Raw genomic sequence first — 52,144 nt, 5'->3', positions numbered from 1 at the left:
AAAATGTAACGGAGGCGCCCAATGGTTGGCTCAGGCTGTTTGGAAATCAGCCATCGAGTGCAAGGGCATAAGCCAGCCTGACTGCGAGACCAACAAGTCGAGCAGAGACGAAAGTCGGGCCTAGTGATCCGGTGGTTCTGTATGGAAGGGCCATCGCTCAACGGATAAAAGGTACGCCGGGGATAACAGGCTGATCGCTGCCAAGAGTTCACATCGACGCAGCGGTTTGGCACCTCGATGTCGGCTCATCGCATCCTGGAGCTGTAGAAGGTTCCAAGGGTTGGGCTGTTCGCCCATTAAAGCGGTACGTGAGCTGGGTTCAGAACGTCGCGAGACAGTTCGGTCCCTATCTGGTGTGGGCGCAGGAAATTTGAGGGGGGCTGTCCCTAGTACGAGAGGACCGGGATGGACAAACCTCTTGTGTCCCAGTTGTCGCGCCAGCGGCACGGCTGGGTAGCGAAGTTTGGAAGCGATAACCGCTGAAAGCATCTAAGCGGGAAGCGCGCCCCGAGATAAGATTTCCCAAGGATGAAACGTGAGACAGCTACTCACGGTGAGTCCTATGAAGGGCCGCGGAAGACTACCGCGTTGATAGGTCGGAAGTGTAAGCACAGTAATGTGTTGAGCCTACCGATACTAATCGCCCGTTCGGCTTGACCATAATTTCTGCTCAGCATACAGCCTTTGCGGTCTGAAATCTTAAATTTGGGATTTCAGATGAGCATTCGACGTCGCACTATTCAGAAAGGCAGCAGGTGTTAGATGGCATCGTGCAGGTGGGGCAACCCCATGTTCGATCTGCCACATACCGCCTGCCTTGTAACGCTTTTCCGGCGATCATACCGGAGGGGTCACACCCGTTCCCATCCCGAACACGGTAGTTAAGCCCTCCAGGGCCCATGGTACTGCGCGGGTGACTGCGTGGGAGAGTAGGTCGTCGCCGGGATTAAATTCACAAAACGCCTCAGCCTCGTGCTGGGGCGTTTTTGTTTTTGCGGCTCTGGGCGCCGTACAATCCGAAGACCGTGGCGGGTGGGATCAGGGGCGCGCAAAGTTTGCGACGTTCGATGCAACTCCCGGGTCAAAGGAAGGTGGCGGGTATATACTGGACTCTACCGAAGAATCCAAAGGCGAAGTTCCAAGTGAAATATCCTGGTCAAGAATACAGGAGGCAATCGTGAAAATTGTAGTGATCGGCGGTACTGGACTCATTGGATCGAGGCTTGTCAGGAAGCTTCGTGAGCAGGGACAGAAGGTGGTGGCGGCATCACCCAGTTCAGGCGTCAACACTCTCACAGGCGAAGGGCTGGCCGAAGCGCTGAAAGATGCGGCGGTGGCCGTGGATGTAACGAACTCTCCTTCCTGGGAGGACGCGGCTGTGATGAATTTCTTCGAGACTTCAACCCGCAACCTCCTCACCTATGAAGCGGCCGCAGGCGTGGGACACCACGTGGCGCTGTCAGTGGTAGGGACCGATCGTCTGCTCGAAAGCGGTTTCTTCCGCGCAAAAATGGCTCAGGAGAACCTGATTAAAGATTCCTCAATCCCCTATTCGATTGTCCGCGCGACGCAGTTCTTCGAATTCGTCAAGGGCATCGCCGATTTTTCGACCGACGGCAACAAAGTATCCCTGCCCCACGCGCTTATCCAGCCGATGGCTGCCGAAGATGTCGCCAGTGCCGTCGGCCGGGTGGCGATGGGACCACCCGTAAAGGGCACCCTTGAAGTTGGAGGGCCGGAAAAGTTCCATCTCGATGAACTCGTCCGGCGGGCCCTGGCCGCATGGAACGACCCGCGCGAGGTTGTCACCGACCCTCACGCCCACTACTACGGCATCGAGGTGGAGGAGCGAACGCTCATTCCCGGCGATGATGCCCGGCTCGGCGAGACTCGTTTTGAAACCTGGCTCAGTCAGTCCGCTGCACAAACTCCGAATCAAGGCGTTCGTCGAGCGGGGAGCGGCTCTTGAATGCAACTCGGCATCGCGTGGTGATCGGCGGCGGCGGCTTCGGCGGGCTTTATGCGGCGCGAGCGTTAGCTGGAGCTCCGGTCACCGTAACTGTCATCGATAAACGGAACTACCACCTTTTCCGTCCCATGCTTTATCAGGTGGCCACCGGCCTGCTGTCTGCTGACGAAATTTCCGCGCCGCTGCGCTCGATCCTGAGCCGCCAGCCCAATGTCGAAGTGCTGATGGACGAAGTCATAGGCGTCGATGCCGACCAGCGAGTGGTTCGCCTGAAGCGACGCGCTGTGCCCTACGATTACCTCATCCTTGCCACCGGCATCCAATACAACTATTTCGGGCACGACGAGTGGCGGGAGGTTGCGCCCGGCCTCGAATCGCTCGACGACGCAGACCACATCCGAGGCAAGGTCCTGCTGGCATTCGAGCGAGCCGAAGCAATGGCCGCGATAGATCACGCCGATGCGGAGGCGGTACGGCAGCAACTCACATTCGTGCTGGTCGGCGCGGGCACGGTGGGTGTGGAAATGGCGGGCACGCTGGCGGAAATGTCGCGGATGGCGCTGTCACACGATTTTCGCCACATCGATCCACGCTCCGCGGAGATCCTCCTGTTCGAGGCGGCGCCGCGCGTTCTGCCCACCTTTCCCGAAAGCCTGTCAGCCAGGGCGCAGCAGCATCTTGAGAGCCTGGGAGTAAAGGTTTATACGAACACGCGTGTGACCAGCGTGGACGCCGATGGAATCGTTGCGGGTGGCCAGCGCATTCCCTCAAGCACGGTGCTGTGGGGAGCCGGCGTGCTGGCTTCGCCGGCGGGCCGCTGGCTGGGTGCGGCTATGGATAAATCGGGGAAAATCATCGTCAACTCCGATCTGTCAGTGCCGGGGCATCCCGACATTTTCGCGATTGGTGACACGGCCCACGTGGTTGCTCCGGCGCGAAATCTCGTGGGAATGAAATCTACAGACGCAATGGTCATGCCGGGCGTCGCGCAGCCCGCCATTCAAGAGGGGAGGTATGTGGCGGGCCTGATTCGGCGGCGTGTGGCCGGCCAGGCGGCGCCAAAACCCTTCTGGTATTGGGACAAGGGCGATCTTGCGATTGTGGGACGTACCTACGCTGTCGCCGATCTTCGCGAACTGCGCTTTGCAGGATTCCTGGCATGGCTTGTCTGGGCGGTTGTGCACATCTATTTCCTGGTTGGATTCACGAACCGGTTCTTCGTCGTATCGCAGTGGGCGATCGCGTTCCTGACAAAACGCCGGCGCGTGCGCGTCTTTCCCGCACAAGAACGCGCCGCGAAAGTCGCTTAGGGCGGGGGCATGGCGCGTACGCCCGGTTTTCAGCCTACAGGCAGCGAACACACGTGTTTCCAAAAAACTGTGCGACGGACTGCGGACGCTCACCGCGTGAAGAGGGCCGCGATGTGCTAAGATCACGGTGGCAAAAGGAGCTGCAATTTCTATGGCAATCAAACGCAAAGTCCGCCGGCCGGAACACCTCGCTGAAATCGATGAGGTAACAATCCGGTTACACATTGAACCTCTGGCGGAGGGCGGCTATGTTGCGACCAGCCGCGACGTGCCAGGCCTGGTGGCCGAGGGCCGCAGCCTCACAGAAACGGTTGAAATCGCACAGGGTCTGGCACGCAAGATTGCTGAATCCTGTCTCGAGCACGGGGATCCACTTCCAGCCATTGCCAGTGCTCCACGTTTGTAACTGATAACCCGGAACTCAGAAATATTCCCCTGCACAACTCATAACAGGTAAATGCCGTCGGGCCGTGTCATCTTTGGCTGACTCTGACCGGCGACCGTTGCCCCAGTTCAGAATTCATTGGTCATAATGCCCCGGCCTTCACAATTCACTTTCTACACGATATAGTTGGGGCTCGATTTCGTGATAATCGGCGACCGCACGCGTTGCAAGACCAACAATTTGGGCGCCAGCCGAGAGCGCAAATCTACGTCGGAGGCTTTCCATGGCGAATAGGCAGACACGCACCGTAACAGTCGGAGAATACATCGCCGAAGAGTTGGAAGCAGAAGCAAACCGCCTACCCCGAAGTCACGAAGAGCAAGCAGACATCCTGCGAAGGTCGGCGGCCATTATGCGTAAGCAGGGCAGCAGGAAGCAAGTGCGAATTTGGGAAGACACGGCCCAAACAACGTAGCGGCACGCGTTAGAGTCCGCGCTGTGTGGTGCAACATGTACACTACAATACGATACAAGTCCTACCGGTGCCCCTCATGTGGGAAGCATCTGGAATCCCGCGTCGTCACCTCGCCTCGGGTTGGCCAGGAGCTGGGGAACTGCCCGAAGTGCGGGTCCACTTTTCGAACGCCCGACAGGGAGTGGTCAAATATGACGAAAGGGGAGCGGCTCGGATACTTCTTTTCAGAATGGATCGTTGGGTTGCTCGGCGTTTCTGTCCTTTGCGGAGTTATTTTGAGCGAGGGCAGCCGCTGGGTGGGCGCGATCTGCGGGTTGCTGGCTGGCGTCGTCTTGTGTGCCCCTTCCTGGCTTCTAAAACTGCGGAGGGTACGGCAATCGAACCTACGGGCGGCAGTAAAGGAGAGCCGGTAGCCAGGCACCCAAGTTGTGCCGTCGGTTTTTGAGGATAGAACAACTGCAGGGGAGTTTTCAGTCATGGCTCCCTGACACATCGGACGGAAAACGCTCTCTGCTTCTCACCGTCGTTATGGCGATTGAGTGCGTGCCTGCCCTTGCCAAAGTTGTAAAACCACGCGGTACCCCCGCCGCTTTCAGTTGCCGTCCAGTAGAATCCATGCGCATCCAGCCGCGCAAATTGGCCGTCAAGCGAGCGGCCACCGCCGAAGACGGCATTGAATCCCGAGTTGCCTCCGAGGGCGAGCGCCTTGAATGTCAATTTACCTCTTTCCTGCGACTCCTCAAGCAGCCCACCGTAGTGCTCCGCCAGTTGCCGCCATTCGTCGTTCGTCGGCAACCGCCATCCATCTCCCAATAATTCGCATGCCTGCCGCGCTGACTCCCAGGTGTACAAACGGCCGTACCGGCGGCAATTCAGTTCGGCGTTGTCGTAACAGTAGGACGTTTCCGTCCTGAAGTTCAGATTCTGGGTGGTCCATCGTTTGCCGTCTGCCATCCGCCTGGAATGCAGCGAGCCGGACACTTCCTGGCTTTGCGCTGAAAGGCGTCCCGGGAGCGAGGTAACGGATCCGAACGTTATACCGAGCACGATCGATATGCTAAGAACTCGATTCAGCCTGATCTCGTGCCGGACGCTGTCCATGAGTCACTCCGCCGCGTTCCGAACCATTCCGGGCGAATGCCTTCAGTTACTACAACGGGACGGCGTGTTCTTTCACGTAGGCTTCAACTCGCGGATCGAGGTCGGCGCCGGCCGCGCCCGGCGGAATGTAGTGGAACACCTCAGCGTACTCAACGCCGTACATCGTTCCCAGCTCGCGGTTTACCCTCAAAACAAATTCCCTGATGTAGTTGCGATCAGCGGTGTCATCATTATTGCCCAGCAGGGGCAGGCGCAGATTTCGTCTGGCCAGGCTTGCGCGCAAGCGCGATCCAAGATGCCCGGCCGGACCTTGTGCCGTGTTGGCCCTGTTCGCTTCTATTTTTTTGTCGACCTGGGCGGTGATGTCCACCACGCGGGTGATCTCCGGCCGCCGCGCAAAATAGTATTTGTCCTGGACCTCTTTCGGCTGGAGGCCCGCTGCGAATTGCTCCGGATAATCATGCGCGCGGCCAGCCATCCAGCAGGCTGCTTCCACAGCTCTGGCCACCATATAATGGTCGGGATTCTCTTCGTCGTGCGCCCAAGGGTCCCAACAGATCACCGTATCCGCTTTGACCAGCCGGATGATAAGAATCAGCCGGCAGATCAGCTCGTTCAGGGAAATATCAGCCATGCGATGGTTGCTGTAATTCAGGTCAAAGCGCTGCTTGAAACCCAGGGCCTGCGCCACCTTTTCGTTGTCGTGCTCGTTGCGGAGCACGTTCTCGCCGATCGTTCCCGGTATGCCGAGCCCGGGCGAATCGCCCATATCATCGTTGGTGGCGCGCACCAGGTAACCCGTGTACCCCTCTTCGATGAGCTTAGCCACCGTACCGCCTGCTATCTGCGAGATGTCGTCCGCGTGCGCCTCGACTGCGAGGAGCACTTTCCCCTTGTGCGGCTGGCCGGGGACTGGGCGTTCAACATAAGGTTGCTGCCCCGGCTGCGTAACGGATGGCTGCGTCGCCCCCGCCATTGGCGCCAGCGCGCTTCCAGTGATCAGGTTGCCAAAGAATTTGCGTCGTAGCATGGGGCCAATTATACTCCTGTCGAGGCAGCCCATTACAAGCATCAAACGCATTGGAAGGAGTAAGAATGCCTCTGGAGAGGGTCCATGGACTATACGTACCAAGACATCGCGAAGATGATCGACCATTCCCTGTTGAATCCCGCGATGACAGCAAGCGAACTTGAACGGGGTTGCCGCCTGGCGCTCGATTACGACTGCGCGAGCGTCTGCGTCATGCCTTATGCCCTCCGCCGCTGCGCCGAAATTCTGCAGGGCAGCACGGTGAAGGCGGGCACGACCGTCGGCTTTCCGCACGGCGGCCACACCACGGTCACCAAAGTTGCAGAAGCCCTGAGCGCGTTGGACGACGGCGGCCAGGAACTCGACATGGTGGTAAACATCAGCAAAGTTCTGAGCGAGGATTGGGACTACGTGCGCCAGGACATCCACGCTGTGGTTGAGATAGCGCACGGTCGCGGGCAGAAGCTGAAGGTCATCTTCGAGAACTGCTATCTGCAGGACCATCACAAGATCAGGCTCTGCGAAATCTGTGGCGAACTGGGCGCCGACTGGGTGAAGACTTCAACCGGATACGGCACGGGCGGCGCGACCATCGAAGACCTGAAGCTGATGCGGCAGCATTCGCCGGCACGTGTGCAGGTGAAAGCCGCAGGAGGCGTCCGCACTCTTGACCATTTGCTGGAAATTCGCGCCCTCGGCGTGTCACGCGTCGGCGCCAGCCGCACCGCGGACATTCTGGACGAATGCAAGCGGCGGCTGGGTTAGGTTTAACAGTGTGTCGGCCGCGTTTCGTACTCCTTGAATTGGCCGTAGCTCCGACTTACTTAAGTTCCGCGAATCATCTGCTGTATACTGCTGAAAATGAAAGTAGATACTTCGCTTGACTCAGGATACCGCCGCAAAGGAAGTTTTCAAGGCCAGGAATCCGCCATGTCGTGAAGACGAGTGCCGTAAATACCAGTTGACGAGTGGAGAAGGGCGATGCTATTCTACCTACCGACTGGTCGGTATCTGTCAGCCGGGCGTTGAGGACCTGGCCCGAAAATAACAAGTTCGGGGTCTATTGGTTTATGACTAAAATCTTTTCAGGTTCAGAAATCCTGCTTGAAAGCCTCGTTCGGCAGAAAGTGGAAGTTATCTTCGGGCTGCCCGGGGGAGCCATCCTGCCGCTTTACGACGCCATGTACAGCGCAGGAATCCACCATCTGCTGGTTCGCCACGAACAGGCGGCGGCTTTTGCGGCCGATGGCTATGCGCGGGTGACGGGGAAGCCGGGCGTTTGCCTGGCGACTTCCGGCCCCGGCGCCACCAACATGATCACGGCCCTCACTTCATCTATGATGGACTCCATACCCGTGGTCGCGCTCACCGGCCAGGTTCCCGCCAACCTGATCGGCAAGGATGCCTTCCAGGAAGCCGACACCGTCGGGATCGCGCTGCCCATCACCAAGCGTGCCTTCCTGGTGAGGAAGGCGGCCGATATTCCTTATGTCATTCAGCAGGCGTTTGAAATTGCAGCTTCGGGGCGGCCGGGGCCGGTGCTGGTTGATCTGCCCAAGAGCGTGCTGATTGAGGCGACCGAGCCAATCTATCCGCCGCGCAGAGAGACCCATCGCGTCCACAAGCGCGGCGAGTGGACCCGTGAGCAGATGCAGCAGGCCTGCGAGATGATCCGGGCCAGCCAGCAGCCTGTGCTTTACGTGGGCGGAGGAGTGATTTCCGCAGATGCTTCGGATCTGCTGCGCGAGCTTGCCGAACTTACCCACATTCCGGTGACCACCACGCTGATGGGGCTGGGCAGCTTCCCTTCCCGGCATCCGCTGTCACTCGGAATGCTGGGCATGCACGGCTCCTACGCCACCAACACCGCGGTGACCAACAGCGACCTGTTAATTGCCCTGGGAGCACGCTTCGACGACCGCGTGACGGGGCGCATCAGCGGATTTGCCACTAATGCCAAAAAGATCCATTTTGACGTTGATCCTTCCGAGGTCAACAAGAACGTCAGTGTTGATCTGGCGCTGGTGGGTGACGCTCGAGAGACGCTGCAGGCCCTGATCGACGAATTTAAAAGGTCGGGGCACAAAACTGCAAAGGCCGAGCGCGAGCACTGGCTGAAACGGATTGATTCCTGGAGGGCCGAGCATCCGCTGGGTTATGACAGGTACACGAACATCGTCAAGCCGCAGTATGTGATTGAAACCCTCGCCGAGTTTGCCGAAGAAGACGCCATCGTCGCCGTGGACGTCGGCCAGCACCAGATGTGGGCGGCGCAGTTCTATGACTTCCACCATCCCCGCACATGGCTCTCATCGAGCGGCCTGGGAACCATGGGCTACGGCTTCCCCGCGGCGCTCGGCGCACAGATGGCCTATCCGGACCGCCAGGTGATCGCCGTTGTGGGCGATGGCGGGTTCCAGATGACCTTGAACGATCTGGCCACGATGGTCCAGTACCGCGTGCCGGTGAAGATCGTGGTGATCAACAACCGATCGCTCGGCATGGTGCGGCAGTGGCAGGAAATCTTTTTTGAGAAGCGCTACTGCGATATCGACCTGAATTTTTCGCCCGACTTCTCCAAGCTGGCCGAATCCTACGGCATCCGCGCCAGCCGCATCGAACACCAGGCGGACGTGAAAGATGCGGTCCGCGACCTTCTAAGCGACCGCGAGCCGCGCCTGATTGACTTCTGGGTGGACGCGGCCGAAAACTGCTATCCGATCGTCCCGCCCGGAGCCAGCATCGCGGAGATGGTGGTGGAACCGCCGCGGACGCTAATTGAAGAGGAAGTTCTGGATGATTTGTGGGCGGTGTAGGAGGCGGCCAACGGGCCCGCCTGTCATGCTGATGCCGCGAAGCGGGAGAAGCATCTGCTGTGCCTTTTGAATCAGGGCAAAGCAGATCCTTCGTCGTCCCGAAAGCGCAGGACTCCTCAGGATGACGAGGCGAAACCCGCAACGTAAAAAATAAACGCTGCGGTCCAAGGTTCGCCAAAGGCTGTATACTGGTCTAATCGGGAGCTCCCTATGCAATGGCTGTTGACGCTTGAAAGTGATCGCGACCCCATCGTGCTTTGCCGGCTGATGAACGTTTTCCGCCGCAAAGGGCTGGACATTGAAACCATGGCCCTCGGCGCAAAGCCGGAGACCTATTCCCTGATGGCGTTGGTTGAGAGTCCGGAATCGGAGGTGGACCACATCTTCAATTTTCTTCGCCGGACCGACGGAGTGCAGGGCGTATCGTTCTACCGGCACGAACCCTCCCAGGACGCTGCTTTCATCTTTGTCGACTCGGTTGAAACGTCGGAAAATCTCAGGCGCATCCAGCAGGCTTTTCCGGAGAGCAAGGTGATTTTCGCCAGCCACGGCAAGTATCTCGTGGAGGTGCCGTCGGGAGCTTCGGTGGGGACGCAGACCGGCATGGACGCTCCCGCCTTCCTCCCGCTGTCACGTGTCAGGACAAGCCAGCAGCAGCAGCAAAAGATGGAACTGGTGGGTGCGGCGTCGAATTAGAAGAGCCTGCAATTCGGGTTCGACGCCTGATGCCGCAACGTGATGCGGCTCGCGTTCCGTACGAGACAACTCGCGGCAACAAAGCAGTCTGGCTGCCGCAGTCCGCAATCAGAAATTCAAAATTTCAACCTTAAGAGGAACAGGTGACGTTATGGCGAAAGCTTATTACGAAAACGACGGCGACGTGAAACATCTGGCGGGAAAAACCGTTGCGGTGATTGGCTACGGAAGCCAGGGTCACGCCCACGCGCTCAACTTGCGCGACAGCGGGCTGAAGGTGATTGTGGGTCTGCCGGCCAGCAGCCAGTCGCGGGCCAAAGCCCAGGCGCAGAGGCTGGAGGTTTATGACCCGGCAGAAGCGGCCAGGCGCGGCAATCTCATCGCCATGCTGGTTCCCGACCCTCCCATGGCGAAGCTTTACAAGGAAGCCATTGAGCCCAATCTGGCGGCCGGCAAGACGTTGCTGTTTGCCCACGGATTCAACATCCACTACAAGTTCGTCCAGCCTCCGAAGAACGTGGATGTCATCATGATCGCCCCCAAGTGCCCCGGCCACCGCCTGCGCGAACTCTTCACCGAAGGCATCGGCGTTCCGGCGCTGCTGGCCGTCGAGCAGGACGCCTCCGGCAAGGCCGAACAGACAGCGCTGGCCTATGCCAAAGGTCTCGGCAGCCTGAAGGCGGGCGTCATCCGCACAACATTTAAGGAGGAGACCGAAACCGATCTGTTCGGCGAGCAGACCGTCCTTTGCGGCGGTGTTTCGGCACTGATCAACTCCGGTTTTGAAACGCTGGTCAAAGCCGGATACCAGCCGGAAATCGCCTATTTCGAGTGCCTGCACGAATTGAAGCTGATTGTTGACCTCATCTACCAGGGCGGCATCAAGTATATGCGTTATTCGGTGAGCGACACGGCGGAGTACGGCGATTACACGCGCGGGCCGCGGGTGATCGATGACCACGTGCGCGAGTCCATGAAGAAAGTGCTGGAGGAGATCCAGAACGGCAAGTTCGCCAGGGAGTGGATGGACGAAAACACCGCAGGTCGGCAGAAGTTTAACGCCATGCGCGCGGAAGCTTCAGCACGCCTGATCGAAAAGGTGGGAAGCGAGCTGCGCAAGATGATGCCGTGGATACAGACCGCGAAGGAAGAAGCCACGGCCGCGCAGGCCCAGGCGCGGCGATAGGGCCAAGCGTGGAGATTTTGTAGAGCAGGGCTCCGATTTTAGAGCCCTGGGACATTCCCGCCGAACGTGAAATTACGAATTGCCGATTACCGGTCCCGCGGCGACGGCTTCCGCCAACTGTGCATTTCGTAATGTAATTCAAGGCAGCTTTCAGGTACGATTCGACACAAAACCCGCAACCTTAACGTCAACTACTGCGCTACAATAAGCTCCGCAGGTCCATCGCAAGGGAAGAGGATTTCCATGAAAAAAGTGGCAGAGGCTGTGGCCGCGCCCGCGTCGGCAGCCAGGAAGTCGCGGGATGAAATCAGGAAGCTGGCCCTCATCGGCGCCGGCAAGCTGGGAGAGGGTCTGCTCTCCGCCATGCTGCAATCGCAGGTAGTCCCCACGGGACGCGTGGAGTGTACTGTTGCCCACCAGCCGCGCGCCGATTACCTTTGCAGCAAGTACGGCGTCAAAGCCCACACCGAGAACACCGAGGCCGTGAAAGACGCCAGCCTGGTGTTGATTGCGCTGAAGCCACAGCAGGTGAAGGCCTTCCTGGATGAAGTCCGGAAGTCGCTCCCGAAAGATGCGCTGATCGTCTCCGCCGCCGCTTCCGTCACAACGTCACTGATCGAGCGCGAACTGGGCTACCCGGCGCGAGTGGTCCGCTCCATGCCGAATACGCCTTGCCTCATCCGGCAGGGTATGACGGCGCTGGCCGGCGGCAAGCACGCCACCGCGCACGACATGGAAGTTGCGCACAACATTTTTTCCGCTATGGGACGAACCGTGGCCGTGGACGAAAAGCACATGGATGCCATCACGGCGCTTTCAGCCTCCGGTCCGGCTTACGTCTACTTGATTATTGAATCGCTGGCGGAAGCCGGAGTGAAGCTGGGCGTGCCGCGCGACCTTTCCACCGAACTTGCAGCCCAAACGTTGCTGGGAGCTTCCGCCATGGTTCTCCACACCGGCGAGCATCCCGCCAAGCTGAAAGATGTGGTCACCACCCCTGCCGGCTGCACTATCGACGGGTTGATGGAACTGGAAGAGGGCCGCCTGCGAGTTACGCTCATCAAGGCCGTGGTCCGCGCCGCCGCCCGGGCCCGCCAGCTTGTGGAAGACAATAACGCATAAGCGGCGGAAGGCCGGCTTCTCTTTTGCGTTTTGAACGGCCCTTAGGTCGCACCCTTCGGCGTCTCCAGCAATTCTCCGCGCAGGACCGTAACGGCCTGGCCTCCCAGCCTCACCCGGTCGCCCTCCACGCGCACACGCACCACTCCGCCGCGCGGCGAGGCCTGCCAGGCCACGAACTCACGCTTCTGCAGGCGGGGCTCCCAGAAAGGACCCAGCGCGCAGTGCGCCGACCCTGTCACAGGATCTTCATCGATCCCTGAACCGGGAGCGAAGAACCTGGAAACAAAATCGAATTGCGCCGTGGCTGCGCGGCTGGTAATGATGACACCGCGGGCCTCAATCTGACGAAGGCGACTGTGGTCAGGTTTCGCGTTCCGCACGGCCTGCTCCGACTCCGCCTCGACGAGATAGTCAAATTGGTTCTTCCCGACGTAAACCGCATTGATCCCCAGCGCCTCGACAAGTCCGGGCGGCGGATCCGCCGCCTCCACTCTAACCGCTGGAAAGTCAAGCTCAATCCACTCACCCTTGAGGTCTGCTGTGAGCAATCCGCTCTTTGTTCGAAACCGGGCCTGCTGGTTTGGCGCAAGGCTGCCTTCTTCCCACAAGACATGGGCACTCGCGAGCGTGGCGTGCCCGCAAAGCGGAACTTCCAGGGACGGGGTGAACCAGCGCAAGTTGAACTCGCCTTGGCGTGGATAGAGGAATGTTGTTTCAGACAGGTTCATTTCCCGTGCCACATTTTGCATCCAACCTTCATCAGCCGGTCCTTTCAGAATGCATACAGCCGCGGGATTTCCGGCAAATGGTGTGGCGGTGAAAGCGTCAACCTGGGTGATTTTCTGTCCCATTTGGCTTCTCCCTCTCCCTCCGGCGCAGCCAGCGCGGTGCGGCCACTGGTCAAAGTAGTAAGGCACTACTTTGCAGGGGGGCGGCTACCCCGTGCTCTTCATGCCGAAGGCGATGCCGCCCACGGTGATCTGGAGCAGTCGCACCAGCTCCGGCGAGGGCTGAGGCTCGCGGCGCCATTTTTCCAGGAAGCGGATCTGGAGAAAGTTGAGCGGGTCCACGTAGGGATTGCGCAGGCGGATGGACTCCTCGAGCACGGGCTGGCGTTCCAATAGCTGAGCCGATTCGGAAATCCCCAACACGCATTTGACTGTGCGCTGGTACTCGTCCTCGATGCGGCCTGAAATCTGCTGCCGCAGGCTTGCAGGGCGGCACAGAGCGTCATAGCGGCGCGCGATGTAGAGGTCCGTTTTGGCCAGCGATGCCTCGGCGTTGTCAATGATCACGGCGAAGAAGGGCCACTGGCGGTACATCTGCCGCAGCAGATCGAGACCATCGGGGCGATGGCCTTCCAGGAACTTCTCCAGCCCATAACCAAGGCCATACCAGGCCGGAATGAAATGGCGGGACTGCGTCCAGGCAAACACCCACGGAATGGCGCGCAGCTCATTGATGTCTCGCGTGTTGGAGCGGCGGCTGGGCCGCGATCCCAGACGGAGACTCTCAATCAGGTCAATGGGCGTGGCCTGGCGGAAGAATTCCACGAAGCCGGGGGTGTCATAGACAAGGTTGCGGTAGAATTCGCAACTGGCCGAGGCGATTTCCTGCGCATATTCCTCCCAGGCGGCCGCCTGCTTCTCGTGCAGCGGATGCTTGGGGGCCAGCAGCAGGGCGTCCAGAACCGATGTGACCAGTTGCTCGATGTTTCGCTCGGCAATCTCCAGGTTGGCATACTTCAGCGAAATAACCTCACCCTGTTCGGTGATGCGCATTCGGCCGCCGGGCGCCGCGTAAGGCTGTGCCTGGACGCTACGGTGCGATTGCCCCCCGCCGCGTCCGATGGTCCCTCCTTTGCCATGGAAGAAGCCCAGGCGGACCTTGTATTTCTCAGCCACTTCCCACAGGCGCTTCTGCGCGCCGAACAGCGCCCAGTTGGCTGCAAAGTAACCGCCGTCTTTGACGGAATCGGAATAGCCCAGCATCACTTCCTGGAAGTTGCCGCGGGAGCGCAGCAGGCGGCGGTACTGAGGGTCCTTCAGAAGCTGCTCCAGGATGCCGGGTCCGGCTTCCAGGTCGTCCACGGTTTCAAAGAGCGGGATGGCGTCGAATGCTGATCGGAGCCTGCCGCCGTCTTGCGCCTTGACGAGCCCGGCGTGCCATCCCAGCAGAACAATGTCCCAGATGTTTGCGGCCCCGTTGGTCATGCTGAGGATGTAGCGGTGAGAAGCCGTCTCGCCGTTGCGCGACTGGATCTGCCCCAGCGTTTCGAACTCTTCTAATGTGAGCCGGGCAGCATCCGAAAGTTTAAGGCGGCGCGGTTGTCTTTCAAGCAGCGCGTGGATTGACTGAATGCGTGCCTGCTCGGGCTCCACAGGAAGGCGCGCTGCGTGAAGGACCTCATCCGCCGCACTGCGAAGGTGCGATGAGTGCTGCCGGAAGTCCAGGCTGACCGCGTGAAAACCGAAAACCTGCACGGCCGCGCGGAGGCGTCCCGGCTCCAGGCGGGCCACGCGCGGGCTGGGATGGTCCATCAGCAACCGTTCGATCAGCTCCACATCTCGCTTGAACTCCTCCGCATCGGCATAAGCCCCGCGCACCCTCTCCCGCGTCCGCTCGAGGCGCCACCGCATGATGCGAATCTTCCGCCGGTAGAATTCATGAGGCTGGTCAATATCTTCAAACACCCGCGTGGCGGGAAAACGAGTCATGTCGCGCTCAATGTCCTCGCGCACGGTCCGTTCGGGCCCCGGCCGCGAGCACGGAAACGAGATCACGCTGAGGAACTCATCCAGCCTGCGAAGGTAATAATCCAGAATGCTGCGGCGAAGCCGCTCGGCGGCGCTCAGGCTGGTTTTCGCTGTCACGTTGGGATTGCCGTCACGGTCTGTTCCTACCCACGAGCCGAACCGGATGCACGGGGCCTCGTCCGCCAGGCCCGGCGCATACCGGCCCATCTCCTGCACAAACCGTTCCCAGAAAATACCAGCCAGGTCATAAATCGTCCGCTCCAGAAATACCAGCGAGTTCTCGACTTCCAGCTCAGGAGTCATGGGGCGTTCGCGGGTTTCCTCCGTCAGCCACAGTGCCTCGATCCAGGGGTCCACGGATTTTTCAATCGAATGCTCGGGCGACCCGCCGAGCGCGTCAAGCGAATGGCCGATGCGCAGCACGTGATTGAACACGCTGCGGCGCTTTGCTTCAGTGGGATGGGCAGTCAGCACCGGCTCAATTCGCATGGATCGCAGCAGGCGGGCGAAATCTGCCACGGGAACATTATCCTTGGCCAGCCGCGCGAACGTGTTACGGAGCGACATCGGCGCCCCATCATCTCCCGAGTCGTAGTGCCGCAGCCGGCGGATGCGCTGCCGCTCTTCGCAGAGGTTAACCAGGTGGAAAAACAGGCTGAAGGCGTGCGCCACGTCGGCGGCGCGATCGAGCGACAAGCTGCGCACCTCGCGGTCACCGGCGGCCTGGAGTTTGGGGTCGGAGCTCTGGCGAAGTTGCTTCGAGAGGCGCCGGAGCGTTTCGATTGCTTCAAATGTCCTGCGGCCGCACTGCTCCTGGATCAGCGCCCCCAATCGTGTCGTAAGCATGCGAACTTCGCGGCGAAGAATTTCATCCATAGGGGTCCGTTACGCCTTCCCGATAATCAGTTAAATTTATGCGGCAACCGCCAGCACGCTTTCCAGCGCCTTTCGCAAGGCATCCATGTTGGCATCCACGCGCACTCGCTGGCGGGACTGTTCAGCCGAGCGATGACGAATCACGTAATCCGTGTCTTTTAACTGGTGGCCCGTGAGGACTGCAATGATGTCGGCGTGGCGCTCGATCCTGCCGGCGCGTACCAGCTTGCGAATACCGGCGACGGTGGCGGCGGAAGCGGGCTCGCAGCCCACGCCGTCTTCGGCGAGCGCGGCTTTGCCTTCAAAAATCTCCTCGTCCGTCACCGACTCGCAGAAACCTCCGGTCCACTCGAGCACGCGGCGGGCCTTCTTCCAGTTGGCGGGGCGACCGATGCGAATGGCCGTGGCCTCGGTGTCCGGTTTTTCCACTGCAACCAGGTCCGGCGAACCGGTCTGGAGGGTGCGGAAAAACGGGTCTGCGCCAGCGGCCTGGATCACTACTACCTTCGGCACCTTTTCGATAAAGCCCATCTCCTTCAATTCCCGGAGGCCTTTGCCGATGGCCGAGGCGTTCCCGAGATTTCCGCCGGGCACCACGATGTAGTCGGGCGGCCGCCAGGCTCGCTGTTCCATCATCTCAGCCACAATGGTCTTCTGGCCTTCAATGCGGAATGGGTTGATGGAATTCACCAGATAGAAATCCATTTCCGCGGCCACCTGGCGTAACAACTGGAACGCTTCATCAAACGTGTCGCCGATTTCGATGACCACGGCCCCGAAATCCAGGGCTTGCGCCAGCTTGGCAGCCGAAATCTGGCGGTAAGGAACAAACAGAACGGCCTTCATTCCCGCGCGGCCCGCGTAAGCGGCCATTGAAGAGGATGTGTTTCCCGTAGACGCGCAGGCAACCATGCGGACGCCCAGCGACGCGGCCCGCGTCATGCAGGCGGTCATGCCCAAGTCCTTGAACGAGCCTGTCGGGTTGATGCCCTGGTGCTTGATGGTGAGATGGACAGGTCCGGCCCACCAGCCGGCGCGCCGGGTTCCCACCAGAGGCGTCGAGCCTTCTGAAAGCGAAATAACCCGATCGTCCTGCCCGACGAAAGGCAGCAATTCGCGAAAGCGCCAAACGCCGCTGCGGTCGATGGGTTCACCGCTCAGCCGTCTTTGGTGCCAGGCGGTCCGCAGGGACTCGGGGTCCCCGATATCGAATTCATACCTGACCTCGAGCAGGCCGCCGCACCAGGCGCACTGGTGCATTTCTTTCTTCCCGTCCTGCTTGCGGCCGCAGGTTTCTTCAATGCACTGCAGATATGTGAGGGCCATGCAACTTCTTCCAGGACCAGGCGATTTTCCCCGCCGTGGAAACCAAAGCCAGGGCCAGCGGGCCAGGGGCTGGCTGTGGGACTGCTTCTCCTAAGAACCCGGCACGGAACAATATCGGTCGGCGCAGACGCCTGGTTTCGCTAAAGGTGAAACTCTTCGTGGATCGCCTTAACAGCGTCCTTCATATCCGATGATTTGACTGCGAACGAAATGCTCAATTCTGAAGAGCCCTGGGCAATCGCAATAACATTAATCCCCTTGTGGCCTAGCGCTCCGAAGGCGCGCCCCGAGATGCCGGGCGTGCCCTTCATATTTTCACCCACCGTCACCACAATGGCCACCTTGGGCATCACTTCCAGGACGCCTACGTAATCGTGCAGCATTTCAAGCTCAAACACCTTTTCGAGTTCCGATTTCACCCGCGGCAGGTCCGCCTGGTGAATGGCAAAGCACAGCACGTTGTCCGCCGAGGATTGCGTGACCATCAATGTGGACACGCCTTCGAGGTAGAGGCAATTAAATACGCGGGCGGCAAGCTGCGGAAACGTGACGGCATTCCTTCCGCTCAGAGTTAACAGTACCGCCTCTTTGACGGATGTAATCGCCTTGATGCCGGCCTGGCCATTCTTTGCGGCAGGCACAATACAAGTCCCTGGGCAGGACGGATTAAAGCTGTTCTTGATCCACACCGGGATCTTCTTTTGCATCACGGGCAGAATCGTTTTGGGGTGGAGCACCTTGGCGCCGAAGTATGAGAGCTCGATCGCTTCGCGATAGGAGATTTCGGGAAGGATGCGCGCGTCCGGCACCAGGCGCGGGTCTGCCGTCATGACACCGTCCACGTCCGTCCAGATCCAGACCTCGTCGGCATCCAGCGCCGCGCCCAGAATGGTGGCGCTGAAATCAGAGCCGCCGCGGCCAAGCGTGGTGCAGACGCCTTCCGCCGTGGCCCCGCGGAAACCCGTGATGACCGGAACCACGCCGCTTTTCACGAGCGGACCAAGTCTCTCGTGTGTTTTGACGGCGGATTCCTCGAAAAGCGGACTGGCGTTGCCAAAATTGTCATCCGTCACAATGCATTCCACGGCGTCCACGGCCTCGGACTTCAATCCCCGCGAGCGCAGGACGGCTGACACCAGCGTGGCAGACATCACTTCACCCAGGCTCGAAAGCGTGTCCATGCCACGGGGCGTGATTTCGCGAAGCAGCGTGAATCCCGAGCAAAGGTCCTCAAAATGTTTCACCTGCTCAGCCAGGCGGGGCAGGACGCTGGCCTGCTCGGCTGCGGAGAGCAACTGGTCTGCCACCTCGCGATGGCGGCGCGCAAGCTCCTGGCGCGAACCTTTCCAGGGTCCTTCCTGCCCCTGGCTGGCCTGGGTAGCGGCGCGGATCAGCATGTTCGTGGCCCCGCCCATCGCGGACACCACAGCCACAACGTCAGCATGCCTGGAGTGCTCTTCCAAAATCTCGGCCACCCCCTGCATGCGCTCCGGGCTGCCGACGGACGTGCCGCCGAATTTCATGACAATCAGCGGCCGTTTACCCTTGCCCGCATTCTCTTTCGCTTTCACCATCTCTTCACCTGGCAGACAAACAAAGGCACGCCCAGCCGTCTGAGCGGAGCCCCACAAACCTCCGCCCACTAGCGGGTCTTCGATTTCGTAGTGTTGGCAGCTTTGGGTTGCGAGGCTTTGGCTGCATCCTGTACAGCCTGCAGAAAAACCTTGGCTGGCAATGACAGATACCGGTCACGGCGATAAATCAAGCCAAGCTCCCGATACAGCTTCTGGCCTTCCAGCGGAATCAGTTGCAGCACGCCGGCGGCCACTTCCGGCTCCGCATACGCCCGGTTGATCAATGAAATGCCCAGGCCGGCGCCGACAAACTTCTTCTGCGTCTCGACACTTGCCAGCTCCATCGAAATCTGTATGTGGTCGCGAAAGTCGCGCAGCAGGCGGTCAATCACCACGCGCGTGTGTCCGGTCTTGGGCAGAATCAGCGGGTGCTGCGCAATTTCCTCCACCGTCACACTCTTATTTTTGGCCAGCGGATGGTCCTTGGGCACCACCACCTGGACCTCATCGCGGAACACCGGAATCACTTCAATATTGTTTGCGCTCTGGGGCAGCGTCACGATGCCCAGATCGACAGCGCCTTCCTGTACCTTCTGCAAAATTTTGTGGCTGAAATTGCGGTAAATGCTGATCTGGACCAGCGGATAAAGCTGGCGGAAATGCGCGAAGGTCTGCGGCAGAACGTAGAGGCAGGTGGCCTCATTGGCGCCGATGTAAAGCTTTCCCCGCGGGGTCTGGTTGAGTTCGGCGATCGCCTGGAGCGCCTCTTTCTGCAGGGCCAGGAGTTGCTCGGCATAGCGCAGAAGGATCTCACCAGCAGGTGTCAACTGCACCTTCTTTCCGCTGCGGTCAAAGAGCTTTTCTCCGCACTCCTGCTCGAGCAACCGCACCTGGGCGCTGATCGCCGGCTGCGTGCGATAGATCTTTTCCGCCGCACGGGAAAAGCTTTGTAGCTTGGCGACCTGGATAAAACTCGCTAACTGGTCGTAGTCCATGGCCTGATGCACTCGCTGGTCACAAACCATACATTCTACTTTATCCTGACGGGCGCATGGGAGGGAAAAAGGCGAGCTACAGGTAGTCAGAAGCCCTGGATGCGAGTCGCCGGGCGTTCAACATTCGCGTAACGACAGAAGGTCCCGCCGTGGACCCTCTCAAATTCGCAGCCGAGGGTTTTGCAGGACACGTGATAATTGGTTCCCAATGCTTATGAGGCGAGTCGCAGGAATTAAGAGCACAGCGGATTGGCTTCAGGCCGGCTTGCGTCAGGAAGAACTGCAGAGGGGCATGGAATCGACGTTCTTAGTCTGCGGGTAATAGGCGGGAGATCCTGCGGGAAACTACGAGGATATTGGAGGATCGACTCCCTGCCCCCCTCATGCATCCTGACACTCCCTTTTTACCTATTTAGTTAATGACCGTCAAGGTACAATGGTACTAGTACTCTAGTACCACCCTCGAGCTTCCCGATCAAGCTATTGATACTAAATATTTTAATGCTCAAACGCTAGCCCACACCAAACCCCATTTCCCACTAAAGTTCCAGACTTAAACCGGGGGTTGCCTCGTTCGATTTGCAGAGTGATTGACCTCAGCCGGAAAGAAATGCTTATTCGTGGGGGCCGGGAACCGTGCTGAACAACACACGGGGGTATTGGAAGGAAAGATTCCCGTGCCCCCTCCCTACACATTGCTGGTGAATATGTCACAATGCTCAAGGGACTGTCAATCTATTCTTCTGCCAAGATGATTATTTCCTGTTGCAAACACTGGCCTTGTGAGAAACTGGGACGCATTCCGCAGGTGGATGGACTGCTAAGGTCCTGTCAAAACATTCTACAGGCGTGGTAAATTGGAGCCGCTCGAGCCTGCAAGATGTCTGAACAACGCCGGATGAAATTTGCCTGGATGGACGTACTGCTGCTGGTCTTTCTGGCCAGTCTCGCAGTGCTCTTCCCGGTTTCTGAAATCCATGCGCAGATCATCCTGGTCGCCATCGGATTGTTCCAGGTTTTTGAGCGGAGCTTTATTGGCTGGGCGGGGCGGCAAGGCGAGGCGTACAGCATCATCATCATGATTGGACTCTCCTCGCTGCTGATTTGGCACACGGGCGGCATCAATTCAAGCTATTACCTGATTTATTACGTGCCCGTGGTCACGGCGGCGATGTACTCCGGTCCCTGGGGAACGCTGGGCTGGACGGCGCTTTCCTCGGCGGCTTACTGCTCCTTCCTGATTCCTGCCCTGCAGGTGTACCGCATAACAGTGAGCGGCGTCAAAGAACTTGCCATCCGCAACCTCTTTTTCTTTCTGGCTGCGATGCTGGTAAACCGGTTCGTGATGGAAAGCCGCCTCCAGGCCGAGCGCTACCGGCAGGTTGCCGATCAACTGAGGGAGACGAACAAGCAGCTCGAACAGGTGCAGGCGGAAGCCCGCCGGTCAGAGCGGCTGGCGGCACTGGGACAACTCAGCGCCGGACTTGCCCACGAAATTCGCAATCCGCTGGGCGTCATCAAGGGGTCCGCTGAAACGCTGGGCCGCAAACTTCCCACAGCAGATCCCGTGGCACGGGAACTCGCTGAGTACATTTCAAGCGAAGTAAACAGGTTGAATTCGCTGGTCAGCCGATTTCTCAGTTTCGCCAAGCCGCTGGAACTGAAAAAGCAGCCGGAAGACATTTCGCAGATTGTGGAGCACGCGCTCAAAGCGGCCCAGGAGCGCTGGCCCGGTTCCACGGTGCAAGTGGAGCGCGACTACTCGAGCGGGCTTCCAGCGGTGCCGGCTGACGCGGAACTCGCCGAGCAGGTCTTTAAGAACCTTGTCTTCAATGCCTACGAGGCCATGGAGCCCACCGGCGGCACGCTGCGGGTTGAGGTTTCAAAAGAATTCAGCGACGGCCGGCGCGGAGTGGAAATTGCTTTTTCCGACACCGGACCCGGAGTTCCTCAGGAACTGCGCGAGCAGATCTTTAATCCCTTTTTCACCACCAAGAGCAACGGCGTGGGGCTGGGACTTTCGATCGTTTCAAAAATTGTGGACGACCACGGCGGATGGATTCGCGTGGAACCGGGCAGGGAAAGCGGAGCCTGTTTCCGCGTGTTTCTCCCGGCGGAATGAGGAACTGACCCGCGCTCTGCCACCGGGCTCGCTGCTCTAAATGGTAAAGGAATCCCGCAATGCCAACCATTCTGATTGTCGAAGACGAGCCGAAAATGCTGCGCCTGCTGGAGCTGAACCTGGCTGACGACGGTTACACGACCCGCACCGCCACCACCGCCGAAAATGGCCTGAAGATTCTCGCCAGCGACAAAATTGACCTGGTCCTCAGCGACGTGAAACTCCCAGGGATGAATGGACTGGAATTTCTGCAGGCAGTGAAGCGTGCCAACGCGGCAATTCCCGTGGTCGTGATGACCGCTTACGGTACAGTTGAAACCGCCGTGGAAGCAATGAAGGACGGCGCCAGCGACTTCGCGCTCAAGCCGTTTTCCATCGAAGAAATCAAGCTGATTGTCCGCAAGGAACTTGAGGTGACGCGGCTGCATGAAGAAAACCGCCAACTGAAGGAGGCGCTCGGCCGGCGGTACCAGTTTGACAACATTGTAGCGAACAGCCCCGGGATGCAGGAGGTGCTGGCCACGGTGGAGCAGGTGGCGCCCACCAATGCTACGGTGCTGCTGGGCGGCGAAAGCGGAGTGGGAAAGGACATGATCGCCCGCGCCATCCACCAGCATTCACGCCGTGTGAACGGCCCGTTCATCAAGATCAACTGTACGGCCATTCCGGAAAACCTCCTGGAAAGCGAGCTTTTCGGCTATGAGAAAGGCGCCTTCACCGGCGCCGTCGCCGCAAAACCCGGCAAATTCGAACTGGCCGACAAGGGCACCATATTCCTGGACGAGATCGGCGACATGCCGGGCAGCCTTCAGGTCAAGCTGCTTCGCGTCCTGCAGGAACGCGAGTTTGAACGCCTGGGAGGAACCAAAACAATCAAGGTGGATGTGCGCGTGATTGCGGCCACTAATCAGGACCTCCGCGCCGCGCTTGAACAGGGGACCTTCCGGGAGGACCTCTATTACCGGCTTAACGTGGTGCCCATCTCTATCCCGCCATTACGCGACCATAAGGAAGACATTCCTTATCTCGTCGATCACTTCGTCAGGCGCTTTGCGGATAGCTCCGGGAAGCAGATCGAAGGTATCACGCCCGAGGCCATGCGGCTGCTGGTGGATTTCCATTGGCCTGGGAACGTGCGGGAGCTCGAGAACATCATCGAGCGCGCGATCGTGATGGCCGGCGGACCCAGGATCGATGTGGGAGATATTCGGCTCGATATTGCCAGGCCTTCCGGAAGCGTCGCCGGTCTCGATGCTCCAGCCGTGGCCGCAGACGGCTCCGCGCTGCCGCTGCTTCCGGAGGGTCTGACGCTCGAACAGTTTGAAGACAAGCTGATCCAGGAAGCATTGCAGCGCGCCGGCGGCAACAAGAGCCAGGCCGCCCGGCTCCTTGGGCTCTCGCGCAACGCACTGCGCTATCGCCTATCCAAAATCGGCGTCCCAGACGAACCGGAATCGTGACGTACCGCCAGGCCGGGCAGAAAATCTGCGAAATCTGGATCTTCACGCACCGGTGGTTGAAATCCACCACAGTAGGCTGATATCGGCCAAAGCCCACTCGTCAGTTTGACATCAAATTCATCCCTCTACGCAAGCCCTTTATTATCAGATGCCTCCATCGGCGCTTGGTGAAGTTTTGGCAATCATCTTGCCAGAGCACAGTCGGGCAACGTTCGCCAAGAGATGCGACCGGGCTCGGAGGTGGTTCATGAGAGTACACAAGATCAAGTTCGCGGCAGGCGTCATCGTAGCAACGCTGGCACTGGCCGGCCTCCCCTTGTTTGGCCAGGCTCAATCGCAAACCTCCACTGGCGTCGCACGCGTCAGTCTGATCAAAGGCGACGTTTCAATGGAGCGTGGCGATGCGAACGAGTGGGTGGCCGTAACAGTAAACACACCGCTGGTTCCGGGCGATACGATTGCCACCGGTCCCGGCTCGCACGCCGAGGTGCAGCTTGACTACTCGAACGTACTGCGGCTGGCGGACAACGCCGAAGTCAAAATTGCCGACCTGAATGATTCGCGCATTCAGCTCCAGGTGGCGCGAGGCACTGTGGACCTGGCGGTATTCAAAGACAACCAGGCAACCTCTGAGATTGACACTCCGAATGTGGCCGTTCAGCCGTTGCAGGCAGGCACCTATCGCATCGACGTCAACTCGAATGAACTCTCATTGATTACGGTCCGCGACGGCCAGGCGCAGATTTCCACCCCGCAGGGATCGACCAACATCAATGCGGGCCAGCAGATCACGGTCGAGGGCGCCCAGAATCCGCAATATCAGATTGCGGATGCGCGCCCGCTTGACGACTGGGACAACTGGAACCGCGATCGGAATGGCGTGATCAACAGCGCGCAAAACTACAGTCACGTAAACCGTTACTACACCGGCGCGCAGGACCTGGACGCAAATGGCCGCTGGACTTACGTTCCCGGATACGATTGGTGCTGGACGCCCTATGTGAACGCCGGCTGGGTGCCGTACAGCAACGGGCGCTGGGTGTGGGAACCATACTACGGTTGGACCTGGGTTTCCTATGATCCGTGGGGCTGGGCGCCTTATCACTATGGCCGCTGGTTCTTCTATGGCAGCAGTTGGTGCTGGTGGCCGGGTTATGTGACGCCCTTCTACCGCCCGCTGTGGGCGCCCGCTTACGTGTCCTTTTTCGGCTTCGGGTATGGCCGCTACCACTTCTCATTTGGTTTTGGATATGGGTACCGGTCAATCGGCTGGTGTCCGCTTGGCCCTCGTGACGAGTTCCATCGGTGGTGGGGGCACGGACGGGACCGCTCTTTCACTGCCATCAATATCACTAACATCAATAACATTAACAATTTTTACGGCCGGGGCGGCAACGGAGGACGCGGCCACGGACGGGGAGGCTACGGCGGCTCGAACCTCTCGGTGATACAGAACAATATCCACGTTCGCCGGGCGGTTGTCACGATGCCCTCAGACAGGTTCGGGCGCGAGGCCGTACCGCGCAACCACCAGGTTGTGAGTACGGCCATGCTGCGGGGCGCCAGCGTTGTTCACGGCACGCTGCCTGTGGTGCCCACACGCGAAAGCCTGCGTGTGGTAAACCGCGGGGCAAATGTTTCAGCGGCGACCAGGGCTCGGGCCAACGACACCCATTTTTATACTCGGCAGACGGTGGCAACACCCAACAGCAATCGCTCGTTCAACAACCAGTCGGCTTCCATCCGCCGCATGGTAGAAACCCACAACGTCCAGGCGCCTGGCGCTAACCGGCAGGCGGCCAACAACGGTGCCGACCGGGGATTCCAGATGTCTCGTCCGACCGGACCGCAGGGCCAGGGCAATTCGGCACGGCAGAGTCCAGCCCCGGTGATTCGCGGAAACCAGCAAGGACGGGAAAACGGCAGGCCAGGGGGCGCAGGCAGCATGCAGGCAAGCCAGCCCGGCATGCGCCGCTTCGGCCCCAGTGCGCCCGCAGAGCAGGCGCGCGGCAACCAGGCTCGCCAGAACTCAGCGCCGGTAGCCAGGGAGAATCCACAGCAGCGGCAGAATATCAATCCCGGAAACGGGCGCAACGCTCAGCCCAGCCAGTCCAGCTTCCGTCACTTCGGGACTGGGGCGCCCTCGGCACAACCGCGCGGCAACGAAGTGCGCCAGAACTCCGCGCCCGTTGTTCGCGGCAATCCGCAGCAGCGGCAGAATGTTGCGCCGCAATCCGGGCAGCCGCAGACCAACTGGCGGCGGTTTTCCGGCGTAGCGCCATCGTCGCCCAGCCAGGCGCCGAACCGAAACACGCAGGGCTTGAACCAACGCGATAATCAGGCGCCGCGCAGCGAGCCGAGCAACAGCCGGTTTCGGAGCTTTACCCCACAGCCGGCGCCGCAGTCTGCTCCACAGAACCAGCAGCGCTTCAATAACAACTCGCGGACCATGCCTCAGAGCAACAATGGGAACTCCGCCGGGTGGAACCGCTTTCAACCGCAACGGGAAGCTCCGGCGGAGCGCGGTGGTGGTGGTTTTTACAACAACGGGGCGTCGAACCGCGGATATTCGCAACCCAGGAACGAGAATCGCCCAGGCTACAGCAGCCCTGGCGCTTATTCACGCCCGCCGTTGCAGTTGAACAAGCCGATCGTCAGCGAACCTCGTTCCCGCTCTTATGGCGGATTCGAAGGTGGCTCCAGGCCGACCTATCAACAACACTCCGCCCCGAGCTATCACGGGAACTCCGGTGGGGGCAATCGGGGTTCGTATTCGGCGCCTTCGCACAGTTCCGGGGGAGGCGGTGGCGGTGGGCATAGCAGCGGCGGCGGTGGTGGGCATAGTGGCGGAGGAGGCGGCGGCGGTGGTGGACATAGCGGTGGCGGGGGTGGCGGCGGGCCCCATCGGCGCTGATCAACAGTAGAGTCCGTGAGGATGAAGAAGTGGAACGGCCTGGGTTTGTAACTCCCAGGCCGTTTCCGTGTTCAGGCTCCGGCTTCCGCCTTCGAAAAGAAGGCCTCGATTTCCTCCAGAGTTTTACCCTTGGTTTCAGGGAGGAAGAAAGTCACCGTGATGAAGTAGAAGACGGTGAAGCCGGCGAAAATCAAGAACATTGTGGTATAGCCATAACGGCCCACCGCGGGCAGAAAGATGGCTGCCAGGAACGTGGCAACTGCTTCATTGATGACCAGCGCGATGCTCATGCCGTTTGAGCGGATACGGGTCGGCATGAGTTCGGACAAAGCCAGCCAGACGCAGATGCCGGGTCCGAGAGCGTAAAATGTGGCAAAAATGAACAGCGTCAAGGCTACAAGCCAGCCATGTCCGCGGGCGGGCAACGGGGTGATCAGGGCATGCTCAATGCGCAACGGAGCCGTTTGGGCCTGTTCGAGATTGCCAACGGGGTTGGAGAAAAAGGCCACCACTTTGTTTCCGGGCACGCAGTCTCCACGGCTCAACTGCACCGGTGTCGCCAGCGGTTGATTGGAGGCCATGGCGGGCGTCACGGCACTGAAATCTCCGTATGAATAAATGATGGTGAGCGTTGTCGGCAGCCCGGCCAGCCGAGTGTCGCCAGCTTCCTTCAGCCATTCCTGCTGAAGTTCCGGCGTGTAATGCACGCTCAAAGTTGATTTGCCAGCTACCGTGGCCTGGACTGCCTGGCTCACGTCCACACGGTTCCGTTCACTGCGGTGGAACAGGAAGGCCGTCGCGCAAAGGGCCACGACGATCCCGGCGGTACCGAGCGAAAGCAGGAAAGTACGCCCTTTGCGGTCCACAAGCACCATACCGATAACCGTACCCAGGGCCTGAACTACGGTGAACAGGATGTACCCCCAGTGCGCCGCCACGTCCGACAAGCCGCTTTGGATCAGAATGGCGGTGTTGTACCCGATGATCGAATTGATGCCGGTTGTCTGGTTCAGGGCCAGAATGACGCAGGCCAGGATAAAAGGAAGCACGTATTTGCGTTGCAACAGGCTTTCGCCAGCACGCTTGCCTTCGGCTTTCGCGCTCTCCGCGGCCTGATTTCGTTCCATCTCCTCCAGTTCCAGCTTCGCATTGTCCGGAGTCCGCGAACGCAGGAGCGCATCCAGGGCAAGCTGCAATTGCCCCCGCCGGACAAGCCAGCGCGGCGACTCCGCCACAAGAAAGCCGCCCAGCACGAAGAGGAGTCCCGGCGGCAGTGAAACCCAGAAGATGCTGCGCCAGGCGTAATCCTTATAGGTGAACAGTATCTGCGGATTGCCCAGCTTGGCTACCTCGTCAACGCGGAAGCTGAAGTACATACCGATGCTGGCCGCCGCCACGATGCCGATGGTGAGCAGCCATTGGAACATGGCCGTGCCCTGGCCACGGTCTTCCGGCGCCAGACACTCGGCAAGATACAAAGGGACAACGACGCCGATCAACCCGGCGCTGATGCCCTGGCACAACCGGCCAATGATGAGCAACTCATAGCTCTGCGAGAGCGCAATGATGGGAATGCTGGCGGCAAACAGCCCCCCGCTCAGGATCATCAGGCGCTTACGGCCGATGCCATCCGCCAGCACTCCGGCGAACAGGGTGGAGATCACGGTGCCCAGCAGCACGGCGGCAACGACAAAGGAAATCTGCCCCGCGGTCAGTCCCGAAGTGGCTTCCAAGTAAGGGAGGGCGGCGGCGATGATGCCCACGTCAATGCCGTAGAGCAGCCCGCCCAGACCTGCCACGAGCTTCAGGAAGCGGTTGTAGCTCGCCGGCTTGAAATTGAGTATTGTCATGTCAGCCTCTTCAGCTTTTTATGTTTGGCCGCTTTAAGGACTTGTCCAGGATACCTTACCGGGCGCGTGGGACCCTTGAACCGTGTTCGTGCTTTGGCTTTTCCGCGCCAGAACGCCAGTTGCGCACCGGCGTGATTTGCTCGGGTCCCACGTTGTCTCTGCCAGAGCGATAGATGATACCGATAGCAAACATACCACGCGCATTCTCTCCAGAACGGCCGGCAACTTGCCCCGCCGGCTGATGCCGGGCGCAAATAGATGGGCACCGCAAAGCGTCCATCCTACCATCGGATGCATTTTCGCACACGCGATTTCCCACTCGATGCCGGGACCATCGGCCCCTGCCCTCGGGACGCGCAGCGGAAAGGCTGCTAATGGCGATCTTTGCCGCCGCCGGTCGCTGATTTGACTTCGCTGCCGGACCCTGCCTAACATGCCACAGAGGAGCAAAATGCTTAACCGGCGGGAGCGCCTCGCGGCATCGCTCACAATTATCTTTGCTTTGTGGCACGGTCAGTCACTGCTGCTCCACGCGCAGGATAAACCCTCAGACCCCATCACCCACAAAATCGGTTGGGAAATTTCAACCGGCCACATCGAGTCTGCGTTGGCGGATGCACGCCGGGCGGTCCAGGAATTTCCGGATTCAGCCGTCCTCATGCACCTGCTGGCGGTGGCTCAGTCAAAAAACGGGCTACAGGAAGAGGCCCGCGAGAGCTTCAACAAATCGATCCGGCTTGATCCCACCATACCCCAGAACTACTACGACCTCGCTCTGCTCGACATGCAAGTCAATGATTACGACGAAGCCGTGCGAATGCTTCAGAACTTCCTCAACGTCAGCCCCCGCGATGCCAAAGCTCACCTGATGCTGGGTATTGCCTACCGGGAACGAGGCGATGATGCGCCCGCGATCCAGCAACTGAAGCAGGCGCTCGAGATTTCGCCGGGCCTGCCTCTGGTTCATTACAACCTGGGAAAAATCCATGCCAGCCAGGGCGACAACAAGGCAGCTCTCAGCGAGTACCGGGAAGAATTGGGCGTCAATCCAAAATTCTACGATGTCTACTGGAGCGCCGGTGACGCCGAGCTGGCGGAACAGGACCTTGATTCGGCGGAAGCGCTCTATCGCCGCGGGACCGAAATCAAGCCGCTCGCTTCCCAGGCCTACTACGGGCTGGCCAGGGTCTTCGAGGCGCGTAAGCAATGGTCCAGGGCCGAGGCGGAGCTCAAAAAGGTCATCGCTATGGCGCCCGATGATGTTGACGCTCACGCCATGCTGGCCGGCGTCTATAACCAGCAGGGGAAACCGCTGGAAGCCAAAAGAGAAGAACTGGTGGTGGCAACGCTCAAGAGCCAGGCAAATCCGCCGGAAGAAGCCCCTGCGCCATCGCAGTGAGGCGGGCTGACTCGCAATCCTGGGCAGCCGCAAAATCGATGCAGAAATCCTGGAGAAAACCATTTCGATATCTCCTGCTGATGGCCTTTTGCGGCCTGGCCCTCTTTGCGTCGTCCGCTCGCGCCGACGAATTCCGGCAGACCTCCCACTACAACCGCCGCCTGTTTTCATCCGCCACGTTCACCATGGACGTGCGCACCGGCGACATTTACATCACGGGCTGGGACGATCCGCACGTGGAGATCGAGGCGGAGAAGGTTGTGCACGCCAATTCAAAGGAGGAGGCTGAGCGCCGCTATCAGCGAATCAAGATTCTGCTGAGTGGGCAGGATGAGATGCTCCAACTTCGTACTCTCTATCCGGCCCGCAGGCCCTGGCGCCCCTTTCGCGGCGAATCAAACCTTTCCGTGGACTTCCACATTCATATGCCCTACGACTGCAACCTGGTCCTGAAGTGCGTGGATGGAGATGTTACGGTGCGGGGAGTTGCGGGACAGGAAAAAATTATTGTGAATTACGGGCAGGTGGAAATCGATGTTCCGTTTATCGATCGGCTGAGATCGGTCCGCGCCAAAACCTGGCTGGGCAACGTCCAGAGCGACCTGCATGGCGAGAACGAGGCAGGATTCAGCAAGAAGGTGCTCTTCTGGAACCCTGCCGGGACCCAGAACATTTCCCTCAAAGTCCACATGGGCGGAATTTATATCTTCAGCGGCGAAGACGAATAGCGTTTCGAGCGCCAGCCTCGCGCCCTCCAAAGTAACGAAGAGCCTTTTTGTAATTTTTACCCGCTGTTCGAGAATTAGACACATTTTGCGTCAAAGCAAAATTTCTGCATCGTAGAAATTTACTAAGTTATTTATTATCTGTGTTTTATAAAATACACTTTTTGGTGGGGCGAAAATCCCATACGTCCCATTCGGGGCGCTTGGGAGGCATTTTCTAGCCTACTTAATAAAGCCTAGTCAAAAACTCGGCGAACGCACTTCGATCAACATTGAACGAGCGGCAACCGCTGCCGTATCCCCTCAGCATCGTAGCTCAACTGTCCCCTGCCCGGCAGGCCATGCGACGCGCGACGGTCCGCGCAGCCGCATGCTGATTTAGCTGCTGTGGCCGGAACCTGAACTTTCCGCCTTGTATTCCCTGAAACCATCAACCAACTGCTTAAAAGAGGCAGGCTTGAATCTTTCAAAGCTTTCCTGATCTACGTAGGCAAAATCGTACTTCACGTCTTTCTGCACTCCATTGATGTCTTCACACCATTGCCGGAGGCGTTGCATCTTGAGCGGCACGTCCAGGTCCACCTGGCCTTTGGTTTCGACGATGTAAATCTGCTTAGGTGAGAGCTTGACGAGAAAATCCGGATAGTAATTTGAGATGTCGCCGTCCGCATTCACGTAATCCAGCTTGAAGTGTACTGCCAGATAATTCTTGGCATACGAAACAACGTCGCCACAATCCTCCAGGAAGCTGGCAAACTCCAACTCGAAGGGGCTGTCGCCTATGATGCGATTGAATAGGCTCTTCTTCGGTAGAAGATAACCCTGTTCTTTCGCCACAAACGGGCGTGTCTGCCTTAGCTTGATGGTGTCCCGGATTTCTGCGTCGCCCTTGTCCTGCACCGTCAAGGCATTGATGGCCTTCTTGAAGGTTTCCACCAGGGTCTTTGCAGCCGTCAGTTCGGAGAGGTTGCGCAGAGTATTGGGGCTTTCCAGGTCCACAGCCCTACCAAATAGCTCGTTCTGCACAAAGGCTTTTACTTTGCCGTACAGCACGTCGTAGCCGCTCACCAGGCGCAAGTCTTTCATGATGGTCTGCGCGAAGTAGCCGATCACGCTGCGATAGTCGGCGATGCCCGCCGTGTCCAGAATGGTGGTATGCGTCACCTCGCCGGTGGTAATGTCCTTAAATACGATCTCCCGCTGCTCCTCTTCGCTGAATTGCCGGTAGGCCACACGCTGATGGCTGAGCTTGTCAACATCCAGCGCGCTCAGGTTCTTATATTCCCGGTAAACCCGAGGTGTTAGCACTGGAATCGCAATATCCAGCGCCTCGATGTCCTTCTTGCCGTTCTCCTGGTCAACTTCCACCACCAGCGGCGTCTTGGGCTCGGAGCCTTCACCCATGGGTTTGCGCTCCAGCACCACGCCTTCTGCTTTTATGGATTCCACAAAATCCATAAATGCGCTGGTGCCGATTACGCTGACGTATTCCTCCACGGCGCCCTCATACATTTTCCGCAGTCCTCGCCCCAGGGTCTGTTCAGGCAGGATGTTGCTCGGCGCTGAATAGGCGCGCAAACCCACGATGGTGGTCACATTGCGCACGTCCCAGCCCTCTTTCAGCACCATGACGGAGATGATGGCTTTCGCGGGTCTGTCCAGATCATCAATCGCATTCGCCTGCTCGCGCAGCCTGTCCATCTCTTCCTTGCCTTTGCCGGACGTCGCTTCAGAGATCTCGCCGTTTTGTTTGGTGTGGATCACCAGCACCGCATCCTCAGCGGCAAATTCGGGATAGGTGCTGCGCAGATATTCGGCCACATCGTCGCAGTTCCGGGTGTCATCCGTCATCACAAACAGGATGGCCTTCTTGCCCATCTTTTCGTGCTCGGCATAAGCCTTGCGCCACTCGATGACGCCCAGGTGGATGTAGTCAGAGTATTTCTCAGTGAACCTGGCGCTCTGGCGCTCCACCAGCTTGGCCCGGCTTGGAGCGTCGGGCAGCACAGGATGCTTAACCACATTTTGCCAGATGGCTTCCACCAGCGGATAGTCGGCCACGGTCTGCACAAAAATCGCGCCGTTGTTGTTTTTTGGAGTGGCGGTCACGTCCACCTGGAGGGCAAGCTCAGTGCCCTTTTGCTTCAGGCGGATGTTGATGTCTTCGATGGATTTGAACCATGCCATGCTCTTATCGTGGATGTGATGGGCCTCATCATTCAGCACCACCAGTTCGTCCACGTCGCGCACGATCATTCCCAGGTCTACTTTTGAGTCGGTGGTGGCGCCGGTGGGCCTTTTGCCGAGAAAATAGTCCATCGTATCTTCATCGTCGGGCGAAGGGGTTGTGTCATCGCCGGCATAAACGCGATGGATGTTGGTCAGGAAGATGTTTCCCGTAGGACGAACAGCCCGCACGTCATCCTGCACGTGCAGGGTCAGTTGAAAGTCATCCCGCCAGTTTTGCCCATCGATGCCGTCTTCGGGCAGGATGGGGTCCTCGAAGAAGATACGCAGCCCCTGAAAATCCTTGTAGATGCGATCGAGAACGATGATGTTGGGGGAGATCACCAGAAAATTCCGCGCCAGATTCGATTCCGGCTCGTACAGCTTATGGAAAAAGCTCCAGGCTAACACAAGGCTCAGAATCTTCGTCTTGCCTGTTCCGGTTGCCATCTTCACTACGAAACGCCTCCAGCTCTCATCGAACATGCCAGCCGCAACTAGCCCCGAACTATCGAAGCGCATCAGGTCGTACTTGTCCTTCACCTGCACCACGTCATACAGGTAGACAATCGCCTCCATCGCCTCGCGTTGAGCAAAGTAATACTGAAACTCACTGGTCCCGGTTCCTCCCCCGCCTTCCACCAGATGCGGCGTGTTGAACCACCAGGTCAGGAGGCTCCTGCTGGTATCCGCCGCCCCGGCGTAACCGCGGTCCCGCCATCGCTTCACTTGCCGGCGGAGTTCTGGCACCAGCGGGGGCATCAGTTTGTCCATCGTTGTTTCCCGCAGGGCTTCATCGGCTGGAAACCAGCGCACAGCCGGGTCGAGAATGGCATAGGGTGATTCAGGGAAGTTTTTATGTAGCGCCATTTTGTCCTTGTGGCGGGACGGTTTGCCGCCACCCAATTTGTAGGGGCACGGCTTGCCGTGCCCTTCTTGCCTGACGAGGGCAGGGCAAGCCCCGCCCCTACGGTGTGATTGGGCAGGGCAAGCCCCGCCCCCTACGCCACGTCCGGATTGTCGGGATCCTCCGACCAGCATTGAGGATTGTGAACGATATAATCCCGAATCATCTCCAGCTCGCCGACGTCGCGTATGGTGTGCTCGTAGAAGTTCCTCTGCAAAGGGCGTGCTCCCGGGCACGACCCCAATTTGTTGAGGGCGATGGTGCTGATTGATTTAAACGCTCCCACCACGTCACCCATGCTGGTACAGCGGGACGGGTCGTATCGTAGGGGCACGGCTTGCCGTGCCCTGGGTAGGGCAAGCCCTACCCCTACGGTGCGATTGGGCAGGGCAAGCCCTGCCCCTACGGTCGCGCCGGACGGTTGAATCACGGGGGCGCCAGTCGCCACGGCTATGGCCGGTTCCAATCCAGGTCCGGGCAAAACAAAAATCGCGTGCAAATGGTTGGGCATCATCTGAAATGCGTCCAGCACCAGCGACCCGAACCGCTGCGGTAATGCATGCCAGGCTCGCTGAACAAGCCATCCGGCATTGTTCAGGATCATGTTGCCCTCAACGATTTCGCCGAACAGGCATCTTTTGGACTGGGTGCAAATGGTAACAAAATACGCGCCGCCTCCCGCGTAATCGTGTCCGCGCAGGCGAATGGATCGTCGATGATGTATTCGCGGATCGTAATTCACATTCCCATCCTGTAGGGGCACGGCTTGCCGTGCCCTGGGCAGGGCAAGCCCTGCCCCTACACGTTGACCTCAACGATGGTCATCGTGTCATTCCCAAAGATATCCACCACCTTCACGGCAATCTTGCGCCGTCCCGGCGGGCATTCGTGAAACACGCTCATGAGTTCCAGCGTGCGGTCCTTCCTGGTGCGGAAGGATTGCCACTCGTTCTCAAAAATATAATCACCAGTCCAGACCTCCTCATATTCCGGCAGATCCATCTGCTCGGGCTTTTCCATCCCCGGCATCTGGGCTTGTTTTGGATTGCCGCGCTTCACGCGGATGAGCTCCCGCTTGCTCTCAAAGTTAAAATCGACGGCCCAATAATCAATCCAGTCCGTCCAGTGCTTTGTCAGCACTTCCCGGTTCACGATGCCATTGGCATCTTTGCTCACTTTCACGATCTGCCCGCGTTCCACCACGATCTTGCTGGACTTGTTCTTGAGCGTCGCTTCGGCATTGGCAATGGAATCCTGGGAATAAAACACCGAAAAATCGGTCAATTCCACCGCAACCGTAGGGGCACGGCTTGCCGTGCCCCGGCTTGCCGTGCCCTTCTTGCCTGACGAGGGCAGGGCAAGCCCTGCCCCTACGGCGCGATCCGGCAGGGCAAGCCCCGCCCCTACATGGACCTTCACCTCGATGGCGGCCACATCATGGAACACCACTTGGTTCTTTTCCACTGCCCGCTTGTCAAAAACGGTGGCCGGAATGCATTTAGGCGCAATGTCAATTCCTTTGTCGCGCGCCTCGTCCCGCACGTTCGGGAACAGGCCCATCTCATATTCAAAGCCGAGGACGTCCACCCGTGTAATGTGCTTTTGGCGGCATTCCAGGATGATCTCTTCCACATACAGGCGTGTTACCGGCAGGTTCACCGGCCCTACGGAAACCAGCCGTCTGGCCTTCTTGCCCTGAAACGTCCTGAAGCCATCGGTCCGCTCGGCGCGGTAGGCGCGCAGGATCAAATCCACGAAGGCGGCTTCTTTCTCTTCCAATTGCTTCTGCTGTTCCGCCTCGCGCAGGTTGGGGTTGACACCGATGTAGTGCTGGCGCTCGTACTTGCCCAGATTCAGAATCTCAAATGCCCGATAATCCTTGCCCTCAGCTTTGAGCTGGCGCTGCACGCCGATCATGCGCTTGCGCGTGGTGTGGATGGCGAATTTGCCAAGGTCGGTGGCAACTTGCCGTTCCAGACGAGTTCAACTTCGCGTTTTTCTTCAAAGAGCAAAAAGCGGTAATAGTCCGGCAGCGGCTTGCCGGCCTCGATGTATCGGATGATTTCCTGCTGTTCCTGTTCGGTTAGCCGTGGCATGAAGGTTCCAGTCCCAGTAGGGGCGCGGCTTGCCGTGCCCTGGGTAGGGCAAGCCCTACCCCTACGCCGCTAACCACGAAACTATAGGCCACCCGCCCCGCCGATTCAAGAAGAACACGTGGCCGTTTGTGCAATTTTGTGCCGCGGCTTTTCGTGCCCCGTCGCCAAGGCGTCCCACCGCAACCGGAAAACCAGTAGGGGCACGGCTTGCCGTGCCCTTTTTGTCTGACGCGGGCGGGGCAAGCGGGCGGGGCAAGCCCCGCCCCTACCGTGCCCGGCTTGATTTTAGGGTCGCGCCTGATCTTACAATGGCAGGCATGCGGCGGTGTTTGCTCAGCGTGATTGCGGCGGTGGGAATGGGGGCGCTTGTCCTGGGCGCTCAGAATGCTCGTTTCCCTGCCCTGCCGCAGATTGACTTGAGCGAATTCCCTGCCGTGGTCCGTGAACAGGTTGCGAAGGCCTATGAAGCGGCCCGCGCCAACCCCAACGATGCCGAGGCCAATGGCGAGCTTGGCATGTTGCTGGACGTTTACAAGCGGCGTGATTTCGCGGCCATCTGTTATGAGCGGGCCCATCAGCTCGATCCCAAGTCATTCCGATGGCCCTACTATCTGGGCTCGCTGCGCACCGAGCAAGGGGACCGCGCGGGGGCGACAGCCACCTTCCGCGAGGCGCTGCGCCTGGATCCCGATTATCTTCCGGCGCGTCTGAAGCTGGCGGAAAGCCTGCTGACTTCCGGGAAGCTGGAAGCGGCCGGAAGCATGTACGACGCGATCATCAAGGGCCATCCTGGAGTGGCGGAGGCCTATTACGGTCTGGGCCGGATTCGCACTGCACAGGGGGACTTGGCCGGGGCGGTGAAATCCTACCAGAAAGCCTGTGAACTTTTCCCGGCTTACGGCGCTGCGCATTACGCGCTGGCGAGGGCCTATCGCCGGCTGGGCGACCTCCGGAAGTCCGAAGAGCAACTCAAACTCCACGACGCCAACCCGACGCTTGTGCCGCCGATTCAGGACCCGCTGCGCGATGCACTGCGGACCCGCGACCGGGGCCCGGCATCAATCGTCGAGCAGGGTATTCAGCTTGAAGAGGCGGGGCGAATCGAAGATTCGATCGCAGCCCACCTGAAAGCACTCGAACTTGATCCGGGGCTGGCCCTGGCCCATGCCAATCTCATTATTCTCTACGGAAAAACGAAGCAGCCGGAAAAGGCCGGGGAACACTACCGGGAAGCGGTCCGCCTAAATCCTAATCTTGCGGAGGCTCACTACAACTATGGCGTGCTCCTCATGGGGGAAGGAAAGATGGCGGAAGCGGAGCAGGCTTTCCGGCGGGCCCTGAAGGCTAATCCCGTTTATGCTGAGGCCTACAACAACCTGGGGGTGGCGCTTGAGCAGCAGGGCAAGCTGGACGAAGCTCTGCAATCCTTCGAAAAGGCGGTCGAGCGGAAGCCAGATTATCGTTTCGCGCACTTTCATATTGGCCGCATTCTGGCCAACCGAAACGAGTACGCCGGGGCCATCGAGCACTTCAAGAAAATCCTTACCCCGGAGGACGACCACACGCCCACTTACCTTTACGCGCTGGCAGCCACCTATGCGCGCGCCGGGGACAGGCAGAACGCACTGGCCTATGGGCGCAGAGCCCGGGACGCCGCAGCGGCCCGCGGCCAGACGGCGCTGCGCGATCGCATCGAGAGGGGCCTCAAAGACCTCGATCAAAAGCCTTAGGATGCCGTGTTTGTTGGGTGGCGGATACATTCCGCTGTTTGGCATGTGTGCGGTCACTCACAGCCAGGAGTGGCTGCGCTACCACAGCAGTAGCACCGGCACTCGTGCCTGTGTCTTTATCCCGTTCTCACAGCCAGGAGTGGCTGTGCTACCACAGCAGCAGCACCGCCACTCGTGCCTGTCTCTTTATCCCGTTCTCACAGCCAGGAGTGGCTGTGCTACCACAGCAGCAGCACAGGCGCTCGTGCCTGTCTCTTTATCCCGTTCTCACAACCAGGAGTGGCTGTGCTACCCCGCTACGCGCGCCGCCAGCGCCAAGCTATTCATTCCAAAGGAGTTTAAAGTCAATAGCTCCGGTCGATTCACAAAAATTTAACAAAAATTCCAGCTTTATTAAAAGACGCCCAGAGCGCCGCGAAAGTTAAATGTACGCAAGTTTCGTGTCTGAAGGGTGGCGTGCGCTTTTTGATCGGGCTAGGCCATTCCGCCAGCGGCCATTGGGGGTGGTTCCGAGAATGGCGCCCCTGAAAATTCAGCCAGGTCTGAAGATTGTCTTTCTGAGCGTCGTGTAACGTCTGGGCGTAAACCGCTACTGGGAGGAGATAACATGGCGAAGAGATTCTTGCTGGCTTTTGCTTTGGGCGCCGGCTGCATGTTGGCGCCGATTTTAGCCCAGCAGGCCAAAGGGCAGGTGCTTTACGGCTCGCTGGTTGGAACCGTAAGTGACCAGTCGGGCGCTGTGGTGCCTGATGCGGCCGTGACGGTTAAGAATGCCAACACGGGCCTCACGCGCGAGACAACCACGGACGCCTCGGGCTTCTACTCGATTGCGAACCTGTTGGAAGGAACCTACGATCTTTCGGTTAGCAAGAGTGGCTTCAGATCGTACACGCAAACCGGTATCGGTATTTCGATCAACAACGTGACCCGCATCAATCCCAGCCTGGAGGTGGGTGCGGTGGCTCAAGCCATTACTGTGGAGGCCAGCACAGCCGTCCTGCAAACGTCAACTTCGGACGTAAAAACAAGCATCAATGCTGAGGTCGTGAACGACATGCCGCTCTCCCGCTTCCGCAACTACCAGACTCTTTTGAATCTCGTTCCAGGCGCCACACCGGCACGCTTTCAGAACGCTGAGGCCGATACCCCGGAGCGAGCTCTTTCAACCAACATCAACGGCCAGCAGCGTGGCGCAAACAACCAGCGCCTTGACGGCTCAGCCAATATCCTGGTGACGTTGCCTCACCACGCGGCGTACATCGCGCCGGTGGAAAGCATTCAGGAGGTCAACATTTCCACCGACGACTTCGATGCCGAGCAGGGAATGACGGGCGGGGCGGCAGTCACCGTGGTGACGAAGTCCGGGACCAACCAGTTCCACGGCAGCGCATTTGGCTACCATAACAACAGTGTCACCCGGGCGTTCACCTGGGATGAGAATCGCGTCGGTGTCAACCGAAAACCTAAAACCATCATGAACTTCGACGGGGGGAGCATCGGCGGACCTATCAAAAAAGACAAGCTGTTCTTCTTTGGCGACTGGGAAGGCACTTTTGAGCGGGTCAACAAGACTGCACTCGCATCGGTCCCGCCCCTTGACCTCCGGGGTGGCGACTTGTCCCGATTCTTGGGCGCTCAAATTAATGACGCCTCGGGCAATCCCATCATGGTTCCTACCACCGAAGGCGGCAGTGTGCCGCTGCAGGAAGGGATGGTCTTCGATCCCTACACAGGAAACCCCGATGGCACGGGCCGTTCCGTGATTTCCTCGAATGGGATAATTAATTTGATTCCCGCCGCCCGGCTGAATGGGCCCATGATGACGCTGCTGGATCTGGTTCCTGCCCCCAATCAGCCTGCTGCTGAAGATTTCGACAACTACTTTGTTTCCGGCACGCAGAAATTGAACCGCAACAATTACGACGCCAAGGTCAACTGGAACCGGAATGATCAGCACCAGCTCTGGTTCAAGTACAGCACCATGATTGCGAGGTTCGATGCCGCCGGGTCCCAACTGGGCGCAGCCGGCGGCCCCGACATCGGCGATGGCGGCCTGGGTGGGTGTCACACGCGCACGCAGATTGCAGGTATCGGGCAGACCTATACGCTCACACCCACATTCCTGGTTGACGCCACGCTCGGCTGGACGCGGTTTGGCCAGCAGTGCGACCCCCCTGACGAACTCAGCGGCGTCAACTTCGGCTCGGACGTGCTGGGGATTCCAGGAACCAACGGCCCCACCCCCCTCGAAGCCGGCATGCCCACGTTTTATACCGACTGGACCGAGATGGGCAATCCGGAAGGCTGGAACCCCTGCCGCCGCAACGATCAGACGTACACCTTCAACTCCAACGCGAGCTGGGTGAAGGGCAATCACGAGATCCGGTTCGGTTTCGACTTCATACACAACCTGATGAACCACTTCCAGCCGGAGCTGGGCGAAGGGCCGCGCGGCGCCTTTACCTTCGGTTCCGGGGTGGCAGCCCTGAACCCCGCAGCTCTCGAAGCAAGTGTGGGATTCCAGGGAGACACGCCGGATTTTGAGAACAGCCAGAACAGTCTGGCCTCGTTTCTGATGGGTGTACCCAGTGATTCGGCAAAGAGCAGCCAGTTAATCAAGATGGACAGCCTGGAGAACATCTACGCTCTCTATGTCCGGGACCGCTGGCGCGTGACTTCCAAGCTCACCCTCAACCTGGGAGTGCGCTGGGAGCTCTATCCTAACCGCAGGCGCTCCGCCGGCCTGGGAATCGAATCGTATGACCCCACCACCAACACCGCCTTGATCGGCGGACGGGGCGGCGTTCCGCGGGACAACGGGGTGGAATTCAGCAAGAAGCTTTTCGCTCCCCGCATCGGATTCGCCTATCAGGTGACCAAAGACACGGTGATCCGGAGCGGCTACGGCATCACTTACCAGCCGCACCCGTTTGGCGCTCAGGCGTTGCGTGGCTGGTTCCCGCTGACGGTTGTAGGGTCTTTTTCGGGCGTCAACGGCTTCGCACCCGTCACTACGGACCCCACCTATGTGGCGGACGGTATCCCGAACGCGCCATTGGGTTCCACTGTCGGCATTCCAAATATCCTCAACTTCAACATCAACGAAGAAGGCGGGGTTCCGTTGCCGAACGCGGCGGAGGACGGCTATCCCAGGGCGAACTCGCTCCTGCACCGCGGCTACATCCAGTCGTGGAACTTCATTATCGAACGCAAGCTGCCGGGCGAGACGGTTGTCTCGGTTGGATACGTAGGGACCAGATCCGTCAGAGACTTCGCGTTCCGCAACATCAACGCCGGGCAAATACCCGGCGCCGGCCTCGATGGGCAGTTGCTCTTCACCCGATTCGGGCGCACGGCATCAACAAGGGAGTATGACGGAAGGTTGGGAAGCTCCTACCACTCGCTGCAAGTCAGCCTCAACCGGCGCATCACGGGCGGCCTGCTGCTCAAGGGCGCATACACATATTCGCATGCCATGGACATGGCCGATTACTCTGACTGGACCGAAACCATCTGGCCCTCGAATTTGGCCTGGGGTCGCAACTACGCCTCAGCTTCGTACGACATCCCCCACAACTTCGAGCTTGGCTATGTGTACGAATTCCCCTTCGGCGCCGGCAAGAAGTTTGCCAAGGGAGGTGGCCCTGCGCAGGCAATCCTGGGCGGGTGGCAAATCAACGGCATCTTCAGCGCCTTCATGGGGGGACGGGACACACTAACCGCTTCCGATTCCTCCTTGGATATGCCGGACAACCAGCAGACACCTGACCAGGTTAGCCCGCTCGTCTATACTGGCTGTTATGGTCCGGACAAAGGCTGCAGAATGTTTGACACCTCGTCGTTCGTCCCCGTAACAGACGTGCGGTTTGGCACCGTGGGTCGGAACACCTTGCGCAGGCCCGGCGTGGTCAACATGGACACCAGCCTCTACCGCGACTTTAAGATCACGGAAAAGTTCGTTCTCCAGTTCCGGGCGGAGGCCTTCAACTTGAGCAATACTCCGCACTTCGATCGCGCAAACCGGAATGTTAACAGCGGGAACTTCGGGGTTGTTTCAGCCACGGACTCCGGGGGCAGAACTTTTGCCGGCGGCCGCTCTCGGGAATACCGCTTTGGCTTGCGGCTGAGCTTCTAGTGGCGTTGGGTCTTGGAATCCTGGGCGCCTCGATCTCATCGGGGCGCCCTCTTTTTTCTCCAACTACGCTTCATTGAGTTTCGTCCCTGACGCGATACCGATAGCCAGGCATCCTCAACTGGTTAATGCTCGAATCTACTCACCGCAAACGATAGACAAGCGCGGCGCCTGCCAGCATGGCGGCTGCGGCGTAGGCGAAAGCCACGGCGGGCGAGATCAGCGTCCACAGGCCGCCCACCACAATGCTGGCTCCGAGATCGCCGATCCCGTTTACGGCGCCCAGAAGGCCGTAAGCGGTGCCGCGGACTTCAGGTTCAATAATGTCCGCAGTAAAGGTCCCCTCCAGCGCCTCTTCGAAGGCCATGTAGAACCCGCCAACAGCAAACACCCCAGCCAGATAAGAAATTGATGCCAGTCGCCAGGCAAACGCCGCGACAAGGCCCACAGCCACGAGCGCGCCCACCAGGTATCCGGCTGCCAGCAGGCCTCGCCGCCCAAGCCGGTCGGAAAGCGCTCCCACGGGGTACGACGCCGCCGCGTAGACCACGTTGTGTCCCACATAGAGCAGCGCGGCGATTTCGGCGGCACGCGCCGTGCCGTGTGCGGGCAATAAAAGCTCGGTGGCGGCAAGAATCATCAGGGTGTGAGCAAAGTCGCCCATGCCAAAAACTCCCACGCCCACAAGGAACCGCCGGAAGCTGTTCGGCAGCCGGCTCAGCGCGGTAAAGAATTTTGTCCGCGCGCCGGGAACAGGCTTGTCGCGCACCAGCAGAGAAAATACAATTCCGCAAGCGAGGCCTGGAATCAGAGTAAGAAGGAAGATGGTCCTAAAGGGGGCGGAGGGACTGGCGGCTTGCGCCTGAAAACGCTCCAGCAAAGCCACGGCGATAAGCGGACCGAGAATCGCTCCCACTGTGTCGCCCGCTCGCTCGAATCCAAACGCCTTGCCGCGCGATTCCGCAGGGACCGAGGCCGCCAGAATGGCGTTCCGCGCCGGCGAGCGGATGCCCCGGCCGGCCCATCCCAGGGCGCGTCCGAACAGCACCAGCGGCCAGCCGGCGGCCAGAGCAAAAAGTGCTGTCGAACTTCCAGTAACGAAATAGCCGCCCACTGCAATCGGCTTGCGGCGCCCTGCACGGTCGGAAAGCCATCCCGAAGCCAGCTTGACGAAACTGGCCACGCCGTCCGCCACGCCTTCAATCAGCCCCAACGCGGCGGCCGAAATTCCCATGGCCGCCAGAAAGCCGGGGAGCACCGCCGTGGCCATTTCATGGCTGACATCGGAAAGCAGGCTGGTGAGGCCCATCCCCACGACGTTCCGATTGAGCCACTTTGCCGGCGGCTGCTCAACCCGTCCACCACTTCCCGTCGCTGCCGCGTGATTTGTGTTAGCCTTGTTCACACTAAACACTCTTCCACAAAAACACCCGGTCGTGCGTCAAATAAACTCATCCACTTTTTAGCAGCAATGGGTAGCGAGGACCGCCGATTTTGCGGTCCGCGTCCTTTGGCTGGAATCGAGCACGAGGGCGAACCATGAATCAGATAGGCGTTCGGGGATCGAGAGGCATGTTGACGCGGTCGATGATGAGGCCGCACCGCTGGCGTTGCTTGTCCGCCGGCATGCCTGCGTATTCGCTGAAGCTCGACCACGGCCAGTCTTCCGCTCGGCGAACAAGCCCCGCCTTAACCGGGTTCAGGTGGATGTATTCAACCTTCTCGCTGTATTCCCGCACGGTCCGCAGGGCGCGGTCGAAGAAGCGCGGCTGCCACAACTCGCCCGACGCGGCACGGCGCCGGTTAATGGCCATCGTGGAGCTTTGCTTGAGGGATTTGACGATCAGAGAAATCGTCGCCGTCGGATGCGGCGCGCAGATGGCGTGCCAGTGATCGGGTAGAAACACCCAGGCGGTCAGCAGGAAAGGGTGCAAAGCGCGCGCACGGTTAAAGGCCCGCGCCAGGAGTCCGAAGTCGGCGTCGGCGAGTTTCGTGCGCCGCCTGAGCAGGCGGACCGTGATGAAGAAATATCGGTCGGACAGGAACGGGCGACGCAGCTTGGACACAGCGATACAATACGACATCGTGAGTGGGAATACCAGGGAAGAACCGCGGACCGCGAACCCGGCGGTCCTCGCTACCCGCCATCCCGGAGCGTCCGGCTGATTTTGTCGAGCGCATCCGCAAGTCCCTTGAGCCGGTCTTTGAGATAACGGCTGATGGGATCCGGCATCAATCCGTATCCTTTCAGATAGCGCGGATGTAGTTCTTCGATGTAGGTAATCATGGTGGAGACAAGCGCCGCCGCCTCACGGGGCGCGCTGCGCTCGCAATGCTCGAGTCCGAGCTCGGCTTTCATGGCGCGAATCATGGAACGAAGGGCAGCGATCTCGCGTTCCATTTTCTCTGCCATTCCCTGCGGAAGCGGAACGCGCGAAGTGAGTTCCGTCTCAAGCGGCTCGAAGAGTTCCAGCAGGTTGAGGGAGTATTCCTCAAGAAGGCGCAGGCGGACCGAGATCACCCGGCGGTGATTGCGGCTGATCAGGGATTCGAGCGGCTGGTCTGCCATGGAAGTTCCTCGCGCAACCATAGCCTGGGCTTGCCATTCACTTCGCAGAGCGGTAAAGAATCACGCGGACCTTCTCGAGCGTGATGAGTCCTCCGCCCACCATTTCATCCAGTCTGGGAAGGATTTTTTCAATGCGCTCGGAATACTCGACCGTCTCAATCACGATCGGCAGGTCCTGCGAGAGGCGCAGGATTTTGGTGGTGTGGTAAAGGCCGCGGCCGCGGCTGCTGGAACCGTAACCGCCCACTCCACGCAGCACCGTGACCCCTGAAAATCCTTCGTGACGAAACAATTCAACAATCGCCTGATAGAGCGGTTTGTTTTCCCAGCGGTCCGATTCGCCGATGTGGATTCGCATGAGGGTCCGCTCGCCCTCGAATCGCTGGTGTTCCACGGTATCCTCCTATGAAATAAGATCAGCCAGATGAATTCCCGTCATTGTCAGCAACAGTCCGCCCACCACGCTGACGCTTACGTAGACCACCATCCTTATCCAATCGCCGTCTTCAATCATGCGCGAACTCTCATAGGCAAAGCTTGAAAAGGTGGTGAATGCCCCGAAAAATCCCACCGTGATGCCGATGCGCCAGTCAGGAGGAATTGAGAGATGCTGGAGCGCGTATTCAGCCACTCCGCCCAGCAGGAAACAGCCCAGCAGATTCACAGCCAGCGTGCCCGCCGGGAATGAAGATCCGGCGCGGTGCTGCACTATGCCGCCTATGGCGTATCGCGCGAGAGTACCTACGGAGCCGAACAATATCAACAGGAAGATTCTCAAACCTTGTCGCCTTTCCGCACACCAGCACGCTCCATAAAAAAACTCCTGATCGCCCGCTGGCGGCCAGGAGTCATCAGTCCCGTACAGGACGGTTTCGGCGAACTCCATCGCCTCGTTTTTGTCGTTTTCAGTATACTACGGGAAAAGCGGGAGGCACTTCTGCTTTTTGCCGTGATGCTCGCTTACCGTCAGGAAAATAAGTTCCGCGCACGGAAACAATTGTAGTCAATATTGCTTGGGAGCCCATCAAAAGAAAGGACTTTTATTTCATTCCACGTCGAAAATGCGCTTGAAAAAATACTTCTTCAGCCTGAAAAACAGCTTGACACCTGACCCGCTCGCTGGTAAAAAGTTCGGTATAGTATTGGTAGTCATGCGTCGGGTCTTGGTCATTAAGCGCTGGGCACAGGTAGTCTAGTCGCCAACGATAAGGGAGACGATGTAGAAGGCGCTTGTGGCTGCATGTTGGCGCATTGATGCGCCTCCTGTCTAGCCTGGGGCGAGTGAGTCAAGTAACCATGCGACGAAGTGTGAGTGTTAGGAGGATAGACGCTATGAGCCGTAACGACTCTAGTTGCTGCAGGAAGGTTTCGACCTTCGTATGCAGTGTGGTATTCGCCGGTCTCGTTTTTGCCATGATTCTGGCCGCTCCTCGGGCCGGGATAACACAGGTCCTGTATGGCACGCTGGTGGGCCATGTCGCCGACCCGAGCGGTGCCGCCGTACCCGGAGCTAAAGTTACCATCATCAACCAGGGCACCACCATCTCCACCCAGGCCACAACCAATAGTTCGGGCGATTACACGTTCTCAACCATCGTAGCCGGAACTTACACCCTGCAGATCGCCCAACAGGGATTCCAGACTTATAAGCGGACCGACGTTCCGGTCACGATTAATGCTGTGCAGCGCGCCGACATTACCCTAACCCTTGGCGCGGTCACCCAGACCGTTGAGGTCACGGGTGCGCAGCCGATCCTCCAGACCGACACTTCCGAGGTCCACGCCAACATTGACACTCCAACGCTTACAAACCTGCCCGTTCCGCTCGGAAGAAACTATCAGCAGATTTATCGCGCCGAACCAGGCTTCAGCCCGCCGGTTAACAACCACTCCTATCCAACCAATCCGGCTCGCTCGCTTTCGTTCAACGTCAACGGGACAAGCAACAACCAGAACAACACGCAGATTGACGGAGTGAGTACATACAACGTCCAGTTGCCGCACGTCAATTCCTACGTCCCGACGCTGGATTCCATTCAACAGGTGAACGTGGCGACGGACAGCTTCGAAGCGGAACAGGGCTTTGCCGGTGGCGCCGCCATCAACGTGGAGACCAAGAGTGGGACTAACCAGATTCATGGCGACGTCTTCGAGTACCACAACAACAATCACCTTAAGGCTTGGCCGGACCTTTTTGACGGCGCGGGCGACAATGTCGGCAACAAGCCGAAGTACATCTACAATGACTTCGGTGGCTCGGTCGGCGGGCCTATCGTGAAGAACAAGCTCTTTTTCTTCGGCAGCTACGAAGGCCTTTTCAACAACTTCTACGCGCAAACATTCCAAACCGTCCCGACGCAGGCGATGCGCAACGGCGACCTGTCGGACTCGGGGACGGATATCTATGACCCGATGACCGGGAATGCGGACGGTTCAGGCAGGACGCAGTTTTTTGCGACCAATGATCCGAATGACACTGCCCATTTCAATGCCGCCTGCGCCAGCGCGCAGTGCCTGAACATGATTCCCACCTCGCGGCTCGACCCCATCGCTCAACACATCCTTTCCTTTGTCCCCCTTCCCGACCGCGGAGGGGTTAAGCGCGATTTCTTTACGAATGGCGACCGCGTGTTCCACCGCAACCAGGTGGACACCAAGATCAATTACAACGTCAATTCCAAGATGAACCTGATCGGTACATTCGGAATGCTTCATTACATCAACATCACCCCGACCGCTTTCGGAGTGGCTGGCGGCGGACCCGCTTTTGGGCAGGGAGGGAACCCTGGCAAGGGCTATGGGAATACTTACCGGATGACCATCATGGGGACCTACACCTTCAGCCCCAATTTCCTGATGGACGCTCATTTTGGCTGGGCGAAACAAGGCACAAGCTCAGTGCAAAACGACCTTGGAACGAATATCGGTAGTGACGTGCTGGGAATTCCCGGCACGAACGGCACGCGCTCATTTGAAACTGGCTGGCCGGAATTTGACATGGACGGGTTTTCCACGATCGGCCAGGTGGATAACTTTATGCCCTACTACCGCCACGATCCGCAAAAGCAGATTGTGGGCAACTTCAATTGGATCAAAGGCCCCCACAGCGTCCGGTTTGGGGTCAACTGGTACACCCAGACCCTCAACCAGACGCAGGCGGAAGACCTCTCCGGCGGTTATGGCTCCCAGGGAGGATTTAATTTCGGCCAGGGCGTCACTGCAAATTGCACGTCGCCTGGCGGCGGTGGCGCTTGCAATGGCACCACAGACACATCGCGTGACAACGCGATCGCGTCATTACTGCTCGGGCTGCCAGATACCATGGGAAGAAACTTCCAGATTCCAGAGGCTTACCACGAGCGCGCGGACCTCTATTCCCTCTACGTTCAGGACCGGTGGAATGTCAATAAGAACCTGACCCTCAATTACGGCCTGCGCTGGGAGTATTATCCCATGCCCACCCGCCCCGACCTGGGCCGGGGAATCGAGGTCTACCAACCATCCAATAACACCATGGAGCTCTGCGGGTTTGGCAGCGTGCCCTCTGGCTGCGGCGTCGAGATCAGCAAGAAACTCTTTTCGCCGCGCGTTGGATTTGCCTATCGCCTTTCGGACACTTTTGTCATTCGGGCCGGTTACGGCTTGACCGTTGACCCTTATGAAGCGATGGAGCCCAACCGCAATAACTTCCCAATTTCCGTCCCCACGCATGACACCAACACTCTTCCGGCAGGCGGAAAGGGGGGACTACTTCCTTCAGGATCTCTTGCAACAGGTGTTCCTGCCATCGCCACTCCAAATCTTGGCAATGGCATAATCCCCGTTCCTCTTGACGTTGCCTTTGCAGGATATCCGTCAAAGAAGTTTGACCGCGGATACGTCCAATCCTGGAACCTCACCCTCCAGAAGGAACTCAAGTGGGGCTTTACAGGACAAGTTGGCTACGTTGCCACACGTCAGACTCGACTGCTGGGCTTCCTTGATACCAACGCCGGACAGGTCATTGGCGCTGGCTCCGCAGGGCAGCCCCTCTTCGCAAAATATGGCCGGACCGCACCCACCATCAACATCGTGCCCGTCGGCTCCGGGCACTATGATTCTCTCCAGGCCGTCCTCAGCCGGCGCTTCACCGGAGGGCTGATGTTGCAGGTGAACTATACCTACAGCAAGGCCATCTCCAACATTGACAATAGCGATGGCAGCCCGGGTGATGAGAAACTCCAGATCTTCAATCTCATGAACCTCAATCAGACTGTCACGGATTACGACCGCACGCAGAACCTCCAGATTCTCCACGTATGGGAGTTGCCGTTCGGCAAAGGCAAGAGGTGGCTTTCGAGCGGCGGCGTCGGCAGCGCCATCGTCGGCGGGTGGCAGTTGAGCGGCCTGGCTAGCTTCCTCTCGGGTCCGCCCTTCTCCATCTATTCGAATGGCAATGGCTTCAATACCCCGGGCAGTAACCAGACGGCCGACCAGGTCAAATCCACTATCCAGAAGATAGGGACCGTGGATCCCAATGCCTTCTTCTACGATCCCTTCGCCTTTGCAAATCCGGATGCAGCTCGCCTGGGTACTACGGGCTATAACCTCCTGCGCGCGCCGGGAGCCGCCAACTACGACTTCTCGGTTCAGCGCATGTTCAACCTGACGGAGCGCTTCAAACTTCAGTTCAGGATGGATGCGTTCAACTTCACCAATACGCCACACTTTGCCGCTCCGGACAACACGCTGAGCGATGCCAATGCCTTTGACCCCGTCACTCACGTTGTTACCGACCCAGGAAGCTTTATGACGGTGAGCGGTGTGCAGGACCTGGCGCGGGAAGGCATCGACGAGAGGCAATTTGAATTCAGCCTGAAGCTGTCCTTCTAGTGCCGTTCGAGAGCAGGGGCACGCCACGCCGTGCCCCTGCAACCACTCTGCATCAGACAGAGCACGCCATTGCAGGTTACGATGAATTCTCTTCGAGCTCTTCGCAAGGCCATGTCCGGTTCACGCGAAATTACCACCTTCAATCCTCCGCTCCGTCCGCAGGTTGAGTCAGCTTGACACCCGCCATCATTGACCCTAAAGTAGTTCCACCTTTTATGAAGAAAGGGAACCTGCATCCGATTCTTTTTGCGTTTTTCGCTTTCCTGCTGCTATTCCACTTGATGCTCTTCTGGCGCGCCAAAGATGACGCGTTGAAGGGCTCGGCTGACTTTTCTGCTTTCTACAGCGCGGTCAGGATGGTTCGGAGCGGACAGTCATCCCAACTCTATGACATCGCTGCACAGGGCCAAATGCAATCGGCCTTATACCCGAACGTAACTACCCGCAGCGGAACGCTCATCTATGATCATCCCCCTTTCGAGGCGTTGCTGTATCTCCCCCTCGCCTACGTCCCGTACGCGACGGCATACATCATCTGGCTGGCTTTCAGCCTTATGGTTTTGTCGCTGACGGTATGGTTGCTTTGGCCATACATGGCGGAATTGAAAGCCGTTTGGACTCCCCTTCCGGTCCTGGCATTCATTGGCTTCTTCCCGGTGTTTGTTGACTTGCTTCAGGGACAGGATTCTCTTCTACTCCTCCTGGCTTTCACGCTCGTGTTCGCCAGCCTGAAGGAGAGGCACGAACTCAAAGCAGGTTGCTTTCTGGCGATTGCTCTTTTCAAGTTTCAATACGCCATACCCTTTCTGGTTCCGTTTGTTCTGTGGCGGCGGTGGAAAGTAGTTTCGGGCTTCGCGATTTCCTCGGCCATTCTGTTCGTGCTTTCACTTCCGGTCGCGGGATTTCGGGGGACATTGTCTTACGCCGCATTTCTTTCCAGCCTCGTGAAGGGCCTGTCTTCGCACAGCGTTCAGAGCGCGCTCGGCATCTTGTCCAACACCATGCCCAACATTCGCGGCGCCGTCGAAATGATGGCTCCTGGCTTTATGCCCCACGGTTTCGAGAAACCGCTCATCGTTTTGCTTTCGACCATCGCAGTGTTGTGGGCCGTCAGGCAGTGGCCGCTGGGCCGCGCGCTTTCAGAAATGGATTTTGACCTGGGCTTCAGTCTTTCGCTGGTGGTGTCGATTCTGGTCAGTTATCACCTGCAGTTGCACGATCTATCTTTGCTTCTCATCCCTTTCGTCCTGGTGTTGAATCGGTCGATCAAGAACGAGATTTTCACGGGCCACCGGCGGCTTCCAGTCTATGCCCTCATTGCCTTCTTCTACCTGAGCCCGATCTACCTGCTGCTGATGCGCCATGGCCTGATGTATCTGTTCTTCTGGCCGATCCTGCTCTTCCTTGTCATGCTCAGCCGGGAACTGAGGCTGCATGCGAATAGGAGCCAGGAGCCAGGCTACGAAAATGTCGCGGGTCCAATCGCCAACGCTACATGAAGCGGCGTCAGCGCCGGGCGCGTGGCGGGGTCCGGCCCTGCACTTTCATCAGTCCTCATCACCAGCCTTTCCCTTGGCATCGCCGCCGTATATGGGTTTACGATAAGGGCTGGAGGTCTCCCAAAAAACAGGCCGGAGAGTTGCCGGGGTTGGGTAGCGGTTGCAAACAGGCCGGCGGACGAACCCAGCAGAGCGGTTGAGGAGGATGGAGGCCCTGTGTGCCCTGAAAAAGCAAACTTGAAAGCGGCCATCTGGAACCACCTCGATTCGCGCCCTCGCACCCTCCGGTGGCGCGAGTGGCTGCGCGGGCGCCGCTACCTGCTGGCTGCGCTTCCTGACCGCCCCCGCCCGCTCTACGTGATTGCCCATCGCGCGCGCGATGCCGGGCGTGCTGCAGAAGTAGTCCGCACTCTGGAACGCGACTGGATGGAGGTGCCCGACAGGTGCCGGGAACCTTATGATGAGACCCTCATCCAAGCCCCGCAGTTGGTCATCATCCAGCTCCAGCGGACCAACGTGTGCGGATGCCTGGGACACCGGCACGCGGCCGTCAGCGAAGGTCCCTTCACCGTGCCCCACGATGCCTTCGGAGGCGAACATGCCGGTGAACTGGACATTGCCTGCGAGCAGATCCTCAAATGGCAGGCCCTGCCGCTCAGCGACACGGCCCTGGACGCGAAATTTTTAGACGGCAGCCGGCTCGAAGAATTTCACGCCAAGCAGTACCGCCTCCGGCTGCTGAGCGTCATTCTCCATGAGACCAACCACGTGGTGTACCCGAATGTTCAGGAGGCGTCCATCCGTCAACGCAGCCTGAATTTCTATCGCGAGGCGCTTACCGCGTATACCGAAAAAGCGGTCGGCACGATGTCCTTTACGCTCGATCGCTCCTACTCACGATTGAAGTAATGGCAGGTGTACTTTCGTATCGCCTGCTTCATGATCGCCTTGCGAAGGGTTTTGAAATAGCTTGCAAGCCATCGAAGTACGGAGAAACACACACATGTTCCAAACCCGAACTTTGTCAGAGGAGTTTAGAAAATGCAAAAACGCAAACTTGGAAAAAGCACCTTGGAAGTCTCGGCCATTGGACTCGGCTGCATGGGGATGAGCTTTGGCTATGGCCCTGCCGCCGACAAGAAGGAGATGATCTCCCTCATACAAGCCGCAGTCGAGCGTGGCGTCACATTCTTCGACACCGCCGAAGTTTACGGCCCGTTCACCAATGAAAAACTTGTGGGCGAAGCTCTTGCTCCGTTCCGTGGTCAGGTAGTGATCGCGACGAAGTTCGGCTGGGAAGCCAATCCCGCTGACGGCGGAAAATGGAATGCTCTCAACAGTCGGCCGGAGCACATCAAACAGGTCGCGGAGGCGTCGCTGAAGCGGTTGAAGGTCGATGCCATCGATCTGTTCTATCAACATCGCGTTGATTTGAACGTGCCCATCGAAGATGTTGCGGGAACAGTGAAGGAACTCATCCAGGAAGGAAAGGTTAAACATTTTGGGCTTTCAGAAGCAGGAGCGCAGACCATCCGCCGTGCACACGCTGTTCTGCCCGTCGCTGCGCTTCAGAGCGAATACTCGCTGTTCTGGCGAGAGCCCGAGGAGACGGTAATGCCAACGCTTGAAGAGCTTGGGATTGGCTTCGTTCCGTTTAGCCCGCTCGGCAAAGGCTTCCTGACAGGCAAGATCGACGCAGACACGAAGTTCGATAGCACTGATTTCCGCAACAGCGTTCCAAGGTTCAGCCCGGAGAATCGCAAAGCGAACCAGGCATTAGTCGATTTGGTGAGGTCCTTCGCAGAACAGAAGAAGGTGACCCCTGCGCAAATCGCACTCGCCTGGCTGCTTGCGAAGAAACCGTGGATTGTTCCGATTCCGGGCACAACGAAGCTGGCTCGACTGGAAGAAAATCTCGGAGCAGCGCAGGTTGAGCTAACCCCCGGCGATGTGCGCGCCCTCGAAGACGCCTCCTCAAAGATCAGGCTTGCAGGAGCTCGTTATCCGAAGAACTTGGAACAGTTGG

General features: G+C 58.8%; 36 protein-coding genes, 2 rRNA genes, 1 pseudogene and 1 riboswitch (1 of these 40 running past the window's edge). Of the genes and pseudogenes, 22 read left to right on the top strand and 17 right to left on the bottom strand.

The window, feature by feature from the left end:
* The 6 genes from VFQ24_09610 to VFQ24_09585 form a co-directional block, all read left to right on the top strand.
* Nucleotides 1-661, top strand: a 23S ribosomal RNA gene (locus VFQ24_09610); the annotation flags it as partial.
* A gap of 168 nt (nucleotides 662-829) precedes the next feature.
* Nucleotides 830-946: ribosomal RNA gene (gene rrf, locus VFQ24_09605) — 5S ribosomal RNA — on the top strand.
* Nucleotides 947-1,177: 231 nt separating this feature from the next.
* Entirely contained in the window at nucleotides 1,178-1,969 is a 792-nt protein-coding gene (locus VFQ24_09600; protein ID HET9178595.1) for an SDR family oxidoreductase, read from the top strand.
* A complete protein-coding gene (locus VFQ24_09595; GenBank protein HET9178594.1) occupies nucleotides 1,966-3,279 on the top strand; it encodes an NAD(P)/FAD-dependent oxidoreductase in 1,314 nt (437 codons plus the stop codon). The genes VFQ24_09600 and VFQ24_09595 overlap by 4 nt, the downstream gene beginning before the upstream one ends.
* 151 nt (nucleotides 3,280-3,430) lie before the next feature.
* Nucleotides 3,431-3,685: a type II toxin-antitoxin system HicB family antitoxin gene (locus tag VFQ24_09590; GenBank protein ID HET9178593.1), complete on the top strand. Its 255-nt coding sequence runs from the start codon at nucleotides 3,431-3,433 to the stop codon at nucleotides 3,683-3,685.
* Nucleotides 3,686-4,330: 645 nt separating this feature from the next.
* Nucleotides 4,331-4,552, top strand: a complete 222-nt coding sequence (locus tag VFQ24_09585) for a hypothetical protein (protein HET9178592.1) — start codon at nucleotides 4,331-4,333, stop codon at nucleotides 4,550-4,552.
* Between the two features lie 61 nt (nucleotides 4,553-4,613).
* Here VFQ24_09585 and VFQ24_09580 read toward each other — a convergent pair whose 3' ends face one another.
* Both VFQ24_09580 and VFQ24_09575 read right to left on the bottom strand, forming a co-directional pair.
* Nucleotides 4,614-5,240, bottom strand: a complete 627-nt coding sequence (locus VFQ24_09580; protein ID HET9178591.1) for an FISUMP domain-containing protein — start codon at nucleotides 5,238-5,240, stop codon at nucleotides 4,614-4,616.
* Between the two features lie 49 nt (nucleotides 5,241-5,289).
* Nucleotides 5,290-6,270, bottom strand: a complete 981-nt coding sequence (locus tag VFQ24_09575; protein HET9178590.1) for a PIG-L family deacetylase — start codon at nucleotides 6,268-6,270, stop codon at nucleotides 5,290-5,292.
* Between the two features lie 84 nt (nucleotides 6,271-6,354).
* Here VFQ24_09575 and deoC point away from each other — a divergent pair, with 84 nt between their 5' ends.
* From deoC to proC, 5 genes are all read left to right on the top strand, one after another.
* Nucleotides 6,355-7,035 carry a deoxyribose-phosphate aldolase gene (gene deoC / locus VFQ24_09570; protein ID HET9178589.1) on the top strand — a complete coding sequence of 227 codons (681 nt, stop codon included), beginning with the start codon at nucleotides 6,355-6,357 and terminating at the stop codon, nucleotides 7,033-7,035.
* A 203-nt stretch (nucleotides 7,036-7,238) separates the two neighbouring features.
* A complete protein-coding gene (gene ilvB, locus VFQ24_09565) occupies nucleotides 7,239-9,086 on the top strand; it encodes a biosynthetic-type acetolactate synthase large subunit (protein HET9178588.1) in 1,848 nt (615 codons plus the stop codon).
* 210 nt (nucleotides 9,087-9,296) lie between these two features.
* Entirely contained in the window at nucleotides 9,297-9,782 is a 486-nt protein-coding gene (locus tag VFQ24_09560) for a hypothetical protein (protein HET9178587.1), read from the top strand.
* A gap of 151 nt (nucleotides 9,783-9,933) precedes the next feature.
* A complete protein-coding gene (gene ilvC / locus VFQ24_09555; protein ID HET9178586.1) occupies nucleotides 9,934-10,968 on the top strand; it encodes a ketol-acid reductoisomerase in 1,035 nt (344 codons plus the stop codon).
* 243 nt (nucleotides 10,969-11,211) lie between these two features.
* Nucleotides 11,212-12,090 (top strand): pyrroline-5-carboxylate reductase, encoded by an 879-nt coding sequence (gene proC, locus VFQ24_09550; protein ID HET9178585.1) that lies wholly within the window; start codon nucleotides 11,212-11,214, stop codon nucleotides 12,088-12,090.
* Between the two features lie 41 nt (nucleotides 12,091-12,131).
* Here the strand turns inward: proC and VFQ24_09545 are convergent, their stop codons facing one another.
* The 5 genes from VFQ24_09545 to VFQ24_09525 all read right to left on the bottom strand — a co-directional run bounded on the left by VFQ24_09545 (nucleotide 12,132) and on the right by VFQ24_09525 (nucleotide 19,647).
* Nucleotides 12,132-12,941, bottom strand: a complete 810-nt coding sequence (locus tag VFQ24_09545; GenBank protein HET9178584.1) for a PhzF family phenazine biosynthesis protein — start codon at nucleotides 12,939-12,941, stop codon at nucleotides 12,132-12,134.
* Between the two features lie 84 nt (nucleotides 12,942-13,025).
* Nucleotides 13,026-15,722: a phosphoenolpyruvate carboxylase gene (gene ppc, locus VFQ24_09540; protein HET9178583.1), complete on the bottom strand. Its 2,697-nt coding sequence runs from the start codon at nucleotides 15,720-15,722 to the stop codon at nucleotides 13,026-13,028.
* A gap of 36 nt (nucleotides 15,723-15,758) precedes the next feature.
* Nucleotides 15,759-17,048 carry a threonine synthase gene (gene thrC, locus VFQ24_09535; GenBank protein HET9178582.1) on the bottom strand — a complete coding sequence of 430 codons (1,290 nt, stop codon included), beginning with the start codon at nucleotides 17,046-17,048 and terminating at the stop codon, nucleotides 15,759-15,761.
* A 140-nt stretch (nucleotides 17,049-17,188) separates the two neighbouring features.
* Nucleotides 17,189-18,622 (bottom strand): aspartate kinase, encoded by a 1,434-nt coding sequence (locus VFQ24_09530; GenBank protein ID HET9178581.1) that lies wholly within the window; start codon nucleotides 18,620-18,622, stop codon nucleotides 17,189-17,191.
* 68 nt (nucleotides 18,623-18,690) lie between these two features.
* On the bottom strand, nucleotides 18,691-19,647 hold the full coding sequence (locus VFQ24_09525) for a LysR family transcriptional regulator (GenBank protein ID HET9178580.1): 957 nt from the start codon (nucleotides 19,645-19,647) through the stop codon (nucleotides 18,691-18,693).
* 850 nt (nucleotides 19,648-20,497) lie between these two features.
* Between VFQ24_09525 and VFQ24_09520 the strand changes: the two genes are divergently transcribed.
* From VFQ24_09520 to VFQ24_09510, 3 genes are all read left to right on the top strand, one after another.
* A complete protein-coding gene (locus VFQ24_09520) occupies nucleotides 20,498-21,739 on the top strand; it encodes an ATP-binding protein (GenBank protein ID HET9178579.1) in 1,242 nt (413 codons plus the stop codon).
* A 59-nt stretch (nucleotides 21,740-21,798) separates the two neighbouring features.
* Nucleotides 21,799-23,199, top strand: a complete 1,401-nt coding sequence (locus VFQ24_09515) for a sigma-54 dependent transcriptional regulator (GenBank protein ID HET9178578.1) — start codon at nucleotides 21,799-21,801, stop codon at nucleotides 23,197-23,199.
* A 247-nt stretch (nucleotides 23,200-23,446) separates the two neighbouring features.
* A complete protein-coding gene (locus VFQ24_09510; GenBank protein HET9178577.1) occupies nucleotides 23,447-26,113 on the top strand; it encodes a DUF6600 domain-containing protein in 2,667 nt (888 codons plus the stop codon).
* A gap of 71 nt (nucleotides 26,114-26,184) precedes the next feature.
* Here VFQ24_09510 and VFQ24_09505 read toward each other — a convergent pair whose 3' ends face one another.
* Complete coding sequence (locus VFQ24_09505) at nucleotides 26,185-27,963, bottom strand: MFS transporter (protein ID HET9178576.1); 1,779 nt, start codon at nucleotides 27,961-27,963, stop codon at nucleotides 26,185-26,187.
* Between the two features lie 451 nt (nucleotides 27,964-28,414).
* Here VFQ24_09505 and VFQ24_09500 point away from each other — a divergent pair, with 451 nt between their 5' ends.
* Together VFQ24_09500 and VFQ24_09495 are read left to right on the top strand one after the other, a co-directional pair.
* Complete coding sequence (locus VFQ24_09500; protein ID HET9178575.1) at nucleotides 28,415-29,362, top strand: tetratricopeptide repeat protein; 948 nt, start codon at nucleotides 28,415-28,417, stop codon at nucleotides 29,360-29,362.
* A 38-nt stretch (nucleotides 29,363-29,400) separates the two neighbouring features.
* Nucleotides 29,401-30,090, top strand: a complete 690-nt coding sequence (locus VFQ24_09495) for a hypothetical protein (GenBank protein ID HET9178574.1) — start codon at nucleotides 29,401-29,403, stop codon at nucleotides 30,088-30,090.
* Nucleotides 30,091-30,465: 375 nt separating this feature from the next.
* Here VFQ24_09495 and VFQ24_09490 read toward each other — a convergent pair whose 3' ends face one another.
* From VFQ24_09490 to VFQ24_09475, 4 genes and pseudogenes are all read right to left on the bottom strand, one after another.
* Entirely contained in the window at nucleotides 30,466-33,183 is a 2,718-nt protein-coding gene (locus tag VFQ24_09490; protein HET9178573.1) for a DEAD/DEAH box helicase family protein, read from the bottom strand.
* A 131-nt stretch (nucleotides 33,184-33,314) separates the two neighbouring features.
* Nucleotides 33,315-33,962, bottom strand: a complete 648-nt coding sequence (locus tag VFQ24_09485; protein HET9178572.1) for a hypothetical protein — start codon at nucleotides 33,960-33,962, stop codon at nucleotides 33,315-33,317.
* 56 nt (nucleotides 33,963-34,018) lie between these two features.
* Nucleotides 34,019-35,200 (bottom strand): annotated as a pseudogene (locus tag VFQ24_09480) (site-specific DNA-methyltransferase).
* A complete protein-coding gene (locus tag VFQ24_09475; GenBank protein ID HET9178571.1) occupies nucleotides 35,134-35,316 on the bottom strand; it encodes a hypothetical protein in 183 nt (60 codons plus the stop codon). The pseudogene VFQ24_09480 and the gene VFQ24_09475 overlap by 67 nt, the downstream one beginning before the upstream one ends.
* Nucleotides 35,317-35,633: 317 nt before the next feature.
* On the opposite strand from VFQ24_09475, the gene VFQ24_09470 reads away from it, so the two are divergent.
* Nucleotides 35,634-37,046 (top strand): tetratricopeptide repeat protein, encoded by a 1,413-nt coding sequence (locus VFQ24_09470; GenBank protein HET9178570.1) that lies wholly within the window; start codon nucleotides 35,634-35,636, stop codon nucleotides 37,044-37,046.
* Between the two features lie 607 nt (nucleotides 37,047-37,653).
* Entirely contained in the window at nucleotides 37,654-41,181 is a 3,528-nt protein-coding gene (locus VFQ24_09465; protein ID HET9178569.1) for a TonB-dependent receptor, read from the top strand.
* Between the two features lie 139 nt (nucleotides 41,182-41,320).
* Here the strand turns inward: VFQ24_09465 and VFQ24_09460 are convergent, their stop codons facing one another.
* The 5 genes from VFQ24_09460 to crcB form a co-directional block, all read right to left on the bottom strand.
* Entirely contained in the window at nucleotides 41,321-42,583 is a 1,263-nt protein-coding gene (locus VFQ24_09460) for an MFS transporter (protein HET9178568.1), read from the bottom strand.
* A gap of 139 nt (nucleotides 42,584-42,722) precedes the next feature.
* On the bottom strand, nucleotides 42,723-43,244 hold the full coding sequence (locus tag VFQ24_09455; GenBank protein HET9178567.1) for a transposase: 522 nt from the start codon (nucleotides 43,242-43,244) through the stop codon (nucleotides 42,723-42,725).
* A 71-nt stretch (nucleotides 43,245-43,315) separates the two neighbouring features.
* Complete coding sequence (locus tag VFQ24_09450; GenBank protein HET9178566.1) at nucleotides 43,316-43,768, bottom strand: hypothetical protein; 453 nt, start codon at nucleotides 43,766-43,768, stop codon at nucleotides 43,316-43,318.
* Nucleotides 43,769-43,784: 16 nt separating this feature from the next.
* The gene (locus VFQ24_09445) at nucleotides 43,785-44,105 is read right to left on the bottom strand and encodes a DUF190 domain-containing protein (protein HET9178565.1); all 321 of its coding nucleotides are present in this window, start codon (nucleotides 44,103-44,105) and stop codon (nucleotides 43,785-43,787) included.
* A 45-nt stretch (nucleotides 44,106-44,150) separates the two neighbouring features.
* Nucleotides 44,151-44,525 carry a fluoride efflux transporter CrcB gene (gene crcB / locus VFQ24_09440; GenBank protein ID HET9178564.1) on the bottom strand — a complete coding sequence of 125 codons (375 nt, stop codon included), beginning with the start codon at nucleotides 44,523-44,525 and terminating at the stop codon, nucleotides 44,151-44,153.
* Nucleotides 44,526-44,582: 57 nt separating this feature from the next.
* Nucleotides 44,583-44,646, bottom strand: a riboswitch (Fluoride riboswitch).
* 433 nt (nucleotides 44,647-45,079) lie between these two features.
* Here crcB and VFQ24_09435 point away from each other — a divergent pair.
* From VFQ24_09435 to VFQ24_09420, 4 genes are all read left to right on the top strand, one after another.
* Nucleotides 45,080-48,619, top strand: coding sequence for a TonB-dependent receptor (locus VFQ24_09435; GenBank protein ID HET9178563.1), 3,540 nt, complete (start codon nucleotides 45,080-45,082; stop codon nucleotides 48,617-48,619).
* A 173-nt stretch (nucleotides 48,620-48,792) separates the two neighbouring features.
* Nucleotides 48,793-50,118: a glycosyltransferase family 87 protein gene (locus VFQ24_09430; protein ID HET9178562.1), complete on the top strand. Its 1,326-nt coding sequence runs from the start codon at nucleotides 48,793-48,795 to the stop codon at nucleotides 50,116-50,118.
* Between the two features lie 216 nt (nucleotides 50,119-50,334).
* Nucleotides 50,335-51,027, top strand: coding sequence for a hypothetical protein (locus VFQ24_09425; protein HET9178561.1), 693 nt, complete (start codon nucleotides 50,335-50,337; stop codon nucleotides 51,025-51,027).
* A 132-nt stretch (nucleotides 51,028-51,159) separates the two neighbouring features.
* Nucleotides 51,160-52,144: the 5' portion of an aldo/keto reductase gene (locus VFQ24_09420; protein ID HET9178560.1), read on the top strand. It continues 11 nt past the right edge of the window; the window shows 985 of its 996 coding nt (coding positions 1-985); the start codon lies at nucleotides 51,160-51,162; its stop codon lies beyond the right edge, outside the window.

This window comes from Terriglobia bacterium (assembly GCA_035712365.1).
In the GTDB taxonomy this organism is placed as follows: Bacteria; Acidobacteriota; Terriglobia; order UBA7540; family UBA7540; genus SCRD01.
Note: the sequence above shows the minus strand (reverse complement) of the source record. Positions and strands in the feature narration are given on the sequence as shown.

Bases quoted from the DNA above. Each gene is read 5' to 3' on its own strand.
- proC (HET9178585.1), top strand. From the start codon at position 11,212: ATGAAAAAAGTGGCAGAGGCTGTGGCCGCGCCCGCGTCGGCAGCCAGG.
- VFQ24_09560 (HET9178587.1), top strand. From the start codon at position 9,297: ATGCAATGGCTGTTGACGCTTGAAAGTGATCGCGACCCCATCGTGCTT.
- VFQ24_09530 (HET9178581.1), bottom strand. From the start codon at position 18,622: ATGGTGAAAGCGAAAGAGAATGCGGGCAAGGGTAAACGGCCGCTGATT.
- VFQ24_09510 (HET9178577.1), top strand. From the start codon at position 23,447: ATGAGAGTACACAAGATCAAGTTCGCGGCAGGCGTCATCGTAGCAACG.
- VFQ24_09515 (HET9178578.1), top strand. From the start codon at position 21,799: ATGCCAACCATTCTGATTGTCGAAGACGAGCCGAAAATGCTGCGCCTG.
- VFQ24_09590 (HET9178593.1), top strand. From the start codon at position 3,431: ATGGCAATCAAACGCAAAGTCCGCCGGCCGGAACACCTCGCTGAAATC.
- VFQ24_09475 (HET9178571.1), bottom strand. From the start codon at position 35,316: ATGCCACGGCTAACCGAACAGGAACAGCAGGAAATCATCCGATACATC.
- ppc (HET9178583.1), bottom strand. From the start codon at position 15,722: ATGGATGAAATTCTTCGCCGCGAAGTTCGCATGCTTACGACACGATTG.
- VFQ24_09545 (HET9178584.1), bottom strand. From the start codon at position 12,941: ATGGGACAGAAAATCACCCAGGTTGACGCTTTCACCGCCACACCATTT.
- VFQ24_09470 (HET9178570.1), top strand. From the start codon at position 35,634: ATGCGGCGGTGTTTGCTCAGCGTGATTGCGGCGGTGGGAATGGGGGCG.
- VFQ24_09500 (HET9178575.1), top strand. From the start codon at position 28,415: ATGCTTAACCGGCGGGAGCGCCTCGCGGCATCGCTCACAATTATCTTT.
- VFQ24_09450 (HET9178566.1), bottom strand. From the start codon at position 43,768: ATGGTTGCGCGAGGAACTTCCATGGCAGACCAGCCGCTCGAATCCCTG.
- VFQ24_09505 (HET9178576.1), bottom strand. From the start codon at position 27,963: ATGACAATACTCAATTTCAAGCCGGCGAGCTACAACCGCTTCCTGAAG.
- VFQ24_09490 (HET9178573.1), bottom strand. From the start codon at position 33,183: ATGGCGCTACATAAAAACTTCCCTGAATCACCCTATGCCATTCTCGAC.
- VFQ24_09575 (HET9178590.1), bottom strand. From the start codon at position 6,270: ATGCTACGACGCAAATTCTTTGGCAACCTGATCACTGGAAGCGCGCTG.
- deoC (HET9178589.1), top strand. From the start codon at position 6,355: ATGGACTATACGTACCAAGACATCGCGAAGATGATCGACCATTCCCTG.
- VFQ24_09585 (HET9178592.1), top strand. From the start codon at position 4,331: ATGACGAAAGGGGAGCGGCTCGGATACTTCTTTTCAGAATGGATCGTT.
- VFQ24_09525 (HET9178580.1), bottom strand. From the start codon at position 19,647: ATGGTTTGTGACCAGCGAGTGCATCAGGCCATGGACTACGACCAGTTA.
- VFQ24_09465 (HET9178569.1), top strand. From the start codon at position 37,654: ATGGCGAAGAGATTCTTGCTGGCTTTTGCTTTGGGCGCCGGCTGCATG.
- VFQ24_09520 (HET9178579.1), top strand. From the start codon at position 20,498: ATGTCTGAACAACGCCGGATGAAATTTGCCTGGATGGACGTACTGCTG.
- VFQ24_09445 (HET9178565.1), bottom strand. From the start codon at position 44,105: ATGCGAATCCACATCGGCGAATCGGACCGCTGGGAAAACAAACCGCTC.
- thrC (HET9178582.1), bottom strand. From the start codon at position 17,048: ATGGCCCTCACATATCTGCAGTGCATTGAAGAAACCTGCGGCCGCAAG.
- VFQ24_09435 (HET9178563.1), top strand. From the start codon at position 45,080: ATGAGCCGTAACGACTCTAGTTGCTGCAGGAAGGTTTCGACCTTCGTA.
- VFQ24_09580 (HET9178591.1), bottom strand. From the start codon at position 5,240: ATGGACAGCGTCCGGCACGAGATCAGGCTGAATCGAGTTCTTAGCATA.
- ilvC (HET9178586.1), top strand. From the start codon at position 9,934: ATGGCGAAAGCTTATTACGAAAACGACGGCGACGTGAAACATCTGGCG.
- VFQ24_09495 (HET9178574.1), top strand. From the start codon at position 29,401: ATGCAGAAATCCTGGAGAAAACCATTTCGATATCTCCTGCTGATGGCC.